At 35.6% G+C, this 57,671-nt stretch carries 52 protein-coding genes and 1 pseudogene (2 of these 53 running past the window's edge); 27 read left to right on the top strand and 26 right to left on the bottom strand.

Features of this window, described 5'->3' with window-relative positions:
* The 3 genes and pseudogenes from EL260_RS25040 to EL260_RS25030 form a co-directional block, all read left to right on the top strand.
* Positions 1–228: the end of a hypothetical protein gene (locus EL260_RS25040; RefSeq protein WP_123858228.1), read on the top strand. 438 nt of this gene lie to the left of the window's left edge; only the last 228 of its 666 coding nucleotides appear in the window; its start codon lies off the left edge, out of view; the stop codon is at positions 226–228.
* Between the two features lie 105 nt (positions 229–333).
* Positions 334–2,435, top strand: a pseudogene (locus EL260_RS25035) (prolyl oligopeptidase family serine peptidase).
* Between the two features lie 137 nt (positions 2,436–2,572).
* A complete protein-coding gene (locus EL260_RS25030; RefSeq protein WP_123858226.1) occupies positions 2,573–5,566 on the top strand; it encodes a reprolysin-like metallopeptidase in 2,994 nt (997 codons plus the stop codon).
* Positions 5,567–5,641: 75 nt separating this feature from the next.
* Here the strand turns inward: EL260_RS25030 and EL260_RS25025 are convergent, their stop codons facing one another.
* On the bottom strand, positions 5,642–6,418 hold the full coding sequence (locus EL260_RS25025) for a T9SS type A sorting domain-containing protein (RefSeq protein WP_123858225.1): 777 nt from the start codon (positions 6,416–6,418) through the stop codon (positions 5,642–5,644).
* A 209-nt stretch (positions 6,419–6,627) separates the two neighbouring features.
* Here EL260_RS25025 and scpA point away from each other — a divergent pair, with 209 nt between their 5' ends.
* Positions 6,628–8,757 (top strand): methylmalonyl-CoA mutase, encoded by a 2,130-nt coding sequence (scpA, locus tag EL260_RS25020; RefSeq protein ID WP_123858224.1) that lies wholly within the window; start codon positions 6,628–6,630, stop codon positions 8,755–8,757.
* Positions 8,758–8,812: 55 nt separating this feature from the next.
* On the opposite strand, the gene EL260_RS25015 is transcribed toward scpA, so the two are convergent.
* Positions 8,813–9,655, bottom strand: a complete 843-nt coding sequence (locus EL260_RS25015; protein WP_123858223.1) for a hypothetical protein — start codon at positions 9,653–9,655, stop codon at positions 8,813–8,815.
* 644 nt (positions 9,656–10,299) lie between these two features.
* Here EL260_RS25015 and EL260_RS25010 point away from each other — a divergent pair.
* From EL260_RS25010 to EL260_RS24980, 7 genes are all read left to right on the top strand, one after another.
* Positions 10,300–10,842 (top strand): hypothetical protein, encoded by a 543-nt coding sequence (locus EL260_RS25010; RefSeq protein ID WP_228445241.1) that lies wholly within the window; start codon positions 10,300–10,302, stop codon positions 10,840–10,842.
* Positions 10,843–10,852: 10 nt separating this feature from the next.
* Positions 10,853–12,244, top strand: coding sequence for an RtcB family protein (locus EL260_RS25005; protein ID WP_123858222.1), 1,392 nt, complete (start codon positions 10,853–10,855; stop codon positions 12,242–12,244).
* 99 nt (positions 12,245–12,343) lie between these two features.
* Positions 12,344–12,889 (top strand): nucleotidyltransferase domain-containing protein, encoded by a 546-nt coding sequence (locus EL260_RS25000; RefSeq protein WP_123858221.1) that lies wholly within the window; start codon positions 12,344–12,346, stop codon positions 12,887–12,889.
* 2 nt (positions 12,890–12,891) lie between these two features.
* On the top strand, positions 12,892–13,590 hold the full coding sequence (gene prfH / locus EL260_RS24995; protein WP_123858220.1) for a peptide chain release factor H: 699 nt from the start codon (positions 12,892–12,894) through the stop codon (positions 13,588–13,590).
* Positions 13,577–14,092, top strand: coding sequence for a tetratricopeptide repeat protein (locus EL260_RS24990; protein ID WP_123858219.1), 516 nt, complete (start codon positions 13,577–13,579; stop codon positions 14,090–14,092). Before prfH ends, EL260_RS24990 begins: the two co-directional genes overlap by 14 nt.
* An 82-nt stretch (positions 14,093–14,174) precedes the next feature.
* Positions 14,175–16,763, top strand: coding sequence for a T9SS-dependent M36 family metallopeptidase (locus EL260_RS24985; RefSeq protein WP_123858218.1), 2,589 nt, complete (start codon positions 14,175–14,177; stop codon positions 16,761–16,763).
* Between the two features lie 218 nt (positions 16,764–16,981).
* Complete coding sequence (locus tag EL260_RS24980) at positions 16,982–19,552, top strand: T9SS-dependent M36 family metallopeptidase (protein ID WP_123858217.1); 2,571 nt, start codon at positions 16,982–16,984, stop codon at positions 19,550–19,552.
* A 48-nt stretch (positions 19,553–19,600) separates the two neighbouring features.
* Here the strand turns inward: EL260_RS24980 and EL260_RS24975 are convergent, their stop codons facing one another.
* Both EL260_RS24975 and EL260_RS24970 read right to left on the bottom strand, forming a co-directional pair.
* A complete protein-coding gene (locus EL260_RS24975; RefSeq protein ID WP_123858216.1) occupies positions 19,601–19,888 on the bottom strand; it encodes a c-type cytochrome in 288 nt (95 codons plus the stop codon).
* Between the two features lie 24 nt (positions 19,889–19,912).
* Entirely contained in the window at positions 19,913–20,206 is a 294-nt protein-coding gene (locus EL260_RS24970) for a c-type cytochrome (RefSeq protein WP_115969761.1), read from the bottom strand.
* A 198-nt stretch (positions 20,207–20,404) separates the two neighbouring features.
* Here EL260_RS24970 and meaB point away from each other — a divergent pair, with 198 nt between their 5' ends.
* Complete coding sequence (meaB, locus tag EL260_RS24965; protein ID WP_123858215.1) at positions 20,405–21,397, top strand: methylmalonyl Co-A mutase-associated GTPase MeaB; 993 nt, start codon at positions 20,405–20,407, stop codon at positions 21,395–21,397.
* Here meaB and EL260_RS24960 read toward each other — a convergent pair.
* The gene (locus tag EL260_RS24960; RefSeq protein WP_123858214.1) at positions 21,394–21,945 is read right to left on the bottom strand and encodes a DUF4251 domain-containing protein; all 552 of its coding nucleotides are present in this window, start codon (positions 21,943–21,945) and stop codon (positions 21,394–21,396) included. The genes meaB and EL260_RS24960 overlap by 4 nt on opposite strands.
* Before the next feature lie 106 nt (positions 21,946–22,051).
* On the opposite strand from EL260_RS24960, the gene EL260_RS24955 reads away from it, so the two are divergent.
* Positions 22,052–22,858 (top strand): M48 family metallopeptidase, encoded by an 807-nt coding sequence (locus EL260_RS24955; protein WP_123858213.1) that lies wholly within the window; start codon positions 22,052–22,054, stop codon positions 22,856–22,858.
* A 208-nt stretch (positions 22,859–23,066) separates the two neighbouring features.
* A complete protein-coding gene (locus EL260_RS24950; RefSeq protein WP_123858212.1) occupies positions 23,067–23,378 on the top strand; it encodes a hypothetical protein in 312 nt (103 codons plus the stop codon).
* A gap of 37 nt (positions 23,379–23,415) precedes the next feature.
* Here the strand turns inward: EL260_RS24950 and EL260_RS24945 are convergent, their stop codons facing one another.
* The 11 genes from EL260_RS24945 to EL260_RS24895 all read right to left on the bottom strand — a co-directional run bounded on the left by EL260_RS24945 (position 23,416) and on the right by EL260_RS24895 (position 33,551).
* Positions 23,416–24,027, bottom strand: a complete 612-nt coding sequence (locus EL260_RS24945; RefSeq protein ID WP_123858211.1) for an outer membrane beta-barrel protein — start codon at positions 24,025–24,027, stop codon at positions 23,416–23,418.
* Entirely contained in the window at positions 24,011–24,820 is an 810-nt protein-coding gene (locus EL260_RS24940) for an ABC transporter ATP-binding protein (RefSeq protein WP_123858210.1), read from the bottom strand. The genes EL260_RS24945 and EL260_RS24940 overlap by 17 nt, the downstream gene beginning before the upstream one ends.
* Positions 24,820–25,572 carry an MlaE family ABC transporter permease gene (locus EL260_RS24935; RefSeq protein WP_123858209.1) on the bottom strand — a complete coding sequence of 251 codons (753 nt, stop codon included), beginning with the start codon at positions 25,570–25,572 and terminating at the stop codon, positions 24,820–24,822. Before EL260_RS24935 ends, EL260_RS24940 begins: the two co-directional genes overlap by 1 nt.
* 96 nt (positions 25,573–25,668) lie before the next feature.
* Positions 25,669–27,039, bottom strand: coding sequence for an exopolysaccharide biosynthesis polyprenyl glycosylphosphotransferase (locus tag EL260_RS24930; protein ID WP_123858208.1), 1,371 nt, complete (start codon positions 27,037–27,039; stop codon positions 25,669–25,671).
* A gap of 43 nt (positions 27,040–27,082) precedes the next feature.
* A complete protein-coding gene (locus EL260_RS24925; protein ID WP_123858207.1) occupies positions 27,083–27,712 on the bottom strand; it encodes a 7-carboxy-7-deazaguanine synthase QueE in 630 nt (209 codons plus the stop codon).
* Between the two features lie 7 nt (positions 27,713–27,719).
* Positions 27,720–28,604 carry a bifunctional 5,10-methylenetetrahydrofolate dehydrogenase/5,10-methenyltetrahydrofolate cyclohydrolase gene (locus EL260_RS24920; RefSeq protein WP_123858206.1) on the bottom strand — a complete coding sequence of 295 codons (885 nt, stop codon included), beginning with the start codon at positions 28,602–28,604 and terminating at the stop codon, positions 27,720–27,722.
* 31 nt (positions 28,605–28,635) lie between these two features.
* On the bottom strand, positions 28,636–30,276 hold the full coding sequence (pgi, locus tag EL260_RS24915) for a glucose-6-phosphate isomerase (protein WP_123858205.1): 1,641 nt from the start codon (positions 30,274–30,276) through the stop codon (positions 28,636–28,638).
* Positions 30,277–30,483: 207 nt separating this feature from the next.
* Complete coding sequence (locus EL260_RS24910; protein ID WP_123858204.1) at positions 30,484–31,089, bottom strand: hypothetical protein; 606 nt, start codon at positions 31,087–31,089, stop codon at positions 30,484–30,486.
* Entirely contained in the window at positions 31,079–31,513 is a 435-nt protein-coding gene (locus tag EL260_RS24905; protein ID WP_394343551.1) for an RNA polymerase sigma factor, read from the bottom strand. Before EL260_RS24905 ends, EL260_RS24910 begins: the two co-directional genes overlap by 11 nt.
* 99 nt (positions 31,514–31,612) lie before the next feature.
* On the bottom strand, positions 31,613–32,488 hold the full coding sequence (locus EL260_RS24900) for a TraB/GumN family protein (RefSeq protein ID WP_123858202.1): 876 nt from the start codon (positions 32,486–32,488) through the stop codon (positions 31,613–31,615).
* Between the two features lie 142 nt (positions 32,489–32,630).
* The gene (locus tag EL260_RS24895; protein WP_123858201.1) at positions 32,631–33,551 is read right to left on the bottom strand and encodes a DUF4349 domain-containing protein; all 921 of its coding nucleotides are present in this window, start codon (positions 33,549–33,551) and stop codon (positions 32,631–32,633) included.
* Positions 33,552–33,761: 210 nt separating this feature from the next.
* Between EL260_RS24895 and EL260_RS24890 the strand changes: the two genes are divergently transcribed.
* Positions 33,762–35,120: an acyl-CoA dehydrogenase family protein gene (locus tag EL260_RS24890; RefSeq protein ID WP_123858200.1), complete on the top strand. Its 1,359-nt coding sequence runs from the start codon at positions 33,762–33,764 to the stop codon at positions 35,118–35,120.
* A 55-nt stretch (positions 35,121–35,175) separates the two neighbouring features.
* On the opposite strand, the gene EL260_RS24885 is transcribed toward EL260_RS24890, so the two are convergent.
* Positions 35,176–35,553 (bottom strand): MauE/DoxX family redox-associated membrane protein, encoded by a 378-nt coding sequence (locus tag EL260_RS24885; protein WP_123858199.1) that lies wholly within the window; start codon positions 35,551–35,553, stop codon positions 35,176–35,178.
* 149 nt (positions 35,554–35,702) lie between these two features.
* Between EL260_RS24885 and EL260_RS24880 the strand changes: the two genes are divergently transcribed.
* On the top strand, positions 35,703–35,957 hold the full coding sequence (locus tag EL260_RS24880) for a bacteriocin-like protein (RefSeq protein ID WP_123858198.1): 255 nt from the start codon (positions 35,703–35,705) through the stop codon (positions 35,955–35,957).
* A 141-nt stretch (positions 35,958–36,098) separates the two neighbouring features.
* Here EL260_RS24880 and EL260_RS24875 read toward each other — a convergent pair whose 3' ends face one another.
* Both EL260_RS24875 and lon read right to left on the bottom strand, forming a co-directional pair.
* Complete coding sequence (locus EL260_RS24875) at positions 36,099–37,211, bottom strand: AI-2E family transporter (RefSeq protein WP_123858197.1); 1,113 nt, start codon at positions 37,209–37,211, stop codon at positions 36,099–36,101.
* A gap of 192 nt (positions 37,212–37,403) precedes the next feature.
* Positions 37,404–39,809, bottom strand: coding sequence for an endopeptidase La (gene lon, locus EL260_RS24870; protein WP_123858196.1), 2,406 nt, complete (start codon positions 39,807–39,809; stop codon positions 37,404–37,406).
* A gap of 261 nt (positions 39,810–40,070) precedes the next feature.
* Here lon and EL260_RS24865 point away from each other — a divergent pair, with 261 nt between their 5' ends.
* The 11 genes from EL260_RS24865 (at position 40,071) to serS (ending at position 52,469) form a co-directional block, all read left to right on the top strand.
* On the top strand, positions 40,071–42,224 hold the full coding sequence (locus EL260_RS24865; protein WP_123858195.1) for a peptidylprolyl isomerase: 2,154 nt from the start codon (positions 40,071–40,073) through the stop codon (positions 42,222–42,224).
* A 128-nt stretch (positions 42,225–42,352) separates the two neighbouring features.
* A complete protein-coding gene (locus EL260_RS24860) occupies positions 42,353–43,303 on the top strand; it encodes an MlaD family protein (RefSeq protein ID WP_123858194.1) in 951 nt (316 codons plus the stop codon).
* Between the two features lie 8 nt (positions 43,304–43,311).
* Positions 43,312–44,643, top strand: coding sequence for a (Fe-S)-binding protein (locus EL260_RS24855; protein ID WP_123858193.1), 1,332 nt, complete (start codon positions 43,312–43,314; stop codon positions 44,641–44,643).
* Positions 44,644–44,727: 84 nt separating this feature from the next.
* Positions 44,728–45,513, top strand: a complete 786-nt coding sequence (locus EL260_RS24850; protein ID WP_123858192.1) for a (Fe-S)-binding protein — start codon at positions 44,728–44,730, stop codon at positions 45,511–45,513.
* A gap of 20 nt (positions 45,514–45,533) precedes the next feature.
* Positions 45,534–46,658, top strand: a complete 1,125-nt coding sequence (locus tag EL260_RS24845; RefSeq protein WP_123858191.1) for a hypothetical protein — start codon at positions 45,534–45,536, stop codon at positions 46,656–46,658.
* A gap of 135 nt (positions 46,659–46,793) precedes the next feature.
* Positions 46,794–47,630 carry an FkbM family methyltransferase gene (locus EL260_RS24840; RefSeq protein WP_123858190.1) on the top strand — a complete coding sequence of 279 codons (837 nt, stop codon included), beginning with the start codon at positions 46,794–46,796 and terminating at the stop codon, positions 47,628–47,630.
* An 82-nt stretch (positions 47,631–47,712) separates the two neighbouring features.
* Positions 47,713–48,201 carry a hypothetical protein gene (locus EL260_RS24835; protein WP_123858189.1) on the top strand — a complete coding sequence of 163 codons (489 nt, stop codon included), beginning with the start codon at positions 47,713–47,715 and terminating at the stop codon, positions 48,199–48,201.
* 6 nt (positions 48,202–48,207) lie between these two features.
* On the top strand, positions 48,208–49,320 hold the full coding sequence (locus EL260_RS24830; RefSeq protein ID WP_123858188.1) for a glycosyltransferase: 1,113 nt from the start codon (positions 48,208–48,210) through the stop codon (positions 49,318–49,320).
* Positions 49,321–49,367: 47 nt separating this feature from the next.
* Complete coding sequence (locus EL260_RS24825; RefSeq protein WP_164466575.1) at positions 49,368–50,603, top strand: oligosaccharide flippase family protein; 1,236 nt, start codon at positions 49,368–49,370, stop codon at positions 50,601–50,603.
* Between the two features lie 27 nt (positions 50,604–50,630).
* The gene (locus EL260_RS24820) at positions 50,631–51,137 is read left to right on the top strand and encodes a hypothetical protein (protein ID WP_123858186.1); all 507 of its coding nucleotides are present in this window, start codon (positions 50,631–50,633) and stop codon (positions 51,135–51,137) included.
* Between the two features lie 63 nt (positions 51,138–51,200).
* Positions 51,201–52,469 (top strand): serine--tRNA ligase, encoded by a 1,269-nt coding sequence (gene serS, locus EL260_RS24815; protein WP_123858185.1) that lies wholly within the window; start codon positions 51,201–51,203, stop codon positions 52,467–52,469.
* Positions 52,470–52,521: 52 nt separating this feature from the next.
* On the opposite strand, the gene EL260_RS24810 is transcribed toward serS, so the two are convergent.
* The 7 genes from EL260_RS24810 to ccoN all read right to left on the bottom strand — a co-directional run.
* Positions 52,522–53,265 (bottom strand): hypothetical protein, encoded by a 744-nt coding sequence (locus EL260_RS24810; RefSeq protein WP_123858184.1) that lies wholly within the window; start codon positions 53,263–53,265, stop codon positions 52,522–52,524.
* Positions 53,266–53,284: 19 nt separating this feature from the next.
* Positions 53,285–54,010: a sulfite exporter TauE/SafE family protein gene (locus tag EL260_RS24805; RefSeq protein WP_123858183.1), complete on the bottom strand. Its 726-nt coding sequence runs from the start codon at positions 54,008–54,010 to the stop codon at positions 53,285–53,287.
* Positions 54,001–54,453 carry a FixH family protein gene (locus EL260_RS24800; RefSeq protein ID WP_123858182.1) on the bottom strand — a complete coding sequence of 151 codons (453 nt, stop codon included), beginning with the start codon at positions 54,451–54,453 and terminating at the stop codon, positions 54,001–54,003. Before EL260_RS24800 ends, EL260_RS24805 begins: the two co-directional genes overlap by 10 nt.
* Before the next feature lie 9 nt (positions 54,454–54,462).
* The gene (gene ccoG / locus EL260_RS24795; protein ID WP_123858181.1) at positions 54,463–55,917 is read right to left on the bottom strand and encodes a cytochrome c oxidase accessory protein CcoG; all 1,455 of its coding nucleotides are present in this window, start codon (positions 55,915–55,917) and stop codon (positions 54,463–54,465) included.
* Between the two features lie 96 nt (positions 55,918–56,013).
* Positions 56,014–56,895 (bottom strand): cbb3-type cytochrome c oxidase N-terminal domain-containing protein, encoded by an 882-nt coding sequence (locus tag EL260_RS24790; protein WP_123858180.1) that lies wholly within the window; start codon positions 56,893–56,895, stop codon positions 56,014–56,016.
* Positions 56,896–56,905: 10 nt separating this feature from the next.
* A complete protein-coding gene (locus EL260_RS24785) occupies positions 56,906–57,106 on the bottom strand; it encodes a cbb3-type cytochrome oxidase subunit 3 (RefSeq protein WP_045501410.1) in 201 nt (66 codons plus the stop codon).
* A gap of 17 nt (positions 57,107–57,123) precedes the next feature.
* Positions 57,124–57,671: the 3' end of a cytochrome-c oxidase, cbb3-type subunit I gene (gene ccoN, locus EL260_RS24780; protein WP_123858179.1), read on the bottom strand. It continues 1,714 nt past the right edge of the window; only the last 548 of its 2,262 coding nucleotides appear in the window; its start codon lies beyond the right edge, outside the window; the stop codon is at positions 57,124–57,126.

Genomic DNA, 57,671 nt, shown 5'->3' with positions numbered 1-57,671 from the left:
AACCCAACCCCTGAGCCTAAAGTAGAGCCTGCAAAAATTAAGGCTGATGACCTGAAAAAATATTTGCTTCAGATGACGCAGAATATAAGTAATGCTGATAAAACAATCACTACAGACCAGGAATTCAGTTTATATGAATTGAAGGAAGGTGATAAAATATACTACTGGAATGGAAGTCCGGATGAAATTGTAACCAATCTTACCGATTTCTATTTTGATAACTTATAATCAGTGAAGGATTGATTAATAGATTATTAAATAATTAAAAGTCCCCCAAAATGGGACTTTTTTTATTTCACATACTTTATGTATTTTTGATAAAAACCGTTCAGTATGAATTTTAAACCTATGTTATTAACTGCTGGAGTTCTGTTTTCAGCATCTTTTTATTCTCAAACAATGAATTATCCAAAAGCATTAAAGGGAAGTCAAACCGATACTTACTTTGGAACTGCAGTTTCTGATCCGTACAGAGATCTGGAAAATGATTCTGATGCTACCAAAAAATGGGTAGATGAAGAAGTTGCATATAGCCAGAATTACCTTTCAAAAATTCCGTTCAGGGATAAAATTAAAAACCAATTGAAAGATATCTGGAATTATGAGAAAATTTCGGCACCTTTTAAAGAAGGAGACTATACTTATTATTCTAAAAATGATGGTTTACAAGCACAATCAGTTTTATATAGAACCAATAATAAAACTAAAGCTACAGAGGTATTCTTAGATCCAAATAAATTCTCAGAAAAAGGAACCACTTCTTTATCTAATCTTTCGTTTAACAAAAAAGGAAATCTTGCTGCTTATTCTATTTCAGAAGGTGGAAGTGACTGGAATAAGATTATCATCATTGATGCTGTTACCAAAAAACAGATCGATGAAACTTTGGTGGATGTAAAATTCAGTGGAATTTCATGGCAGGGAGATGAAGGATTCTATTACTCCAGTTATGATAAACCGAAGGAAGGAACTGTACTTTCCGGAATGACTGATAAACATAAAGTGTATTTTCACAAGCTGGGAACAAAACAGTCTGAGGACAAATTGATTTTCGGTGGAGAAAAAACGCCAAGAAGATATCTGGGAGCGAGCGTTTCAGACGATCAGAGATATGTAATCATTTCAGCAGCTAATGCAACCAATGGAAATGAATTGTTTATCAAAGATTTGAAAAAAGGAGGCGATTTTGTACAGATTAATAAAGGATTTGATATCAATGCAAATATTGTAGACACTCAGGGAGATGACCTTTTCATTTCTACAGATAAAGATGCCCCGAATATGCGCCTTGTAAAGACAACAATCAGTAACCCAGCTCCTGAAACATGGAAAGATGTCATTCCACAAACAGAAAACGTATTGGGAATTTCTACGGGGGTGGATATTTCTTTGCAACATATATGATTGATGCCATAGATCAGGTAAAGCAATACGATAAAACAGGAAAACTGATCAGAGAAATTGAACTACCAGGCAAAGGAAATATTTCAGGTTTTGGAGGAAAGGAAAAAGAGAAAGAAATTTATTATTCTTTCAGTAATTATATTACCCCTGGAACTACGTATAAATTCAATGTAGACTCAGGGAAATCAGAAGTATATCAAAAACCAAAGGTGAAATTCAATCCGGATGATTACGTTTCTGAACAGGTATTTTACACTTCCAAAGATGGAACAAAGGTGCCTATGATGATTAATTATAAGAAAGGAACTAAACTTGATGGTAAAAACCCGACGATTCTATACTCTTACGGAGGTTTCAATATCAGTTTACAACCATCTTTCTCAGTAGTGAATGCCATTTGGATGGAAAATGGAGGTATCTATGCTGTTCCAAACATCCGTGGAGGTGGTGAATATGGTAAAAAATGGCATGATGCAGGAACAAAAATGCAGAAAAGAAACGTTTTTGAAGACTTTATTGCAGCAGGAGAATATCTACAAAGCAAAGGTTACACTTCAAAAGAATATATGGCACTTTCCGGAAGATCAAATGGAGGTTTATTAGTAGGAGCAACAATGACTTTACGTCCTGATTTGGCAAGAGTTGCATTTCCAGGAGTTGGAGTGCTAGATATGCTAAGATATAACAAATTTACAGCGGGAGCCGGTTGGTCTTATGATTACGGGACAGCAGAAGACAGCAAAGAAATGTTTGAATATCTGAAATCATATTCTCCGGTACATAATGTAAAAACGAAAACATGTTATCCATCCACAATGATCATTACCAGTGACCATGATGATAGAGTAGTTCCGGCTCACTCTTTCAAGTTTGGAGCAGAATTACAGGAAAAACAAGCTTGTAAGAATCCTATTTTATTGAGAATTGAGAAGAATGCAGGACATGGTGCCGGAAGATCAACAGATCAGGTAATCGGTGAAAATGCAGATTTGATATCATTTGCATTGTATGAAATGGGAATAAAGAAATAGTGATTAAAAAATAAAATATTTAACGTAACGACTAATTTTTAATAAATTAGTCGTTTTTTTATGCTTAGTTGTGTTTATAATTGTTATTTTTACGCCGGATATTTAAAGTTTATTAATCTTAGATTAATTAAGTAATTATGAAAAAAAGAATTTTACTAGTTTGTGCATTGGCAGCAGGACTGTCTAGCTTTAATGCACAGAGGTGGACGCCAGCCTCACAAAAAACGTCTGAAGTAAGAAAAGAAGTAGAAGTTCAATATTCTTACAGATTAGATTTACAGTCATTGAGAAATACTTTAAAAGATGCTGTAGAAAGAGGAAGAGGTGCCCAGGCAGTAGTTATATCTTTACCTACAGCAGAGGGAAAAATTGAGAAATTTGCTGTATATAGTGATCCTATTGTGGAGAAATCTATGGCAGATAGATATCAGCTAGGTTCTTACGTAGGGGTTGGAGTAGATGATCCCGGAAAATATGTAAGATTCAGTACTGCTCCAACTCAGATGCAGTCTATGATTATTAAAGATGGAAAATTCCAGTTTATAGAGCCTATTAGTACTGATAAGCAAGTTTATGGGGTTTTTTATAAGACAAAAAGAACCGAAGGAGAGCACGGCTTTGAATGTACTACAGAGGAGAAGAACTTTAAAGATATAAAGGCTTTAGAGCTTAATGGAAAAAATAGTCTTTCTAATGTAGGAATAACAAGCAGACCTTCTAGTACAACTTTCAGAACCTATAGATTAGCTCTTTCAACAACAGGTGAATATACTAAAAAGTTTGACCCAACTGGTGGAATTACAAATACTGTTATCCAGATGCATGCAACTATGGATCGTGTAAATGGTGTTTTCCAGAAAGATTTTGGCGTTAAGCTTATTATGAAAGACTTACCAGGTATTATTTTCACAGATCCTGCTTCAGATCCTTATACGGGGAATTTAAATTTACAACTTCAGCAGACGTTAACTTCCCAAGTTGGAAATGACAATTATGATATTGGGCATGTATTTAATGCAGCAGGGGGTAATGGTAATGCAGGAGGAATAGGGGTAATGTGTGTTAACCCGGCATCTTCTACTGCTTTAGCAAAAGGCTCTGCCTTTACTCAGAATACTAACCCTATGGGAGATTCTTTTGATATTGATTATGTGGCTCACGAAATGGGACACCAATTGGGAGGTAATCATACTTTCTCAAATAAATCAGAAGGATCCGGAGCTAACGTAGAGCCTGGAGGAGGAACTACTATTATGGGATATGCAGGAATTACTAGTGATAACGTTGCAATGGCTTCAGATGCTTATTTTCACTATAAATCAATAGATCAGATTTTGACAAGTTTGGAAGGAAAATCAGGTTGTGGAACTTCAGAAGCAATTACTAACAATACTCCACCTACAATAGGTGAGCTTACTGCTTATACAGTACCTAAAGGAACAGCTTACTATCTTGATGCATCAGCAACAGATGCTGAAGGAGATGCATTGACCTATACATGGGAACAGAATGACAGTGTAGATGATTTTGCTTCTATCTCTGGAGATAGTGGATGGGGATATAATCCACAGGGTGCATTGACAAGGTCTTATTTTGGTACTGCAAGTGGGAGAAGATATTTCCCTAGTTTACCAGTTGTAATGTCTGGTAATCTTACGAATAAAACAGTATGGGAAACAGTGTCTTATATTCCAAGAACATTAACATATGCTGTTACTGTAAGAGATCAAAATGCAATGAGACCAATGGTTTCTTCTAAGGAAATTAATACAGTAGTTGGAAATGATGGACCATTCAAATTTAATGGTATTACTACATCTTCAGTATTGTATAGAAATGCTAATAACGTTATTCAATGGGAAGTTGCCAATACCAACCAGGCTCCTTATAACTCATCGAATGTAAAAATTGAGTATACAACAGATCTTGTGAATGGAGCAACTTGGACGGAACTTGTTGCCTCTACTCCAAATAACGGAAGCTATACTGTGCAGATGCCAAGTACAATTACAACTCCGATTAAGTTAAGAGTATCAGCTATTGGAAATGTATTCTATGCAGTATCTCCTACTATTACTGTTGCCGATGCTCCTACTTCTACAACTTTAGCTCCAACAGGAGTTTCAACAATAAATACAGAGGTGTTTAAAACAACGGCGAGAGTATCTTGGAATAGTGTTCCTGGTGCTACTTACTCAATCAATTATAGAAAAGGTACTACTTCAAACTGGTCAAACGTGTTAAGTCAGACAAACAATGTTGTATTGGCAGGTTTAGAGGATGAAACAAATTACGAAGTACAGGTTGCTGCTGTTGTAAACACTGTTCCTGGCGCATTCTCTAATAATTATACATTTAAAACTAAAGGGCTTACAACAGGGGTTGATTATTGTATATTAAATTCAGGAATTCCTGATTTTGGAATGGTATATCAGGTATCTTTGAATAGCACAGCAATTCATACTGATGGTACATTCAGAGCCTATAAAGATGTGAGTGATAACCCTGCTAAGACAATAAACCTAGTGAAAGGAACTACTTATAGTTTAGATGCTAGAGCAGTAGTCTCAAGTGCTTATTCTCAAATGTCAGGAAGACAATTAAGAATTAATGCTTGGATAGATTATAACAGAAATGGAGTGTTTGAAGATACAGAAAGAATTTTTGGATTAGGATCAAATAATGCTCAAGTAAATGCAGCTATTGGAGGAGCTATAAATTTTACAGTACCAGCCACGGCTTATTCAGGTGATAAAACATTAAGAATGAGAGTTGTTGGAAAGTATGGTAATACAGACTTATCGAACCCATGTGTTGAAATCCCTTCAGGAGCAGGAGGTGTAATGGATCTTCCGGTTAAGATCACAGAAACATTAGGAACAGATGAAGTAAGAGGTACAAAAGCCTCATCAGAAGTTTCTCTTTATCCAAACCCTGCAGATACTTTCGTAGAAGTGAAAAACCTTAAAGGTAAAGCAGATTACAAAATCTACTCTGCTGACGGAAGATTAGTTCAGGAAGGTCAGATTGACGGACAGAGAATTAATGTTGCTTCATTAATCAAAGGAATGTATGTTGTTACGATCAAAGATGATAAAAACACGTACAATACTAAGCTTATTAAAAAATAATAGAATATAAATAGCTATAATTTAAAAACCCCGGATGAATTTCATCCGGGGTTTTATTTATTATTACTGAGTTGATTAATTCTTCGTAAACTTAGAACTCAAATTCCCAATCTTATATACATACATTCCCTTTGGAAGATTTTCTACATCAACCGAAATCTTACCTTCTGAAGCCAAAAAAGATTTGTTAGTAACTAATTTTCCGGTGACATCAAAAATCTCAATTTTATTTGCTCCGTTTCCGGGATTCATCACATTCAATATTTTATTCGTCGGAACGGGGAAAGCAGATAATTTACTTCCAGCCTGAATTTCTTTTGCGGCTAAAACAGAAGTGGGTAAGGCATAAACTTCCGTTAATGGAACGCTGCTATTATTAAAAGTTGTTCCACTATGAACCGTTAATTTATTGCTATTTGTTGTTGCATCATGAAAAACGTGAAATTCTCCTCCGTAGATTGTATCGGGATCTGTATGGAAATCTTTGAGCAATGTTCCATCTTCATTAATTAATAAGAGTTTATAGTAAGTTTGGTTGTCATTAAAAACACCTACCATAAATTCAAATTTACCATCAGTATTAAAGATATTCTTGGATATTGAAAATTCTTCGCCCAGAAAATCTAATCTATTAAAATTTGCAGGCATTGGAACATTTACTGTTTTATAAAGGACATAGTTCGAATTATAAATTTTCAGTTTATTATCAGTGGTTTTTGAGATATAAAATGTTTCTGTAGGAGTGGAATAAACAAAAGCGTTTTCATTGGTGAACGAATGTTCAAGTGTTAATTGGGCAAAAGCAAAATTGGCGGCCATTAAAGTTATGGCAGAAAATAATAATTTTTTCATGATATTAATTTAAAATTTGAACTGCCGAAGATACTGAAATTTATAGTGCAAATAGGATCTGGAGGCTCATTATTCATCTTTTAATAAAGTTTTTAAACAGAATTTAATATAGATAGATTGTAATTTAAAACTCTCGTAATCATAAGATTATCAATGCTTATTTGTTATTCTAAAAATGCTTAAATTTAGCATCTAATAAATCCGTAAATATGAGAAGAGAAGTTCAAAATAAAACTCCTCAATTTAATATAACTAAAAAAATAACTGAGATCTATCCTTTTGAAAAAGATGGATTACAGTTGAAATCTTCCTATACAAAAGAAGATATTAATAATGAATCTTTAACGGAAACCTCTCCTGGAATTGAACCTTATTTGAGAGGGCCATACTCTACCATGTATGTTCAGAAACCATGGACGATCCGCCAGTATGCCGGTTTCTCCACTGCTGAAGAATCCAATGCCTTTTATAGAAGAAACCTTGCTGCAGGACAGAAAGGACTTTCCGTAGCATTTGATTTGGCTACGCATAGAGGTTATGATTCTGATCATTCAAGAGTGGTTGGTGATGTTGGAAAAGCAGGAGTTGCGATCGATTCAGTAGAAGATATGAAAATCTTGTTTAATGAAATTCCGTTAGACGAAATCTCCGTTTCCATGACGATGAACGGGGCAGTACTTCCAATTCTCTCTTTTTATATTGTAGCAGCAGAAGAGCAGGGAGTAAAGCAGGAATTGCTTTCAGGAACCATTCAGAATGATATTCTGAAAGAGTTCATGGTAAGAAATACATACATTTATCCGCCTGCACCTTCTATGAAGATTATTGCAGATATTTTTGAATATACTTCTCAAAATATTCCGAAATTCAACTCAATTTCCATTTCTGGATACCATATGCAGGAAGCAGGAGCCACTCCGGTACTGGAAATGGCATACACTCTGGCAGACGGTCTAGAATATGTCAGAACAGGAATCAAAGCAGGAATGAAAGTAGATGATTTTGCACCTCGACTATCATTTTTCTGGGCAATCGGAATGAATCACTTCATGGAAATTGCTAAAATGCGTGCCGCAAGATATATCTGGGCTAATCTTTTAAAACAGTTTGATCCTCAGAATCCTAAATCTTTAGCTTTAAGAACCCATTCCCAGACTTCCGGATGGTCATTAACAGAGCAGGAACCTTTCAATAATATTACTAGAACCGCTATTGAAGCATTATCTTCTGCATTAGGAGGAACACAGTCGTTACATACCAATGCATTGGATGAAGCGATTGCCCTTCCTACGGATTATTCTGCAAAAATTGCAAGAAATACACAGATCATTCTTCAGCAGGAAAGCAGAATATGTGATGTAGTAGATCCGATGGGAGGGAGTAATCTTGTAGAAAGCCTTACTCAGCAGATGATTGAAGAAGCGATGAGGTTTATTGACGAGGTAGAACAGGAAGGAGGAATGACCAAAGCGATTGAAGCAGGTATTCCAAAAATGAGAATTGAAGAAGCTGCTGCTAAAAAGCAGGCCAAGATTGATAGTGGTGAAGAATTCATTATTGGAGTAAACTCATTCAAGTCCTCATTAAAACAAGAGGCTATTGAGATTCTTGATATTGATAACACTGAAGTTCGTAGAAAACAAATTGAACGATTAAATAGCATTAAAGCAGAAAGAAGTTCTGAAGCAGTAACGCAAATCCTGAATGAAATCCGTGAAAGTGCAAAAACAGGAAAAGGTAATCTACTGGCACTTTGTATTGAAGCCGCAAGAAGAAGAGTTACCCTGGGTGAAATGAGTGATGCGATGGAGGAAACCTTTGGAAGATATAAAGCAAACATTAAAACGATATCTGGAGTATACGCTATGAATGCCGGTAAAAACGAGTATTTTGAAAAAGCCCTTAATCTGACTCAGAAGTTTGAAGAAGAAGAAGGACGCCGTCCAAGAATTATGGTCGCTAAAATGGGTCAGGACGGTCATGACAGAGGAGCAAAAGTAGTAGCAACAGCATTTGCTGATATGGGATTTGACGTTGATGTAGCTCCATTATTCCAAACTCCGGAAGAAGTGGCAAAGCAAGCTGTAGAAAATGATATTCACATTCTGGGAGTATCTTCATTAGCTGCTGGGCACAAAACATTAGTTCCTCAGGTGGTAGGAGAATTGAAAAAGCTGGGTGCTGATGATGTGGCGATTGTAGTAGGAGGAGTGATTCCACAACAGGATTATGAATTTCTTTATGCTAATGGTGCTGACTTTATTTTTGGCCCCGGAACCAATCTTCCGAAATGTGCTGTAGAAATTTTAGAAAGGTTATTAGCTCAATCTGCTGAATAATACTTCTGTTCAATAATAAACAAGGCTGTTTCAACATGCGAAACAGCCTTTGCTTTTATTTTTTCTGAACAATTTTACCATCATCCATAATCTGATAGAGTACTTTAGTTATTTTTTGAGAATTCCCGTCAATCTTATGATCCGTTGTTACAGTAATTTCTCCTGTTTTATTGATTGTATAACTGCTAAATTCCTCCTTCTTATCATCTTTTCCGGGATCAAACCAAATACCTTCCACATAGGCTTCCCCAACAATACTGTTATTCAATACAGTAAGCAGATAGTAGCGGTAATCAAAATCTCCGCAATCCATAGGAACAAGAATCAATTCAATATTTTTATATTTCGTTAAAGGAAAATATCGGAATGTTGGCGCTCCACAGCTGTACTGCTGGGAACCTTCCAAAGCAAAATCAGTTTCTATAAACTTTACATCTACCTGAGGAAGACTTTCAATAGGTAAGCTGTAAATGCCCTGCTTTAAAAGAGATTCTATCTGAGCGGGCTCATTTTTGCTTTTTCTCCATTTTTCAAGAGAAATGTACTCCCCGGAGACTGGCTCTAAAATTTCCAAAACAGCACACTGACTACTTGAAGCATGGAAAATGTGATACGTTTCAAAACGGTCTGGCCCATTATAACCTACGGAAATTGAATAATCCCAGCCATTATTTACTTTTGTGCTGTCTACAAGAAAACCGATTTTACCCTTTCCCTGGGTTTGTGAATTCAGAAATTTTGCCTGATCTTTTATTTCCTCCAAATCAAGAATTTTTTCCATGAAATTCGTAGAAAAACAACCTTTTTCTGATATTTTTACTACCTCCTTTTTTACAGGTTCTTCTTTCTTACATCCTATAAAAAGCATTGGGAGTAAGGCCAATAAAACTTTATACATAAAACTCTTTTTTCACAAAAATAAGATTTAAATAATTGATGATTAAAAAAATAATTCTATATTTGCACCTGAAAATCAAGTTTAACCAATTAAAAACAACGAAGCAATGTTCAGAACAAATCAGAATTCTACAGTTGGATTACCTCTTATGGTGGTAAGGCTTCGCGGTTTGGTACATTCTTAGAATAATAGTACAATACAATATCAAAACCCGAGGTCGTAAAGATTTCGGGTTTTTTATTGCGCAATATTTCAAACTCACGTTTCCCCGAAATTTTTAAGTGTTTTTTTAAGAGCAAAATAGGCTGAGGTCTGTCCTCGAAACTATACTTGCCCATCATTATTAATTCAATCAACTAATATTTTAGTTGATAAAAAGGATAGAATAAGTACAAATCCGGAATCTCGGATTTTGTATCTGATGTCCTGTGTCTTACATGGAAAATGATAACCTTCTGTCTTACCGGCTGAGAAGCCTGCGAAGCAGAAAAAAAACAATAAAAAAAGATGTAGAAAAGCAGATAAGAAAAAAGTATTAACGTAGTAATAAGCTTTGTGATATCAAAAGAAATATTCCATGGATTCCCTTAAAAAAAACTTATCAGAGAGGGTTTGTAAGGTTCTTCGCCGTTAGAGAAGATGTAATGAGATCCAAAGATGGAGATTTCTTTGAAGGAATTTTGAAGAAAATCAATACCTACATGTATTCCGAAAGTCGTCAGTTTCTGAAAAAAAAGAAAAAATCTGGACGGAGGATATATGTAGAAAGAGTTCAAAAGCTCAAAAACATCTCTTCATATTCATGGAACGATCCAAAGCTTGGGTTTACTTCAGGAGAAAGAGAGTATTTCCTTAAACAGGAAGAATACTGTTCTTTCCGGAAGACTTATGTCCCTTATTACGAATTCAAGGAACCCTGGAGATTTACCTTGCGTACAAGACCTAATATGATTACCCATTATAAGCCTGTAGACTTTCAATTGGAAAAGGAAATTGCAGAGCTGAAATCTTATTTGGGAAAATATAAAGTTGCCGGAATTATCAACAAAACAATTCATGGCAGGTCATACTCATGGAACTCAAAAAAAGAAGATACTCATCTTATCAAAAGTAGAAAATACTTTCGCTACAAAATATCTGCAACAGAGGTTGCAGAAAGCTTTTTGGACGATACGTCCATAATTTAAAACAAAAAAAATGGGAAATTTAAAACTAAAAGGAAAAGATATATTAAAACTGGGCTATCCAAACAATCAGAGCGTAAATGTAGCCCTGGAAGTGATGAAGAGAAATTTTGCAACTAAAAATATCCATTATGTGAAATCTCTTCTGAAGGACATTTTGATTCATCCGGAAAATTTTGAAAAAGATTTAACCTTCGGACAGATTGCAGAAACCCTGCTTTCATCTAAAAAAACAGAAAAACGAATGTTGAATGCACAGCGTGCAGCATTTGAGATTTTCGGGAACAATATTTCAGAAGAAGCAAAAAATCAACTGTATACTGCATTGAAACTTCCGGTTTCTGTTCAGGGAGCACTGATGCCTGATGCTCACAGCGGTTATGGCCTTCCAATCGGCGGCGTTTTAGCGGTAGAAAATGCTGTTATTCCTTATGGAGTAGGAATGGATATTGGATGCCGAATGAGCCTTAGCATTTTAGATACACCAGTTTCATATCTGAACGGTGCAAGGGATAAATATGAAAAAGCCCTTGCTGAACATACAAAATTTGGAATGTATGAGATTCACAAATCTCATATAGATCACGAAATCTTCGATAGAGATACATTTGATCTGATTCCTATTTTAAGAAGATTAAAAGGAAAAGCCATCAAACAAATGGGATCTTCAGGAGGCGGAAATCACTTTGTAGAATTCGGGGAAGTAGAAATCACTGAAGAAGATGAACAAATCGGTTTACCCAAAGGAAAATATCTGGGAATCCTTTCACACAGCGGATCAAGAGGATTAGGAGCAGAAATCGCCCAATATTACTCAAGAGTAGCCGTAGAACAGTGCCCGTTGCCTAAAGAAGCGCAGCAATTTGCCTGGTTGGATCTAAGCACGCACCTTGGTTTGGAATACTGGACGGCAATGAACCTTGCAGGAGACTACGCTTCAGCCTGCCATGATGATATTCATAGAAGATTGGTGAAAGCGGTAGGCGGAAGAGTAAAAGCCCGAATCGAAAACCATCACAATTTTGCATGGAAAGAAATTCATAAAGGAAAAGAAGTGATTGTTCATAGAAAAGGAGCCACTCCAGCCAATGAAAATGAATTGGGAATGATTCCGGGATCTATGACTGCCAAAGGATTTATCGTTCGCGGAAAAGGAAATCCTGACTCTTTGAATTCAGCTTCACACGGAGCGGGTAGAGCTCATTCAAGAGGAGAATGTAGAAGTCTTTTCACCCAAAATGACATTAAAAAAGAGTTAAAACTTAAAGATGTTACCCTAATGGGAGGAAATACAGAAGAAGCACCAATGGCCTATAAAGATATTCATGAAGTAATGAATGCGCAAAGCGAATTGGTAGACATTCTTGGGACATTCCAACCAAGAATTGTGAGAATGGATAGATAATCTCAGTGAAAATCAAACCTTATAGGCTTCAAAAACCTATAAGGTTTAATACGATGACAGATCATATAGCTGTCAATTATAAACCTTTAACTTAAAAAAATGGGAGCACCTCATAATATAAAAAGATATGGAGAAGTCTGGCCGGAATTCAGAATCCTGCTGGGCCTCGAAATTTTAGAAAAACTAAAAAATAAAGTGATCATATCAGGTGGGTGGGCGTGGCACTTTATGTCTGTAACAGGACATACAGAATATAAACATGCTCATGACCACAAGGATATTGACATTTTTGTAACAAAGGAAAATGTTGCTGAAGTAGTGATGATTCTTCGGCAGGATGGATTTCAAAAAGTCTGGACACGGTATGACCACTTGCCTAGCCAGGAAAACTTCAAACGATATGAGAAAACTGTAGAATTAGAAAATGAAAAATTTCATAGAATCACGATCGATTTTTTTGAAAGAAATGATCTAAATACCATTGAAGCCAATGGATTTACTGTGGTGAAACCTGATCTTTTACTTTCATTCTACAGAAATATTCATTCCAGCGATAAATGCTGGGCAGTAATGGCTGCAAAAGAATTATTACAAAAAGGAATAGATCCTGTTGGACATCCCTTATTAAGCAAAATGCCAACATAACAATGGAAAAATTAATACAGATCACTTCCGGGAGAGGACCTTTAGAATGCCAGTGGGTTGTTTCTAAAGTATTAAAAAGCTTTTTGGAAGAAGCAAAAGAAAACAATATAGATTACGAAATCATTCATCGCGAAAACGGAGATGTAAATATGACCATAAAATCTGCAACCGTTCTCCTAAAAGGAAAGAACGTTAAAGAATTTTTAAAAACATGGCTTGGAAGCATCTGTTGGGAAGGCAAAAGTACATTCAGAAAGCTGCATAAAAGGAGTAAATGGTTCATCGGTATATTCGAATTGGAAAATTTGGAACCGGTTAATTTCAATGAAAAAGATATCAGATTTCAGACAGCCAGAAGCCAGGGAAGTGGTGGACAGAATGTTAATAAAGTAAATACAGCCGTTCGTGCTACTCACGTGCCCACCAATGAATCGGTGTTTGTACAGGATACACGATCACAGTTGAATAATAAAAAACTTTCTATTATCAGATTAAAAGAAAAGGTAATGGGAGTTTATATTCAACAACTGGAACATAGAATGAAAGAAACCTGGAATCTTCATCTTCAGGTAGAACGAGGCAATCCTGTCCGTACATTTTCAGGAACAGATTTTAAAAATACATATGAGGATAAGTCCTATAAAAAACAAAGGAATATTCTTAAACAGAAATTAAAAAACTACAGTAATGACGTTAACTAAAAATAAATACTATTTTGAAGCTCTGGACTATTTCCCTTACAATATGTCCGAATGTTTGGATGCTTTGAACTATGCTCTTTCCTATGAACCCGAAGATGCAGACAGCCTTTGTCTAATGGGAAGAGTATATTCAGAAGTCTTGAAAGATTATGAAACAGGAAAAAGATACTTTGAAGAAGCCATGCAGAATAATATCGGAAATGTAAACACCCCTAAATATTATATTGAATGCCTTTTGAGTAATGAAGATTATGAGGAAGCAGAAAAGCTCATTGAATATGCTCTAAAGATGAAGGGAATAGACAAAGCAGAAATTTTGAATGCTAAATCTCTTTTACTGGAAAAAAAAGGAGAATATAAACTAGCTATGGAAAAGCTTAAAGAAGCAAAGAAATTTAGTTTTTGCAGAAGTTCACTTGAAATTTTAGAGGATAGAGAGAAACTTCTTCAGAATAAAATGCCTAAAACGAGAATAAGGAAAACAAAGGAAAATGTTGTGTAAGTTTAATTTTTGTTTATGAGATATCTTTAAATATTTTGAATGTTTTAAATAATTGATAGATTTGTTGTAAATAAACAATTTTATGAATAGAAAATTATTTTTACTACCGATTTCGGTAGCGGTTTTTTTTGCCTTTGGTAAAATAAATGCACAAAACTCCACGAAACTTATTCAGGATTACTATCAAAAAAGTGGAAAATTACTTCAAAAGAATGGTACCAATGATAAAGTTGGGGTGATTATTCTAAACGAAGATAAGTCACAAAGCCTTGGAGCTCACATTGTGGATGTACAACAAACCTATGACGGACTTAGAGTGTATAATGCGTTAGGCAAAGTCATTGTTAAAGGAGATAAAATTATCTCTGAAAAAAATGACTTCAGCCGAAACGTTGTAGTGGCTCAACAAAATAAGGCCCAAGGAAGGCTCTCTGAAGATTTAATCAAACAAAAATTAGGACTTATTAAAATTTTAGAAATCGATTACTCATCTGATGTTTATTTCGAGAAAAATGGAGTATTTGTTCTTTCAAAGGAATTATTTGTATCAGACGCTCATTCTTCCGATGTATGGCATGTCATTGCAGATGCCAGCAGTGGAGAAATACTTAGTAAAGATAATATGACCCTGAGCTGTCAATTTGATCACAGTTCAGATTCCGGTGAAAAATCTGAAGAGATACAGGAATCTCAAAATATCGTAGATCAACCCGCCTTTTTTAAAGGGACTATTCAGAATACAGCAGGTAATCTGCTTGTACCTTCTAATGCTTCCTATAATATCTTCCCTCTTCCTCTAGAAGCTCCCACCTTTGGAAACCGTGTTGTTGTAAATAATCCATGGGATTTGACGGCTTCTCCGGAAGGGTGGCATTCCGACGGCAGCAATAGCTATACCAATACCCGAGGAAATAATGTCTATGCCTATTCTGATCAGGGTAATACCAATCTGCCAGGTTATTCACCTGACGGAGGCAGTGCCAGAAACTTCAATTTCCCATTTGCAGATGACAGATATGCTGATCCGTTTGCATACAGAGATGCAGCGGTTACCAATCTGTTTTATATGAATAATAAAATGCATGATGTGTTTTATAAGTTCGGATTTACAGAAAGTGCTCGAAATTTTCAAACCAATAACTTTAGTAATGGAGGAATAGGTGGTGATGCAGTACGGGCTGAAGCTTTTGACGGAAGCGGCCTCAATAATGCCAATTTCAGCTCAGGATATGAAAGAGTTGTTTCAGGGCAAAATCAGGTTTTAGCCCCAAGAATGCAAATGTATCTGTATGATAGAACTCAAACGGCAGATGATCCTATTGTAAGATATCAGTATAATTCTCCAGCCACCATTGTAAGCAGACCTAAAGTGTTAACCGGAGGGGCCTCATTCGGACCTATCTTTGGTCCTGCAGTTACAGGAGATCTTACCGTTTCCGTTCCTGCCGATGCATGTACAGCACCTGCTGCAGGAAGTCTTACCAATAAAATAGCCATTGTGACCAGTACAAGCTGCGAATATGGCCTGAAAGTTCTGAATGCACAAAATGCAGGTGCCATTGGAGTTATAGTATACAGACCTTCAAGTGATACTCCTGTAAGTATGGGAGCAGGAAATTCGGGTGCCCAAGTAACGATTCCATCTATCAATATTGGAAAAACGGAAGGGGAATTTATGATCGCTCAACTGAATGGTGGTACTACAGTCAATGCCACTTTAAACTTTGATTACAGCGGATTTAAACATTCAAGCTTTGATAACGGGATTATCGCGCATGAATACGGACACGGAATTTCAAACAGACTTACAGGACAAGGATATAGCTGTCTTTCTACGGCCAATACCACAGAGCAGATGGGAGAAGGATGGTCAGATTATTTTGCGCTCATGCTTACCACAAGACCAGGTGATACTTCTGCCCTTGCCAGAGGTGTAGGAACCTATCCAAAAGGGCAGCCTATTACAGGAGTAGGGATTAGACCTGCCCAATATTCTCCGGATTTCAATGTAAATAGTTATACCTATGTACAAACAAATACAGCAGTTATTCCACATGGAGTTGGATTTATATGGGCAACTATGCTTTGGGATCTTACCTGGAACTATATTGAAAAGTATGGATACAACAGTGATGTTTTGGCAAGTACAACATCAGGAAATGCAAAAGCGCTGCAAATTGTGGTAGACGGATTAAAACTTCAGCCTTGTAGCCCTACATTTATAGATGGAAGAGATGCTATTCTTAAGGCTGATCTTTTAGGAAATGGAGGGGGAGATAAATGCATGATTTGGAAAGCCTTTGCAAAAAGAGGATTAGGAGTTAACGCTTCGGCAGGAAGTAAAGTAGTGGCAAATGATCAGGTGGAAGATTTTAACGTACCTGCAGAATGTAACGTTTCATTGGCTACTGATGAAGTGAAAGCTTTAAACAATAAATTTATAGTATTTCCTAATCCTACCTATGATGAATTCTTTGTAGGAAATATTGATAAATCTTCCAAGGAAGTTAAGATTAAAGTATTTGATATGTCCGGAAAATTAGTGTTTTCAGACGCCAGAGAGTCCGGATCAAAGAAAGCCATTTCTACAAAGGAATTGCAGAAAGGAGTTTATATGGTTCATATTCAGCAGGGAGATAAAACCCAGACAGAAAAGCTTATTGTGAGATAATTATTGAAAATATATTAAGATAACATAGATAATCCGGAGAGAATAAATATTCCTTCGGATTTTTTTATTGGCTGAAAAATAAAATCTTTAGTAGAGTATCTGTAAAATAGAAAAAGATTGAATAAAAAAATATAATTCAACAATGATGGAATAAAATTTGTGATTTACTATGGTTTTCTAATGATAATCTTTATTTTAGAGATACCAAAAAACAAACCATGAATAAAAACTTTTTTTTATTGCCCATTTCTGTGGCTTTATTTTTAACCAGCAACTACACAAGTGCCCAAAACTCTAAAAAACTGATTGAAGATTATTATGAGAAAACTGGAGATTTAATTCAAAAAAGTAATAGGAATGATAATGTTGGAATTGTCATCCTGAACGAAGACGTCTCCAAAAGCTTAAAAGCCAATATTGTTAATGTACAGCAAACTTATAATGGACTTCGTGTTTTTAAAGCACTAGGGAAAGTAGTGATTAAAGAAGATAAGATTATCTCAGAAAGAAATGATTTTAGCAAAAATCTGGTAGTGGCTAATCAGAAAAAGATTCAGGAAAGATTTTCAGAAGAATCATTGAAAGAGAAACTAGGATTAGATGAAATTTCCAGAGTAAGATATTTGCCAGACATTTATTTTGAAAAAAATAAAGTATATGTACATTCAAAAGAATTATTTGTCTCAGATAAAAATTCTTCAGATATATGGCACGTGATTGCCGATGCCAGTACTGGTGAAATATTAAACAAAAATAATAGTACAATTTATTGCCGTTCAGGAGCTGATTCACAGGAATATGTCGAACCTGAAATAAAATCAGGACCTCATTTTCCAGTAAATAAAAATTCAGAAGTGATTGATCCAGTTCATTTGCTGACCCCTACTAATGCATCATATAATGTCTTTCCTCTGCCTGTTGAGGCTCCTACATTCGGCTCCAGAACAATTGTAAGTAACCCTTGGGATTTAGCCGCTTCTCCGGAAGGATGGCACTCTGATGGAATAAATAATTATAGCACTACACGAGGGAATAATGTGTATGCCTATTCAGACATAGATGATATGGATGTTCCTGGATATTCTCCTGACGGAGGAAGTGCTCTCAATTTTAATTTCACCTTTGATGAAGGAAGATATATAAATCCACTTACCTATCAGGATGCTGCTATCACCAATCTATTTTATATGAATAATAAAATGCATGATATATTCTATAAATTTGGATTTACAGAGCCGGCCAGAAATTTTCAAATAAATAATTTTGGAAAAGGAGGGATAGAAGGTGATGCAGTAAAAGCAGAAGCTTTTGATGGAAGTGCCTTTAATAATGCTGCTTTTTATTCGGGGTACGAATTGGAAACGAATGGTGTAATAGAATTTGACTCGCCTATCATGCAAATGTATCTCTGGACTAGAGAACAGTCTGCCGCTGATCCTATTGTAAGATATAAGTACAATTCTCCAGCAACAATGGTAAACAGGCCTATAGTGTTGTCGTCAGGAGCTTCTTTTGGTAATAAATTAGCAACTGGTCAAGAGGTTACAGGTGACTTAGCTCTTTCAATACCTCTTGATGCTTGTGTAAATGTTGCAGCAGGTAGCTTAACAGGAAAAATAGCGGTAGTAGAAGCTAGTACATCGTGCCCGAATTTAATTAAGTTGAAAAACTTACAAAACGCCGGAGCTATCGGAGCCATTTATTATCATCTCACTTCTGATACTCCTCCTACAATGGGAGGTGGAAATAGCCAGGAATTAACGATTCCGGCGATCATAGTTGGTAAAACAGAGGGAGACTTCCTTGTTAACCAAATTACAGGAGGTGCAATAATTAATACAACGCTGAAATATGATTTCAATGGTTTCAAACATTCAGGTTGGGATAATGGAATTGTTGCTCATGAATATGGACATGGGATTTCTAATAGACTAACAGGAGATGGTTATGACTGTCTTTATTATCCTGAGCAAATGGGTGAGGGATGGTCTGATTTTTTTGCTTTGATGCTTACAACCAGACCAGGGGATACTTCTTCTTTAGCAAGAAGTCTTGGAACATATACAATGAATCAGTCAACAACAGATGTAGGGATTAGACCATCTAAATACTCTCCTGATTTTGCAATCAACAATTACACATATGGAAAGACTAACTCAGCGATAGGAGCCCATGCTGTAGGATTTATTTGGGCAACTATGCTTTGGGATCTTGCCTGGAAATATATTGAAAAATATGGATATAACAACGATGTGCTGGCCAGTACAACATCAGGAAACGCAAAAGTAATACAAATTGTAATGGATGGTTTGAAGCTACAAACTTGTAACCCTACATTTATAGATGGAAGAAATGCGATTCTTCAGGCTGATGCGATTGGAAATTCAAGTGCTGATAAATGTTTGATATGGAAAGCATTCGCTAAAAGAGGATTGGGTGTAAATGCAAGTTTTGGAAACATATTTAGCATGAAGGATCAGGTAGAAGACTTTACAATTCCTGCTGAATGTAATGTCTCATTGGCAATTGATGAGGCTAAAGTAATAAACAATAAATTTATAGTATTTCCTAATCCTACCTATGATGAATTCTTTGTAGGAAATATTGACAAATCTTCCAAGGAGGTGAAGATTAAAGTATTTGATATGTCCGGAAAATTAGTGTTTTCAGACGCCAGAGAGTCCGGATCGAAGAAAGCCATTTCTACAAAGGAATTGCAGAAAGGAGTTTATATGGTTCATATTCAGCAGGGAGATAAAACCCAGACAGAAAAGCTTATTGTGAGATAAGAGTTTTCTTTTAATGATAATTAAAAAAATAAGCTTTCATTTGAAAGCTTATTTTTTATTTACAGAGATAAGATAGTCATAGACCATTTGATGTTGGTCATCATTAAGCTTAGCTTTAGGAGCCATTCTGCTTAAAGTGTTGATCCAGCCCTGATTGTCATGCTTGGTAGGCTCTGGCAGTTTATGGCATTTTGCACAGGAATTTTCAAAAATAGTCTTCCCTTGAGCCAATTGCTCAGATGAGGTATACTTAGGGCCTGTTACAGCCGTACTTTTAGGTCCGCAGGATACCAGAAATGCTGATGCTGCAATACCGCTTAAGATTAACTTTCTCATACCTTTATTATTTTGTTTGTTGAATTATTTTTTCACTGAAACAATGTAATCATAAACCCATTTGTGCTGGTCATCCGTAAGCTTTGCCTTGGGTGCCATTGCATTCATAATACCTACCCACTGTACAGAATTATGTGACGTAGGATCAGGTAGCTTATGACACTTTCCACAAGAGTTTTCAAAAATAGTTTTTCCTTGGGCGATCTCTTCCGCAGTAGACGTTGAAGTACCTGCTGTAGCAGCAGATGTTGATGCTTTAGGAGTACAGGAAACCAATAGAATAGCAGTGAATGATGCCGCAGCAATGAGTTTTTTCATGTTTCTTATTTTGATAGATAACAAATGTAATAAATTCCGAAACCCGTTGATACAGTGTGTTGTAGTTTTAATTTAGAAGAAATAAAATTTGAATTATTGCGAATAATACAATGCGAAATATACTATTGAGCTTCTTTTATTTTTGCCATTAATAATGAACTATTGACCATTCGCTTTTTAATTATTAATTTTGAATCAATGAAATTTTCTACAGAAGAACTTATTGAGGGAATACAGTCAGGTAACAAACGTCTGATTGCAAAGGCTATTACTTTAGTTGAAAGTAAAAAAGCTGAGCATAGGATACAGGCGGAAGACCTTCTGAAAAGAATTATGCCTTTAACAGGAAACTCTGTAAGAGTTGGAGTAACTGGAGTACCTGGTGCTGGAAAATCTACTTTTATTGAAAGTTTCGGAAGATTGGCTATTGCTCAAGGGAAAAAGGTGGCTGTTCTTGCCATTGATCCCAGTTCTTCAATCAATAAAGGAAGTATTCTGGGAGATAAAACCCGTATGGAAGAACTGGCAAAAGAAGAAAATGCATTTATAAGGCCTTCTCCAAGTTCAGGATTCTTAGGCGGAGTTGCCAATACAACCTTTGAAACCATGATGATCTGTGAAGCAGCCGGCTATGATTATATTTTAATTGAAACCGTTGGGGTAGGGCAATCTGAGGTTTTGGTGGCCGATATTACTGATGTCTTTTTATTTCTTAAGATCATCGGTGGTGGAGATGAACTACAGGGAATCAAGCGAGGGATTATGGAAATGGTAGATGTTGTCTTCATCAATAAAGTAGATCAGGATAATCTTCAGAAAGCAAAAAATACCAGGCTTGAATTAAAACGAGCCCTGGACTTTATCCCACCAAAAGAAAAAGGATGGAAAATCCCGGTATTATTAGGTTCTGCTTTACACAATGAAGGACTACAGGAAATATATGATAAGATCTCTGAGTTTATTGATTTGAAAAAGAAAGCAGGACGTTTTGAAGAAATCCGTACTCAGCAGGCAGAAAAGCGCTTCGAGTACTGGGTTCAGGAATATATCCTATCCCTGATGAAAAAGAGTAATCATGTAGAGGAAGCCTATCAAATGCATAAAAAAAATGCTTCAGAGATGGTTTCCAATCCAAGCACTGAAGCAAAATTATTTGTTGAAAAATTTTTATCGGGTGAAAACAGAACTTAAAGTTTTTCTTTTTCCTGTTTAACTTCGCTTTTAGAAACATAGCCGTCATAACTAATAGGCTGTCTGTCATTACTTTTTATGGAAACGAATGCCTTTCCGTTTTTAAAGATCTCAATATTAATTTCTTCAGCAGTATTTACATCTTTAGGTTTGATCTGAAAAGTCCAGGTTCCTTTTTTATTCTGAGATTTATTAATGACAAAATCCTTTGAAGTAAATCTATATCCGTTTTTATCACTATTACCGAAAGAAGGATTGAATAATCTTCCAAAATAGGGAAGAACTACGTCCACTTTGTCCTTACTTACTTCAATAGTATAATTTCCGCCATTCAGGTCCAACATTCTGGTTGAAGTAGAATTAGGCATAGAGTTCATAACGTTGATGACATCATAATTTGTAGGATTAGCTCTCTGTGCATAGAAAGTAAATTCCTGAGAATTCACTAATGCATTTACTATTGTCGGATCTGATGAACCCTGTGATGCACAGCTTTGAAAACTGAATAGAAATCCAAAGATCATCAGAATAGAAATATACTTTTTCATAATGGATATAATTATTAAATTTAAACAGCAAAATGTATGCAAATATATTCCTTCTATAATATTTTGGAATAAAAATTGTTAAGGTTGAATTATTAACACTCAAACTATGAAAGTTACACATCTATTAGGAATGGGAGCATTCGCTCTGTTGGTCGCTGCCTGTACTACAAATCCAATTACAGGAAGATCATCTTTACAGCTGGCCAATAATTCAGAAATTTTAACAATGTCTGCACAGGAATACAAAACGACATTGTCTAAGGGTAAACTTATTACCGGAACAGCAGATGCAAAGAGAGTGGTAAATGTAGGAAATAGAATTAAAAATGCAGCAGAGAGATATTATCAAAATATTGGAAGATCTGCAGATCTTGCCAATTATAGTTGGGAATTTGCTCTTCTGCAAAGCAATGAATTAAATGCATGGTGTATGCCAGGAGGTAAAGTAGCTGTTTATACAGGAATTTTACCAGTTACAAAGGATGATAATGGCCTTGCGGTTGTAATGGGACATGAAGTTTCTCACGCATTGGCAGGTCATGGAAATGAAAGAATTTCTCAGGCTATGATGGCTCAATATGGAGGAGCTATTCTTGGCGGGGCGATTTCAAATGCACAATGGGCAAGTGTTTTCCAGAAAGTGTATCCTATTGGTTCACAGGTTGCATTATTAAAGTATGGGAGAGGTCAGGAATCAGAAGCTGATGAAATGGGGCTTTACCTGATGTCTATGGCAGGTTATGATCCAAGAGCAGCCATCCCTTTCTGGAACAGAATGGAAGCCGCTTCTTCAGGCGCAAGACAGCCGGAATTCTTATCTACTCACCCGAGTCCCGATACAAGAATTTCAGATATTAATAAAGACTTACCGAAAGCTTTAGAGTATTACAAAGCTGCAGGAGGAAAATTATAATGTATTAGCTTATTATAAAATAGCGGACTGATTTTTTTAATGAGTTCGCTTTTTTATTAATAATATTTTTTCTTTTCACATGATTTGGAATAATTATGGTTGTATTATGATTGAAAACACCATTTAAATACTATTCCTTATAAAGACTTATTAAATTTTTAGTAAATTTGGTAGAGCTTTTATCACATAATTACTTAAACACAATATTATGAAGAGTTTATCAATTACCGGACTTATCCTCTTAGCAGTTTCTGCTTTACTATTTTATCTTACTACCGATTTTGCTGTAGAACAGATCAGGATTTCTCACATTATGGGAATAATGGCTGGGATAGGAATTGGGCTTATCATTGGGGGAATGGTAGGTTATTTGAGCAAAGGAAGTGCTATAAAGGCTGAACAGAAGAAAAAAGAATTCAAGCAGCTTCAGAAAGAAAAAGAAGAATTGGAAAAGCAGGCAGCAGAAATTGCACAACGCCAGGCTGAACTTGAAAATCAAAATAAAAATCCTCAAATCTAAAATTTGAGGATTTAATGTTGTTGTTTTCGATTGTTGATTAAAATTTATATCCTAAACCAACCATAAATAGATTAGGTCTGTTATCATATCTGATCTCCGAACCGGAAACTTTATTAATGAAGTTTCTTTCGTCTTTACTGAAAGCTCCTTCGTATTTTGCATTTACAATAAGCTTTTTAATTTCAAGCTGCGCTCCGAACTGGTAGCCTACTGTAAAGTTATTTTTTGCATTTTCTTTAAAATCGTTGTAAGTATTGTCTTTGCTTAAGTTAAAGCTTCCTACCGGACCTACAAAAACACCTAACATATTACCTAACACGTTATATCCTAACAGGACCGGAACATCAATACGGTTGCTCTTCACATCAAAAGTAGTGTTCTCTGTAGTGAACTCATTTTTAAAATGAGTGTAATACACTTCAGGCATTAGGAATAATGAAGTAGGTAATCCTACTTTTAATGAAAGTCCTACGTTGAACCCTACATTGTTTTTTCCTGTTCCTTCAATGGCATCATTCACAGTTCCTTTAATATTGGACCATGAGGGTGAACTTGTAGGAAATATTAAATTGGCTTTTCCTGCCAGTGAGATCTGTGCAGAAGCCCACATTGAAAACCCTATTAACGCTATACTAAGTACCTTTTTCATTATCGTCTAATTTTGTATTCTCAATTGTTTTGTTATTCTCAAGTAAATATTCTCTCAGCTCTTTAAATAGTTCTGAAGAATAAACGAAGTCAATCAGATTTTTATTGCCTGCTGTAATCAGGATATCTTTATTCCCTTCCCATTCCTTGATACCAAGTCTTAGGTATACAATTTTCTCGCCAATCGTCATTACAGAATTCATATCGTGAGTGTTGATGATTGTTGTAGTATTGTATTCCTTGGTGATTTCATAAAGAAGATCATCAATAACCTTAGAGGTATATGGATCCAGCCCTGAGTTAGGTTCATCGCAGAATAAATACTTTGGGTTGTTTACAATTGCTCTTGCAATGGCAACCCTTTTTTGCATTCCACCAGAAATTTCAGAAGGAAATTTCCTTCCTGCTTTATCAAGATGTACTCTTCCTATTACTTCGAAAACTCTTTTCTTTTTTTCTCTAAAAGTAAGGTTGGTAAACATATCCAATGGAAACATAATATTCTCCTCTACTGTTAAAGAGTCAAATAAGGCACTTCCCTGAAATACAGTTCCAATTTCTGAACGAAGGTGTTGCTTTTCTTCTCTTGTCATGGTATTGACATCCCGGCCGTCAAACAAAATTTCTCCGGATGATGGCATATAGACATTCAATAAACTTTTAAGAAAAACGGTTTTTCCAGAGCCACTCTGTCCGATGATAAGGTTTACTTTTCCTTTATCAAATGAAGTCGAAATTCCCTTAAGTACTTCAACATCTCCAAAACTTTTCTTAAGATCTTTTACCTCAATCATCAGCTTAATATTAATTGGGTTAAAATTAATTCGGAAATGATAATGAATACCATTGTCCATACCACTGCCTGGGTACTTGCTCTCCCTACTTCCAAAGACCCTCCTTTCACAAAATATCCAAAATAAGAAGGAACCGTTGCAATAATGAATGCAAAAACTATGGTTTTGGTAAATGCATAATAGATAAATAGATTAGGCATATACATTTGGATCCCTACAATATAGTCGTTTTCGGTCCAGTTTCCTGTTAAAATTCCTGCAATATACCCTCCGCCAATACCAAATACGATACTGATAGCGATAAGAAGAGGATTAAAAATCATACAGGAAATGATCTTTGGAAAGATCAAAAAATTGGGTGAATTTACTCCCATGATATCTAGGGCATCAATCTGTTCAGAAACTCGCATTGTCCCAATACTGGAAGCAATGTATGATCCTACTTTACCTGCTAAAATCAAACTGATAATGGTAGGGGCAAATTCCAAAACAAGTACTGCTTTTGTTGCATATCCTACAAATGAAGGAGGGATAGGAAATGATGAAGCATCAAAGTTATTAAACATTTGAATCGCTACTACTGCCCCCACGAAGATCGAAGTGAAGACTACAAGACCGAAAGAATTAACTCCCAAATCATTAATTTCCCTCATGAGCAGCTTCCAAAAAACCCTCATTTTCTGGGGCTTTTGCAGGGATTTTCCTAAAAGGATCATATATTCCCCTACTGCTGTGAAAAACTTTTTTAACATACTGCTAAATTAGACTTTTTTATTGAATTAGGCTAAGGTTGAAGAGAAGACAGAAGCCCGGAAAATGTTAAAATTATCCTAACCTTAGCGATTGCTTTATTTTGCATTTTTGTCTCCGCCGATAACCAGTAAAACAGTTTTTAATATAATAACCAGGTCTAGCACAAAACTCCAGTTCCTTACATAGAATGCGTCTGCGAGAACTCTTTTTTTCATTTCTACCTCTACATCTCCAAAGTCGCCTCGCAATCCGTTTACCTGTGCAAGCCCAGTAATTCCAGGATTTACCATGCTTCTTAGGCTATATCTTCCGATTTTGGGTTTGTAATAATTATCAACGGCCAACATATGAGGTCGTGGGCCTACTACAGACATTTCGCCTTTCAATACATTGATAAACTGCGGAAGTTCATCAAGGCTGGTTTTTCTTAAAAATTTACCCACCTTAGTAATTCTGGTGTCGTTTTCTTTGGTTGTACTGGTTGTAGATTCATCATTGACTACCATAGTCCTGAATTTTATGCAGCTGAATACCTCTTCGTGGAAACCATATCTTTTCTGAAAGAAGAAAACGGGCCCTTTGGAGCTTATTCTGATTAAAATAGCAATAATTGGAAACAACCATATACAAACAAAAGCCAGAACAAATAGGGAAAAGAAGATATCAAATGTTCTTTTCATCAGGAAGTTGGAATAATAATCTAATGGATATCTTGCCTGATTAAGAACGGGTTGAGTTTGTATGTAAGCCAGATCGTACAGAAAAAAATCACTTTGGGTAATACTTGGTATTAATGAAATATGAACCTTATTTTCCTCTGCAAGTTTGAATATTTCAGACTCAACACTTTCGCCATAAGAGTTTTCTGTAGATAAAAATAATGTATGGATACCGTTTTTCTTCCAGAAACTAACCAATTCGGCAGTGCTGGTATCTGCGTTTTCATTTTCAAATATTCTGTACCCGTAATCTGTACGCTCCTTAAAAATGTTTTTTAAGATCTCAGTAGAATCCCCCTCTCCTAAAAACATGATATTTCGGTAGTTAACTCCTAAAGATCGTAGGTATTTAATAGAGAAATAGATAAGTGATTTTGCTAAAAAGATAAATATAAACAGATAGAATGATAACCAGTAAATATCAGAGTTGAAGAATACATTATTACTGACCTTCCCAATAAGCAGAACTCCAAGTATAAAGGATATGAAATGAATCAGAAGCCTTTCCAGAAAGAGGGTATACGTAAGGTTCCTCGGAATATTGTATATTTTTGTCCTACCGCTGAGAAGCACCCAGAACAAAAACAGCAAAACCAGAGAAAAAGCGTTCTGGTACCAGGTTTCCTTATGATACTTCAGGTTTTCATTTCTGCTTATAAAAAAGAATATGAAAATAGATGCAATAACCATGAGGTCAAGCAAAATAATGATCGATTTCAGGTATCTAGAGTATCGAATTCTCTGCATCTATCGGTATTATAACAGGAAGGGCCAGCTAATGTACGTATTTTTACGGTATATTCAGATATTTGTGGGTCTGAACAGAAGCCTGCCATTCCGGGTGTTCCAGAATAAAATCTGTAATCTTAGGATACATATCATCTCTTTTACTCCATTCACTTTGGAGGTAAAGCTTACAGCTTTCAGAAACTTTGGCAGCCTGTTCTTGTGCAAATGCAAAATCATGATTGTTGAAAACAATAACTTTAAGCTCATGAGCCTTTTGATAGATCTCATCTTTAGGCAATCCTGTTTTCTTTGGAGAAAGAGTTATCCAGTCCAGATGCCCGCTCATAGGGTATGCTCCTGAAGTTTCAATGTGAATAGTACATCCAAGTTCTTTTAATTTGGAGGTAAGAACTTCCAAATTCCAAGTAAGAGGTTCTCCTCCCGTAAGAACGACGGTTTTACAATGTTTAGCCGCTGTTTCTGCAATTTCCTCAGCATTCATCAAAGGATGAAGCTCCGGGTCCCAGCTTTCTTTCACATCACACCAGTGGCAGCCTACATCGCAGCCTGCCAGCCTGATAAAATAAGCCGCTTTTCCAGTATGTGCTCCTTCTCCTTGTAAAGTGTAAAAATGCTCCATTACAGGGAGCATTTTACCTTCTTTTAATAAAATATCTTGTTCTTTATTCATTTTAAAATTAGTCGTTATAGACCGAAGTTTTATAAGCAATAATGGTGTTTTTCATCAACATTGCTCTTGTCATTGGGCCTACTCCTCCAGGAACCGGAGTAATCCAGCTTGCTTTTGCTGCACAGCTATCGAAATCTACATCGCCAGCAAGATAATATCCTTTTGGAGAATCATCGTCTACTCTGGTAATACCTACGTCAACGATTACAGCACCTTCCTTAATCATTTCTCCTTTTAAGAAATGTGGATCTCCCAAAGCTGTAATAACGATGTCTGCCTTTTTAGTATATTCTTCAATGTCTTTCGTGTAGGAGTGGGTAAGGGTAACCGTTGAGTTTCCAGGGAAATCTTTTCTTCCCATTAAGATACTCATTGGTCTTCCTACAATTTTACTTCTACCAATGATTACACAGTCTTTTCCTTTAGTTTCAATATTATATCTTTCCAATAATGTTAAGATTCCGAAAGGAGTAGCCGGTAAGAAAGTATCCATTTCAAGAGCCATTTTTCCAAAGTTTTCAGGGTGGAATCCGTCCACGTCTTTTCTTGGATCAATAGCGTTGATAATTTTCTCCTGGTCAACCTGATCCGGTAAAGGGAGCTGAACGATAAAACCATCCACTGCTTTAGATTTATTCAGCTCGTCAATGGTCTCCAATAGTTCAGATTCTGAAACTGTGCTTGGGAATTTGATTAAGCTGGATTGAAATCCTACCTCTTCACAATCTTTTACCTTAGCGTTTACATAAGCCTTGCTTGCTCCGTTGTTTCCTACAAGAATAGCAACCAAATGAGGTGCTCTTCTTTTATTTGCCAGGATTTTTTCAACTTCAACTTTGATCTCAGCTTTGATTTCTTTGGAAACCTTAAGTCCGTCAAGAATTTCTGCCATTTTTACTTTTTACTTTTATTTAGATTTATTTTTACTTAAATTCTTTATAATAGTTGATCAACCCGTTGGTAGAACTATCATGTGAAACTATCGTCTCGCTGTTTTCAAGCTCCGGTAAGATCTTGTTAGCGAGTATTTTACCTAATTCAACCCCGAACTGATCGAAGCTGAAAATATTCCAGATAACCCCTTGAACGAAGATTTTGTGTTCATACATAGCAATTAACTGTCCTAATGTGAAAGGTGTTAATTCTTTGAATAATATAGAGTTAGTAGGTGTATTTCCGTGGAAAACCTTATAGTTTAATAATCGGTCAATCTCTTCGTCGGATTTTCCTGCACTTCTAAGTTCTTCTTCCACTTCTTCTTCTGTTTTCCCAAAAGCAAGTGCTTCAGTCTGGGCAAAGAAGTTCGCTAATAATTTATCCTGATGGTCAGAAACTTTATTAGCGCTTTTAGTATAAGCAATAAAGTCTGCAGGAATCAATTCTGTACCTTGGTGAATCAATTGGTAAAAAGCATGTTGTCCATTGGTTCCAGGCTCTCCCCAAATGATTGGTCCTGTTTCATATTCTACGAATTCACCGTTTCTGTCTACACATTTTCCGTTACTTTCCATATCTCCCTGTTGAAGATAAGCAGCAAATCTGTCAAGGTATTGTGAATAGGGAAGGATTGCATAGGTGGTTGCTGCATAGAAATTACGATACCAGATTCCTAAAAGCCCCATGAGTACAGGAACGTTTTCAGAGAAATCTTCAGTCTGGAAGTGTTGGTCTGTATCGAAAGCTCCTTTTAAAAGCTGTTCAAAGTTTTCATAGCCTACAGCCAGTACAATGCTTAATCCGATAGCACTCCAAAGCGAGTATCTTCCGCCTACCCAATCCCAGAATTCGAAAATATTCTCTTCTGCAATTCCGAACTGCTTAACTGCTTCAATATTAGTAGATAAAGCTACAAAATGCTTTGCTACATCTTCCTGGTTGCCTGCTTTAAGGAACCAGTCTTTTGCTGAATTGGCATTTGTCATTGTTTCCTGAGTGGTAAACGTTTTAGAAGCAATGATGAATAGAGTCGTTTCCGGATTTAGGTTTTTAACAACCTCTGCAATATGATTTCCGTCCACATTGGAAACAAAGTGAACGTCTAGTCTTGTTTTAAAATGCTTTAAAGCTGAACAAACCATCACAGGTCCCAAATCTGAACCTCCGATTCCGATGTTGACTACATCCGTAATTTCTTTTCCGCTGAAGCCTTTGTGTTCTCCTGAAATGATTTTTTCAGAAAAAGCTTTCATGTGGTTCAATACTCTTTTGATTCCTGGCTTAATGTTTTCGCCGTCTACAAGAATTTCACGGTCAGAGAAATCCCTCAAAGCGGTATGGAGAACTGCTCTTCCCTCTGTTTCATTGATTTTATCACCAGAGAACATTTTAGAAATAGCATCTTTTAACTGACATTCTTCTGCCAATTGTAATAAAAGTTCTTTTGTTCTTGAATCAATTAAGTTTTTAGAATAATCAAAAAGATAATTATCTTTTTGCAGAGAGAATTCTTCGAAACGATTCGGGTTGTACTGGAAGAGACTTCTTAGCTCAAGATCGTTAGATGCAAAATGTTCATCAAGGGCTTTCCAGCTGTTGGTTTGTATAGGGTTTATTTTTGATAGCATGTTGTTGGGAATTTATAGTTCAGAAAAATAATATCGCGGATCAAAATCTTTAGAAATCCATAACGATTTATTTCTGATGTGCAAATTTAAGGAAAAATAAAACCTCAAATAAATTTGAGGATGATAAATAACGATTTTTTAAAAAACAAAACCCCAGAAATGATCTGAGGTTTACTTTTTAGGGGTATAAAAATGTTTGTTTGGATGTTATTCGTCTATTTCATTCAAAATGTTTTCCAATTGCTTAGCGTGGGCGCCATAGAAATATTTTGTCCATAAAACAATGCTTACCAGTAAAGAAAGTGTTCCAATTAAAACGGCAATGATTAAATAAATCTGAGTATTGGTGGCAAGTTCAGCCAGGTCTTTCCCTTTTTTTTCCAAAATGTTATAGATAAATAATCCAATAGTAATAAGGAAATGAGGTAATAATAAAAAGCCGAATGACTGATATCTTTCCATGTTTAATCGAAGTTCATGATAAATTTTCCAAAGGCTGTTCTTAGTATTTCCGGTATAAAGCTCCGTTTGTTTGTAGAATTTATAAAATCCAAACAGGTAATAAGATGATATTACAACCATCATTGTGTAAGATATATAATAAATAATGTATTGAGAAGATGGAAATTTAAACTGAAGAGGAAAGAATCCGATAAGAATGATGGCTAAAATCTGTGCCGGAAATTCTTTTTTCATACTTTTTTGGATTTTTTCTATAGGATGTTTACTCTCCTTTAATTGTTCTATAGCATCTGGAATATGAACATTGCTGTCTTCATTATTCCACTGTTCTTTTAATTGATCAAAATTCATAACCTGATTTTTTTATGATTTGTTGTATTTTTTCTTTGGTTCTGTTGAGTTTTACACGGGCATTACCTTCACTGAGCCCGAGGTTACTTCCAATTTCTTTATGTGACATTCCCTCCATGAAATAAAAGATAACTGCTTTCTCTAGGGCATTCAGTTCCTGAACAGCACGATAAAAAACTTCCAGCTGTTTGTCCTTTGTAGGGTTGTAATCCTCCTGTTGTACTTCAAAATGATGAGACGGGTCCGTATGGTTTTTTGTCCTCTGCTTTTCTTTTTTTAAATAGGTAATGGCAGTATTGATAGCAACACGATACATCCAGGTGGAAAACTCACTTTTTCCTTTGAAGTTTTGATAAGATTTCCACAGCTGGATAAGGATTTCCTGCTGAAGGTCTTCCCGGTCTTCTATAGAATCTGCATAGATCCGGGAAGCTTTGTATAATATGCCTTTGTGCTGATTGACGAGTTTTAAAAAGGCTGTTTCAGTTGGGATACTCACAATAGTTTCATGGTTGGGTTATTATTATAGGCTTGATACTGGATTTATGGTGTATCCTTTTGCTTTTAATAGAGGGATAATTCCGTTTTCTCCCATCAAATGAGATCCTCCTACTGCAAAAAATGAACTTCCGGCTTTCATCATTTCCGGCATGGTGTGTACCCAGTTTTTATTTCGGTCGGTAAGCATGGCTTTTTCCTGCTGAGCATTCATAAATCTTTCATCTTTAAAAAGTGTATATAAAGATTGGGCATCTTCATTTTTAAAAGCTTTTATCATTTTTCCAAACAAGATTTCATATTCTTTACCTAATTTCAATTGAGCAATAGTTGCTTTCAAATCATAAGCATCATTAATAGATTTCATTTGATCATTTACTTTCTCTAACCCTTTAATATTCTTCTTCCCTTTAAGAGCATTTTGAAGAAGCACCAACTCATAGGATTTTATTTCAGTCTGAGGACATGGGATCGCTTTCATACTGAGAAGTGCATACAATGCCTGTGGGCTTGAATTGTTTATTTTCTCCAGGTTTGTACCATAGTCTATAAGAATTTTATCCAACTCTTTGGCTTCATTGGGAGAAAGCAGGTCGGATAATTTCTTATCGTTCTGATACATTTTTTGTAAGGCTGTCATTTCACTGGGATCAGTATAATTGATTTCCATTATAAAATTATCAGACTTTTCCAATGCTTTCAGTACTTTAGGTTTTAAATCAAAATCTTTACTGCATAATATATGAAAAGTTCCGGCAATATAAGAGGGTTTAGAAAGTCCATTCCCCGATATCTCCCATAACAGGCTGTTTTCATTTTCTGTATTGTTATTCTGTGCCGTTGCCGTCATGAAATTCATTGATAATAATGCTGCGAATCCAAGTTTTATTAAATTTTTCATAGTATTTGTTTTTTTGATTTTCTGTTCTTTTAAACAGTAGGTAAGAGGTATATTATAATCGTTACAGTTTTTTTTCAAAAAAATAAAAACCTCCTGTTTTCAGGAGGTTGTAAAATCTAAAATTATGATGATAACCTATAGGTTAGGAGTTCTGTTCTGGGGATTTAGGCAGCTCAGATTTTTTTGCTTTTCTTTTTCTGAAGAAATAAACCATTCCACCTGCGATGATAGCGAGCGGCCAGATGTTGATGAGTCCTACGATAATTCTCTGGATCAGATAGAATCCATAGATGAAGCCGTCTTTTGCATCATGAATAAAGTTGTATTTGTATTTGTTGTCAATGCTGTCCGTATTGGTAACGGCAATTTCTGCGATGCGTAATTTCGGTTCTTTGATGTAAATGTCAACCGTGCTGTATTTCAGGTGGTCCGCCATACTCATGGTATTTAGTTTTTGAAGATTTCCTTCAGACATATTATTGTCATTCACGATTACTTTGTCCTTATTGTTTTTTATTTTATCAATATTTTCAGAAGTCTTCTGGTTTCTTTTCGCTTCCAGTTCAGAATATTTAATATGGGCAGTAACATCTTCCGCATTGATTGATCTTGAGTTCAGAAATAGCTTGTTGGTGTTGATAAAGGTCAGCAGATCGCCCAGCTTTTCAGTAGGCACTCTTACCTGCATTGAATTTTCGGTTTTGTATTTTTTTATCAGCATCGCTTCTGTATCAGAAGTGTTATAAGTGTCTTCATAAACAACATTACTCTGTAGATTGCTTTTTGTGACAAATCCTCCAAGGTCCTGTACCGATTTCTCAATGGCAATGGTTGCATTATATACATCTTTCACTTCCATGTTGACATCTGCTGTCTTGATGAACTTTTTATCCTTCACTTCCATGCTGGCAACAGATGAAACACTGTCTGTTGTAACAGCGGCAGAATCTGTTGCAGCTTCATAGCTTTTAAGTTCGCTGCTAGTAGCTTCTCCTTTTTTACAGGAATAAATTCCTAATAAAAGAACTGCGGATAATGATAATTTGATGTAAGTCGTTTTCATAGCGTAAGATTTTTGAGGTTTTGCTTTAGTCAAAGTTCAGCAAGGATCCTTTGTAATGCTTGAAAATTGAAAGTAAAAAACTTGTAAAGAGAATTTTCTATTTTAATTAATTATATATCAGTGATTTGTAAAATAGGGTATAGGTTGATGGTTTGCTTTCGGAGTAATTTTTGCTTATCTTTTTACAAACCAAAATCACAATATATCATTATGTCAAATACCTTTTCTAAAATCAGAAATGCAATAGGATTATTCACGTCCATAGATTTTGAACAGCTAAGTGCTATTTCACAAAAAGTAGATTTGCCGAAACTAATGCATAATTTTTCAAAGCTGGATGATAAACAACTTGCCGGGCTTATGAAAATGCTTGATCCCGATAAGAAAAAGAAAGAACTTCCTCCCATTGATGGCGATTTTTATGATATCTACCATACTTTAACTCCTGAACAGCGGGAAATTCAACTGAAAGTAAGAGCTTTTATGGAAAAAGAGGTTAAACCTTTGGTTAATCATTATTGGCTTAGGGATGAATTTCCTTTTGAGTTAATTCCGAAATTTCAAAAACTGGATATCTGTGGAGTAACTTATGAAGGATATGGATGTCCTGGAATGCCTTTTCTGATGGAAGGTGTTATTGCGATGGAAATGGCAAGAATTGATGCCTCTATTGCTACATTTTTTGGAGTACAGTCCGGGTTAGCAATGGGGTCTATTTATATATGTGGTTCAGAAGAGCAAAAACAGAAATGGCTTCCGCAGATGCAGAAGTTTGAAAAAATAGGAGCCTTTGGGCTAACTGAACCTGAAGTGGGATCAGGAGCTGCGGGTGGACTTACAGTCACTTGTAAAAAAACAGACGAAGGATGGGTTTTAAATGGTCAGAAAAAATGGATCGGAAATGCAACCTTTGCAGATCTTATCATTATTTGGGCGAGAGATCTGGATAGTGGAGAAGTAAAAGGATTTATTGTTGAAAAAGATAATCCAGGATATTCTGTAGAAAAGATTAAAGGGAAAATGGCTTTGAGGATTGTCCAAAACGGATTAATTACTCTTAAAGATTGCGTAGTTACAGAAGAAAATCGTTTGCAGAATGCCAATTCTTTTAAAGATACCGGAAAAGTTCTCAGGATGACAAGAGCAGGTGTGGCGTGGATGGCAACGGGATGTGCAAGAGGAGCGTATGAAAGTGCTTTAGCATACACCAGAACAAGAGAACAGTTTGGGAAGCCTATTGCTTCGTTTCAGATGATTCAGGGACATTTGGTAGAAATGTTATCTAATCTTACCGCTATGCAGACTATGGTTTTCAGATTGTCTGAAATGCAGGATGAAGGAATTCTAAAAGATGAACATGCTTCATTAGCTAAAGTCTTTTGTACATTAAGAACACGGGATATTGTTTCCAGAGCGAGAGAAGTGATGGGCGGAAATGGTATTCTCCTTGAATATGACGTAGCGCGTTTTGTAGCTGATGCTGAAGCTATTTACTCTTACGAAGGGACAAAAGAAATTAACTCGCTTATTGTAGGGCGGTCAATTACGGGATTCAGTGCTTTTATATAATATAAATAAAGCAGATGAAGGTTGATATCATCTGCTAAATATAGGGTTCTCATTGCTATCCAACCAGATTTTTATATTTCTCTCTATTGTCAATTAATATCCAGATATTAATCATAAATAGTATACCGGAAATGCAAATTCCTGTAGCTGAAGGATCTCTGTAAACGTTATGAATTAAAATACCTGTCAAAATTGGCAGGATAATAATAGCACCTAGCGCTCTTGTTTTGGGAAAAATAAATAATAGACCGCCTATTATTTCTACAGTTCCTACCAATGGTAATAACCAACCGATTTCCCCAAATGCAGCATAGAGTTTCATTTGTGCTTCAGTAAGTGGAGGGGCTGGGTTATAATGAAAGAATTTGTCTAGGCCTGCATTAATAAACATAACGCCAAATAAAATACAGATGATAAGTTTAATGATTTTCATAATAAATATTTTATATCAAATGTAGAATAAAAATATAATTTTATTGTGATTTTGTAATTTAAAAATAATATTGCTTGTGTTAACGGTAGGTTAATGTAATATTCTGTATCATTTTATTATTTATATTTGATAAACTAAACTCAGAAATTATGTTGAAAAACCTAAAAAAATTAAACCGTACAGATTTAAGAGAAATTCAGGGTGGAGCTGGCATTGGAAAATGTGACATAGGCCCTATTGGTTGTCCATGTAAAATACCTCCGGGAGATCCGTGTTTAGGAGGTGGTCCTGGTGGAGGCGGTCCTACAATTCCTAATTTAGGATATTGCCCGGATAATCAATCCTATATTCCTTGCGAAGAATCCTGTCCAAATGGAATGAGACCACTTTGTGCTCTTCCATAATACAATAAATAAAGACTGCTGTGAAAGGCAGTCTTTATTGTTTAAAGTTTAATATTTTCGTTTATACTGTAAATATCAATTTAGCGGTCATTGTTAATGAATATTTTATTGCTCATTATTAATTGATTTTTGGCAATGGTGTTAGTCCATTTCCTTCAAAGTAATATTCTTTGAAATCTTATAACTTTTCTTCTTTTTGTTCGGTTTTTCTTCTTCTCCTAGTAGTTTTCCCCAAGGTTTTAAATCTTCAACTTTTTCGCAGATGATCTTGATGATAGCAATCGCAGGAATACAAAGAAACATTCCGGCAATTCCCCAAAGGTGCTCACCCAGAAGAATTCCTATGAACGAAAATAAAGCATTGATCTTCACTCGGGAACCCACAACAAATGGAAGTACAATATTGCCATCTACAGCATGAATACCAATATATCCGATAGCAACATAAATACATGTTGAGGGACTGGCTGTAGCAAAGGCAATAAAGCAGGATATAATGAGTGAAATAAAAATACCTAAATAAGGAATTACGTTTAATAGACCTGTTAAAACTGCTAAAAGGATAGCGTATTTTACCCCTAAAATAGTGAGTACTATAGAGGTGAGGATGGATACAATAATCACCTGAAGGCACAATCCGAAGATGTATTTCTTGGTCATGACACGAATTTCATTCACCGCTGCCTGAACACTTGATTTATGTCTTTCATTAAAAACCGTTACAATAAAGTTGTTCAACAGTCTTCTGTAATTTAAAATAAAGATAAAAAACAGGGTGAAAAATATGATAAACCCAAATCCTGTTGAGAAAATACCAAAAGTAAATCCTAAAATGGCACCGGAAGAAGATAAAAGCTTATTCAATCCCTGATTGATGTAATCTACCTGCTCGTCTACTTTTACATTAAATGTTTTGGAAACCCAATGTTGGGCATTATTAAAAACAGTAGTCAGCTGCTCCCTTAAATGAGGTAAATCTTTGCTAAAATCTGATAATTGATTGGTGAAAAAATAAATGAGCCCCGCTAAAATAATCAACATAATGAATACGGAAGTCATTGTTGACATAGATCTTGGAAATCTTAGTTTTTTTTCCATGAAAGTGGCTGCCGGTAAAAATAGCATAGCCATCAGGAATGCAAAAAAGAAAGGAGCTAAAATCGTTTGCCCCAATGCTAAAAGATAGCCTATCCCAATGATCGAAATAACGACAAGGGTGAGCTTAACAAGGAAAGGAAGTCTAAGAAAGTTCATAATTTAAAATCTGCAGTGTGGAATAAAAATAAGAAAAACCCGTCGATCTGAAGAACTTTTTATTCAAACAGTGTGGATTTTTCTTTTTGCAGATCAAATTTCATTCCTAAAACACCTCTATTAACGCAAAAACACGTCCTGAAATTCAGAACGTGTTTCTTATTGAGAAGTTAATATGTAAATAAATTGTTTTTATTTTTCAATAGCAATGTCAATGACTTCTTCCATTCTATTGACATAGTGTACTTTCAGATTTTTTAAATAATCTTTTTTGATTTCCTCCACATCTTTTCTGTTTGCCTCACAAAGAATAACATCTTTTACTCCTGCTCTGGTTGCGGCAAGAAGCTTTTCTTTGATTCCGCCTACAGGAAGTACTTTTCCTCTTAAAGTAATTTCTCCTGTCATGGCAAGGTGAGGTTTGATCTTTTTGTTTTTAAAAGAAGAAACCATTGAAGTCAGCATGGCAATACCAGCCGAAGGACCATCTTTAGGAGTAGCCCCTTCAGGAACGTGAACGTGAATGTTTTTCTTATCCAAATCTTCCTGAGCAATTCCTAATTCATCATGTTTAGCTTTAATATATTCTAATGCAATAGTAGCGGATTCTTTCATTACAGTTCCCAGGTTTCCAGTCATCGTTAAAGCTCCTTTTCCGTTGCTAAGAATACTTTCAATATATAGAATGTCTCCACCCACACTTGTCCAGGCAAGCCCTGTCACTACACCGGGAACTCCTGTAATTTCAGATAAGCTTTTCGGTCTTGGAACTCCAAGAATTTCATCTACTTTTTCCAGTGAAATCTTTGGATCATACTCTTTTACCAAAGCAGTCTGTAGTGCTACCCATCTTGCAACAGAAGCAATTCTTTTCTCTAAGGTTCTTACTCCACTTTCAGAGGTATGAGCCTCAATAATATGTTTAAGTTCAGCATTTCCAAGTTTGAAAGATTTGGTATCCAGACCATTCTCTTCCTGCTGTTTCTTAATTAAATGTCTTTTTGCAATCTCAATTTTTTCCTCTAAGGTATATCCGGCAATCTGAATGATTTCCGTTCTATCCAAAAGTGGAGTTTGGATTGTTGAAAGGGAATTTGCTGTTGCGATAAACATTACTTTCGATAGATCATATCCCATTTCAAGGAAGTTGTCATAGAAAGATTTATTTTGTTCAGGATCAAGAACTTCTAGTAATGCAGAGCTAGGGTCCCCGTGAAGTCCCTGAGCAATTTTATCAATCTCATCCAGAACAATTACTGGATTAGAGGTTCCGGACTTTTTGATAGACTGAAGAATTCTTCCGGCCATCGCACCAATATAGGTCTTTCTATGTCCACGAATTTCACTTTCATCATGAAGTCCGCCTAAAGATAATCTTACGTATTTTCTGCCTAAAGAATCTGCAATAGACTTACCCAACGAGGTCTTACCCACTCCCGGAGGCCCCACTAGTAATAAGATAGGAGACTTCATGTTGTTTTTTAATTTTAAAACAGCCATGTGCTCCAAAATTCTTTTCTTAATATCTTCAAGTCCAAAATGTGCTTTATCTAACACTTTTTCAGCCTTCGCAATATCAAAAATATCTTTAGTATAGGTTTCCCAAGGAAGATCCGTAAAGAAATCAAGGTAATTTCTCTGGACATTATAATCTGGAGAATTAGGATTTTGTCTTTGCAATCTGCCAATCTCCTTTTGGAAATGATCTTCAACTTCCTGGCTCCACTTCTTTGTTCTTGCTTTAGCGATAAGATCTGCTATATCACTTTCGGGGCCGCCACCTAGTTCTTCCTGGATTGTTCTGATCTGTTGGTTCAGAAAATACTCTCTTTGCTGTTTATCAAGATCTTTTGAGGTTTTTTGGTGGATCTGATTTCTCAATTCCAGCTTTCTGAAATCCTCATGCATCATTTCATAACATTTATTGGCTCTCTCCATCATACTTTTTTCTTCCAGCAGCCTTTGCTTTTCCAGAGATGGGAAGTTGGCGTTGGTACAGATGAAGTTCAGCAGATCATCATTGTTGTTGATGTTTTTGATGGCGAAATTGGCCGCATTAGGAATATTAGGATCCAGCTCAATAATTTTTAAAGCAAGATCTTTGATATTTTCCAGTAATGCTTCATATTCCTCCTGATTTTTAGGGGTATTGTCCTTTAATTTTGTTATTTCAGCTTTGAAATAAGGCTGGTTGTCAACAATTTTCTTGATTTTAAATCTATGGAAACCTTTGGTGATCGCTGTGATGTTACCTTCAGGTAGTTTTATAATCTTAATGATCTTTGCTAATGTACCGGTTGTGTAAATATCCTTTTCAGTAGGTTGTTCAAGATCAGAATTCTTTTGGCTAACAATTCCAATAAAATCTCCGTTTTTCTGTGCTTCCTCAAGGAGTTGTATAGATGTTTTCCTTCCTGCAGTAATGGGAATTACCACATTCGGGAACATTACCATATTTCTTACGGGAAGTATTGGGAATATTTTCTGTTCGGAATTCTTTTCAGTCTCTCCAAAATCGGAAAGATTGATTTCTTCAGTAACAATATCAAAACCGTCGCTGATCATTTCTTCTAAACTTATATCTTCAAATTCTGTCATAATAGATCGAATGACAAATTGTCATTTTCGTTTTTAATCGTTAGATGGATTTTTTTATAATATGCCCTGAAAACGTGTGGTATATTATAATGTATTAGATTGCACAATACTTATGCCATTTGTTTTTTGCTAAAAAATATGGTCAAAATTTCCTTTTTTACATAATCTTTAGGATTTAAAATTAAAATAAAGAACTTCTGCTTCTCTAATTTCTTAAAAATGTGTATTTTCGCAAACTGATAAAAAACTATAATTTATAAAATGGCAATTTTAGGACAGATTAGGAGTAAGCCTTGGCTTTTAATGGGAGTAATAGCCCTAGCGCTTTTGGCGTTCTTGGTGAACCCAGACAGTATCGACAAGGTTTTTGGTAAGAATCCTGACGTTTTAGGAAAAGTAAATGGTGAGAAAATCACCCGCGAAGAGTTCAATGATCAGCTTTTCGTGCTGCAGCAACAGGCTGAACAACAGGGGCGCCCAAAGAACGGTCTTGAAGAACAGGCTTGGCAGTTACTTGTTCAATCTAAACTTATCAAACAACAGTTTGAGAAATTGGGCTTTGAAATGAATGATGACTATTTCTGGAATCAAATCCAGTATGATCAGATGTTCGCTCAAAATCAGCAGTTTTTTGATGAGAAGGGGAACTTTAAAACTCAAGACCTTAAAAAAGAAATTGAAACATTACAAAACACGAACCCTCAGGGATATGCTCAATGGTTGAAAACTAGAAAATCAATTGAGTACAGACTGATGGCAAGACAGGTGTTTACCAATGTTTCAGCGGGTATTACTACCGGTAAGAAAGAAGCTGAAGAATTGATGAAAGAAAGAGATCAGCTTGCTGACATCGACTTTGTAAAGGTAGACTATGCAGCTTATCTTCAAAAAACAAAGATCAATGTTACTACAGAAGATCTTGCCAACTACATCAAGCAGCACCCGGTAATGTTCAAAGCTGAGCCTAGCAGAAACTTAGGTATTGTATTTTTCCCTTCTAAGCCAAGTGCAGCAGATGATGCAGCCGCTTTAAAGGAAATTACAAAATTATACTCAGGAGGTACAGATGCGAGTGGAGGTGCTGAAAACTTCCAGAATACGAAGAATGACTCTATGTTTGTAATGGCAAATTCAGATTCGCCTTTCAATCCTCAGTATGTAAAGCCTACACAATTGCCTGCTACAATACAAGGTCAGATCGCAACAGCTGCGGTAGGACAAACTTTTGGTCCATATAAAGAACAAAATTTCTACGTAGTTTCTAAGCTTGTAGGTAAGAAGACTTCAGATTCTACATTGTCAAGACATATTCTGATTGCTTTCAAAGGAAGCCCTGCAGGAGATGGGGTATCAAGATCTAAAGAGCAGGCTAAGAAATTAGCAGACTCTATCGGAGCTATCGTAAAAGCAACACCTGCTAAATTTACAGAGTTCCTTAAACTTTCAAGTGATCCAAACTCTGCTGCACAAGGAGGTAGCCTTGGCTGGACAACTCCGGAAACACCTTTCGTTCCAGAGTTTCTTACTTATTTGGCAAATAATCCTAAAGGAGCAACAGGCGTTGTGGAAACTCAGTTTGGTTACCACATTATCAATATCGAAGATAAAAAATCTGGATCAATGGGGTATAAGGTGGCAAATCTTGTAAAAGAGATTAAGCCTTCAGATGCTACAGAAGCTGAAACAGATAAAAACGCTAGAAAATTCATTCAGCAGGTTCAAGGGAAATCTTTCAACGATTTTGTGAACATTGCTAAGAAAGGAAACTTCCAATTCACTAATCCTAAAGCGGCGAAGAGATTCGAAGGCCAACTTCAAGGATTAGGTACTGAGAAAGATGGTGAGATCCTTACTTGGGCTTTTGATAAGAAAAGATCTAAAGGAGATACTGAATTATTTAACGTAGATGGAACAGGAGATAAAATTGTTGTATTCCTAAACGGAAAACAGGAAGCAGGTCTTGCTGATCCAGAATCTGTAAGAGATCAGATTGAAGTAATTGTTAAAAATAAATTGGCTGCAAAACAAATTTCTGATAAAATTGCAGGAGCGAAAGCTTCAGGTTTAGATCAGATTGCTGCATTATTTGCTACAACAAAACAAACTGCTCAGGTAAATCTATTAAATCCTTCAGTAGCTGGAGCTATGGAGCCTAAAGTGGCTGGAGCAGCATTTGGTGTTGCAAAAGGCAAGCTTTCTAACCCGATTGAAGGTGGAACAGGTGTTTATGTATTGATTAAAAAATCAGAAACGGTAAACAAACAACCTGGTGATCTTAAGCAATTCACAGAGTCTATTTCTCAGAGAAATGCCGGAATGTTCGGACAGGCTTGGTTAAAGAGTCTTCAGGATAACGCAGATATCCAGGACTACAGAATCGAGATCTGGAACAAGCTGGGAAATCAGCAACAATAAGAGATTCATATCTATCAATATAAAAGCGACAATTTTTTTGTCGCTTTTTTTTGTATTTAACGCAGAACAATAAAGGAAAAGATTTATTTAAAATGTACTATATTTGCTTATTAGAAAAAAATTAGCAAGTGAAGTTCAGTAAAGAATTAAAAGCTGGTGTGATTGCACTTCTAGCTGTTGTAGGCTTTGTGGTGTTGTTTCAATTTATGAAAGGGAAAAGCCTTTTTACTACCGACAATATATTTTACGCAAAATATGACAATGTAGAAGGCCTTGCGCAATCTTCAGCAGTGTCTATTAATGGTCTTAAAGTAGGCCAGGTTGATAAGATCTTACCCCAAACAGCAAAGGATGGTAAAATCAGTTTTGTCGTAAAAATTACGGTTGATAACAAATTTGAATTTTCAAAAAACTCAACACTGGAAATCTTTGAACCGGGATTAATGTCCGGTAAAGAAATGAGAGTAAACCTGATGTATGGCGGTGCTACAGCAAAAGATGGAGATACTCTGAAAGGAGCTTTCAAGCTGGGAACGCTGGGAAGCCTTTCTTCACAGGTGGGTCCGGTGAAAGATCAATTGCAGGTGGTTCTCCACAGAGTAGACTCTTTAATGGCAAATGCCAATCTGCTCGTAGATGCACAAAACAGAGCTGAAGTAAAAGCTCTATTATCCAACCTTAACAAAACAGTAGGAGCACTTCAGACCACTGCAGGAAATGTAAACAGTCTTGTAGGTCATAACGATCCAAAACTTCAAAAAGTATTGGATGATGCAAGTCTAACAATGCAAAGTGGAAAAGTGACCCTGGATAAATATGGAAATCTGGCCCAGAGTATTGATACGAAACAGTTGAACGCAACTATTGCTAATTTGGATGCTACTGTAGGCAAATTGAATCAGGTGATTGGCGGAATAGATAAAGGAGAAGGAAGTTTAGGTAAACTAATGAAAGATGATCAGTTATACAATAATCTGAATTCAGCCTCTTCCAACCTGAATACATTAATCGAGGATATGAAAGCGAATCCTAAGAGATATATCAATTTCTCGGTTTTCGGTAAAAATAACAAAGACTAATACGCCTTATGCAGTACATCGATAACATTATTTTCCTGATTTTATTAGTAGCGGGATTTGGACTGTTTGCCAAAAGTCTGCTGAAGATCTATAGAAATATTAGACTTGGTCACGAGATCAATAGAACCGACAGAAAATCTGAACGCTGGAGTACCATGGCAAGAGTAGCTATGGGGCAAAGCAAGATGGTGAAACGTCCTATTGCTGGTGTTTTACACCTTTTCGTGTACGTAGGTTTTGTGATTATCAATATAGAACTTATTGAAATTATTGTTGATGGACTTTTTGGAACTCATCGTTTCCTGGTTTCAGTTTTCGGAAACGGATTCTATAGTTTCTTTACTGCAACGTTAGAAATTCTGGCACTTCTTGTTGTTATCGGAGTCGTGGTTTTCTTCATCAGAAGAAACTTTTATGGAGTAAAGAGATTAACCATGAAAGAACTTTTTGGATGGCCAAAACAAGATGCCAACTGGATTCTTATCATTGAATTTGCTTTAATGATGGCGTTCTTTAAAATGAATGCTGCTGATTGGGTGCTACAGCAAAGGGGTGTATTACCGGCGCTTGGAAGCTTCCCGATTAGTTCTTCTATTTTAGGTCCTGTTTTTAGTAATTTCGGTGATGGATTTTTACACTTTACAGAAAAAGGCGCTTGGTGGTTCCATTTTGTAGGAATCCTTTTCTTCATGAACTACCTTTACTATTCAAAGCATTTACACATTATTTTAGCATTCCCAAGTACTTGGTATGCGAATCTTGATAAAAAAGGAAAATTCAACAACCTTGATTCTGTAACAAAAGAAATCAAATTGATGATGGATCCTAATGCAGATCCTTATGCTGCACCAGCAGAGGGAGCTGAAGCAGATGTTCCTTCTAAGTTTGGGGCGGAAGATATTTTTGATCTTAATCAGGTACAATTGCTAAATGCGTATTCTTGTACGGAATGCGGACGTTGTACTTCTGTTTGTCCTGCTAATATTACAGGTAAAAAACTGTCTCCGAGATTGATTTTAATGAAGACCAGAGACAGATTGGAAGAGGTAGGAAAGAATATTGATAAAAACGGTGAATTTGTAGATGACGGCAAAAAGCTCTTGAATGACTATATCACTAAAGAAGAACTTTGGGCTTGTACTACATGTAATGCATGTACAGAAGCTTGCCCTGTATTATTAGACCCACTTTCCATTATCTTTGAAATGAGAAGATTCCTGGTCATGGAACAGTCTGCTGCTCCACAGGAATTGAATCTGATGATGACGAATGTGGAGAATAATGCAGCTCCTTGGCAGTATAACCAGGCTGACCGTCTGAACTGGGCTTCAGAAAATTAAAAACTAATTGATTTGAAAATTTGAAAACTGATTATAGCTATTTTCAAATTTCCAAATTCTCACATTTTCAAATTGGAAAAAGAAATGGATTTCAATATAAAAACAATGGCAGAATATGCTGCCGAAGGAAAATCCCCGGAAGTTTTATTTTGGGTTGGATGTGCGGGAAGTTTTGATGACCGTGCTAAAAAAATTACAAAAGCATTTTGTAAGATATTGAATAAAATAGGTGTTGAATTTGCTGTTTTAGGACAGGAAGAAAGCTGTACCGGAGATCCTGCAAAAAGAGCTGGTAATGAGTTTGTTTTTCAAATGATGGCTCTTACCAATATTGAAGTTCTGAATGCTTACGAAGTAAAAAAAATTGTAACAGCATGCCCACACTGTTTCAATACTCTTAAAAATGAGTATCCAAGCCTTGGAGGTCACTTTGATGTGGTTCACCATACCCAATTCCTTAAAACCTTAATGGAAGAAGGAAGATTAAAAATTGAAGGAGGAGCGTTCAAAGGGAAAAAAATTACTTTCCATGATCCATGCTACCTGGGACGTGCCAATGATGAATATGAAGCTCCAAGAATGCTTCTTGAGAAATTGGATGCAGAGCTTGTAGAAATGAAGCGTTGCAAAACAAATGGACTTTGCTGTGGAGCAGGGGGTGCACAGATGTTTAAAGAGCCTGAAAAAGGAAATAAAGACATTAATATTGAAAGAACAGAAGAAGCTCTATCTTTTGAACCAAAGGTGATTGCGACAGGATGCCCATTCTGTAATACAATGATGACAGACGGAGTAAAGCACTTCAACAAAAATACGGAAGTTGCCGTAAAAGATATTGTGGAACTTCTTGCAGAAGCAGACGATTTATAATTGTAATCTTATACAGGTTTATGAAGGTAGAATTGAAACTCTCCTTTTTATTTATTATTTCGATACTTGCTGCTCTTACATTCTGGAATTACCAAAACAGAGTATATAACTGGGATATGCCGGGATATTTAGGAAGTATGTATACTTCTGAGTTCCCGAATTCACAAGATAAAGTTCGAATTATAACTTACGATGAAATAAAAAAAGAAGCACCTGCAGACCAGTATACAGATATCATCGGCATAAAGCAGTGGAACATTCCAAGGCAGTATTTCGTAAAAAACACACAATCTTTTACAGAACAATTACCCTATTTTCAAATCAAAGTAGGATATATTCTTGTAATAACTCTCTTTTATAAGTTGGGACTTTCCTCTCCAATGGCAGTATTGTTTACCAGTCTTATTTCTTATTTTTTTTCAGGGTTACTATTATTTTATATTCTCAAACTCCTATTTCCGAAGAAATATTGGTTTGCAATAGGACTAACGGTTGCAGCCATGCTTTTGCCGCCCATGACGGATATGGCGAGAATTTCGACACCGGATATGTTTATTTTTCAGTTTATCCTGATTTTTATCATCGGTTTGATCAAAAAATGGAACAAATGGGGGATGTTTGTACTTCTGTTTGCCATCACCTTTATACGTCCGGACTATATTACATTTACCCTGACTTATATTATTGCCGTTTTCTTCTTTTACTATTTTAAAGAAAAGAAGATTGATTTTTCCCTTATTGCACAGGGTGCAGTACTTCTGCTGATATATCTGGCAATTATTAAATTTTACCATTATCCCGGTTGGAAAGACGTTTTTTACGATACTTTTATCGACAGAAGACCTTTTATTTCCACCCATCCTATTGAAGTAAGCGTAAGAGACTATCTGAGTGTTATTTATATCAGGATGATCTACTTTAAAAAAGTGACTCTGTCTGTAATCATCATGATTACAATAGTATTTTGGTGTTCCAAAGATGCATGGGTAAGAATGATTTCAGTACTTTTCCTGGTGAATGTGTATATCAAATTCTTTTTCTTTCCGCACACGGCAGCATTGAGACTATTCTTTCCGTTTATTTTTCCGCTTTTCATTATGATGCTCCATGCATTGAGTCAAAAATATTATACTATTAAAAATTAAATGATTGTATGGCTTAAGAAATGAATATGATATAATATCTAGACATTTCAAGAATGTAAACGAAGATGTATAACATCAAATCATACAGTTCAGGAAGAATCCCTGGTTTTGTTTTTTTATTCAAAATGCTGTAAATTGCAGTCAGATAAAACGAGTATGGGAAGTCTTTTAGCTTCATTTTTTAAATTCATCATAGGTTTCCCTTTTTTCAGACAAAAGTTTTTTGCCTTTCATAAATATATCTTTAACCCTTATCATCTTTTTAATGGAGTAAAGAAAAGCATTGTTTACCGAGGTAATATTATCCTTAATTTAGATCTTGATGACTGGATTCAGCAACAACTTTATTTTGTTGGAGACTATGAAAAGAACGAAATAGATTATCTATACTCTGTTTTACAGGATGGAGATACTTTCATAGACGTAGGCGGGAATATTGGTTTATTTTCATTAAATGCATCCAGAATTATTGGAAATAATGGTCATGTGTACGCTTTTGAAGCCTTTAATCCTAATTATAAAAAATTTTCCCAGCATCTTTCTATTAATAATTTTAAAAATGTAACTCTTGAGCACCTGGCTGTTGCGGATAAAAATGATTACATTGAAATTTTATACAACGAAAGTTATGGAAATGTAGGCATGGCTTCATTGTATCTTGAAGATTTCACGGCAAAAGAGAAGGTAAAAAGTATCATTCTGGATGATTATGTTAGAAATCAAAAGATTACAAAGATTGATCTTATTAAAATAGATATTGAAGGCGGTGAATTTTCAGCACTACAGGGTATGCACGAGATACTTAACCATTACCAACCTAAAATTATCATAGAAATAAACAATATAGCACTGAAAAATTCAAATCATAGCGAAGAAGAACTCATCCATTTACTTGTTGAAAAAGGCTATTCTCAGACCAAAGTATTAAGTAGAAATGAGAATTCTTATAATGCTGTTTTTGAATGTCTTTAATTGGGAAGAATATCTTTACAGGATATAAGTCACATTCTGTCTGAAGAAAAAAGCGTAATTTTATCCTCTAAATTGATTAGATATGAAAATTGAAGAATCAAACGTTGTAGAAACAAACGATTACAGAGTTATTATATATCCGGCATCCAGGCCATTTGAAACTAAAGAAGCAAAAGCTATTACGGAAAAACTATTTGATTTTCTTGCAACTTGGGCTGCGCATGGAAAGCCACTTTCATCATCCTTCAAAATTGAAAAAAATCAATTCATTATTGTATGTGTTGATGAAGAGAAGGAGATGGCTTCAGGATGCAGTATTGATGCTTTAGGGAAGGTAATGAGAGAGATTGATGAAGAGTATCAGTTGGGATTATTTGACAGAATGAAAGCCAGTTTCGTAGAAAACGGAGAGGTAAAAACATTAAAGCTTCTTGATTTCAAGAACAAATTAAGAAACGGCGAATTGTCAAAAGATATTGAGGTTTTTGATTTTTCTAAAAATACTTATTTGGATTTTTTAAGCCATTTCCTTCTTCCATTGGAGAAAAGCTGGGCTTCTTCCATAAAATAATCTCTATTGAAAATCCTGTATATTTCCTCATGGTTTCCCAACAAGTTGGAGCCTACGAATGGCAACTTTGTACAACGTCATGCAGAAGCCGTTGCGTCCTTGCATGAGGTAGAAATACTACATGCTATTGGGGATTTCTCCCAAGATCAGGAATTTATTTTTGATGATCAGAAGATCAACGGAATAAGAACTCTTATTGTATATTATAAAAGCTCAAAAAATCCGTTACTGAATTTTAGAAATAGGATGCAGGCTTACCAAAAGGGTTTCCTTGAGTTACAAAAGCCTGATTTGGTACATGCAAACATATTGCATAATTCCATGCTTTTTGCGGTTTATCTAAAGGAAAAATATAAGATTCCCTTTGTGGTTTCAGAACACTGGTCAGGTTTTCTTCAGATCAATAGATCCAAAATTTCATTTACAAGTATTCTTACGGCACGATATATTGCCCGGAAAGCCTCTTTCTTATTTCCTGTAAGTAAAACTCTGATGGATAATTTAAAAGATCTTAAAATCGGTAAAAACTTTAAGGTCATCGGAAATGTGGTTAACACAGATCTTTTTTTTCCGGAAAATAAACAAAGCAATACATTTACATTTCTTCATATATCGAATCTTATTTCCCTTAAGAACCCAGATGCTATCATAGAAGCTGCAATTAGGCTAAGAAAGGATTTTAAGAACTTTGAACTCCAAATTGGAGGCGACGGGGATGTAGAGCAATTAAATAGACTTATCGAAAAGTATGATGGAAAGAGTTACATCAAAACATTTGGAGAAATTTCATATACAGAGGTTGCTGAAAAAATGAAAAAAAGCAATTGCTTTGTCCTTTTCAGTGATTATGAAAGTTTTTCGTGTGTTTTGTTAGAATCTCTTTCTTCTGGGGTTCCGGTGATTGCAACGCGTGTAGGAGCAATTCCTGAAATTATTGGAGAAAATCAGGGAATTATCATTGAAAAATCTAAAGACGAACTCTATAGAGCAATGAAGAATATGCTGAATGGAAATTATAAAGCAGATTCTCCGGAAAAACTTCATCAATATGTTGTCGAAAAGTTTTCAGTATCGGCAATAGCAGATAAATTTAATCAGGCATTTAAAAATATAATATAAGACTGTTAAGTTCTAAATGCTCCGTTGATAAGGTTGAAATGAAAAGCATGAAAGATTTTTTTAGAAATTTTTTTAACAATAGTGGACATCATGTTTTCTTTTCATTCCTTATTGCTAAAATCTGCAGTTTTTTAGGATCTTTGCTGATTATCAGATTATTGCCTGAAAATGAATTTGGAGTCTTAAGCATTGTCCTTTCTGTCTTAACTATTTTTGCTCCATTTACAGGATTTGGAAGCAGCCAGAGTTTAATCCGTTTCGGATCTATCTCATCTGATAAAGAGGAAAAATTAAAAATTTCATCTTATTTTTTTTTCAAAGGAATTTTTTTTGAAGTCATTCTGATTCTCCTGTTTCTAAGTGCTTCTGTTTTCTATTTTCATAAGTATGAAGATATCTTCATTATTTTTATGGCCTGTGCGGTAAGGCTTGGAGGGTTTTATTTTCTCAATCATATTCAGGTATTTTACCGAATTACCGGCAGCAATCAGATATTTGCCAGAATCAATAATGTTGTGAATATCGGAGGACTGTTGTTGGTTTTAATTCTTACCTATTTTTTTAAGTTTTACGGATATCTTATTGCCATCAGTATTGCACCGTATTTATCTTTAGTATGGTTAAAGAAGGATATCTATTCGCATCGGGCATTCAAACTTGAAAATTATAAAGAGATGTGGAGATACGGTATCTTTACTGGTCTTACATCCCTTACTTCAGATGCTTTGTTTTCATTGGATATTCTGTTACTTGGATTGATGATGAATGAGAATGCCGTTGCCAATTACAGAACTGCTATTCTGATTCCTTCTAATATCATTTTTTTGGCGACCAGTTTTCTGCAGAGTGACTTTCCGGTTCTCTCAAAGAATTTTAAGAATAAAAAGTTTCTGCAGTCCTATGTTGTGAACTTTAATAAATTTTTCATTCCCATTTGCCTGGGAATTCTGCTTTTCTTTTATCTATTTAAAAAGTACATTATCATTTTCTTTTTTGGAGAATCTTATGCGGAGAATACAACATTATTCATGATTTTATCGGTGGGTTTTACACTAGGAATGCTGACCAGAAATCTTTACGGGAATCTTTTGCCGGCTGTAGGTAAAGTAGAAATCAATACTTGGCTCAGTGCGGGATCGCTCTTATTTCTGGCTGTATTAGCATATATATTGGTTCCTGTTTACGGTACCATTGGGATGGGAATTGCCATGACGGCAACATTGCTTATTTCAGGTTTGGGTTTTCTGTTTTTTTTCTTTTCCTACTTAAGGAAACTGCCTTAATGATAAAATCTTTTTATCTTTGTTGGAATGAAAAATATTTTTCTTTATATCTTATTATTTAGTTGTGTGGTTATCAGCTGTGGTCAGGATGAAGAATCTCTGCAAAGAATTGACCAGATAATGAATATCTATATGAAATCGGATACTAATCCGGATTTGTTGAATGCTAAAAAAAGTGGTTCTTTTACCAGCTATTCAGTGAATGATCTATTGGGGGATAAAGATAACTCTCCTGTTACAACGATTCCTCTAAGAATGAGACAAGATTCTGTTTTTTATATAGAATATATTGCAGGAGCAAAAAGGAAGAAATTTGATTCTGCGGGTACAACCTATTATTCGAAGATGGCAGTTACCTTAAATAGAACTGTTAATAATACGCCTCAGGCTGTTACTACAGATATTTTAGAAATTCATTACCGAAATTCGCCGGAACTTTTTCAGGTTTCTGAAGTTTTATACAATACAAAATCTGTATTTTCAAAAGAATTTGGTACTCCCAATTCTATAAATAACGTAACTATCACAAAATAGTTTTAAATTTGTAAGATTGTTAGCCTATATTAGGCTAAATTTAATATTTAACAGCTCAATAAAATGTTACAAGTCAATTTTTTACGCGACAATAAAGAACGCGTTTTAGAAGGTCTTCAAAAAAGACAATTCAAGAATCTTGAGTTGGTAGACGAAGCTATTGCTACTGACGAAGAAAGAAAAAGAATCCAATTTGAATTAGATTCCCAACTTTCCGAGATCAATAAGATTTCCAAGGAAATTGGACTTTTGATGAAGGAAGGAAAGAAAGAAGAAGCGGAATCTGCAAAATCTAAAACAGCACAGTACAAAGAGTCGAGTTCAGAATTGAAAATTCAACTAGAAGTAAAAGAAACTGAATTATTGAATATTCTGTACCAGCTTCCTAACATTCCAAATGAACTGGTAAAAAATGGTGCTTCTGCTGATGATAACGAGAACATTTTCCAGTCTCATACCGTTGAAGGTCTTGGTGAAGGAGCTATTCCTCACTGGGAACTGGCTAAAAAATATAACCTTATCGATTTTGAATTAGGAGTAAAAATAGCTGGAGCAGGATTTCCTGTTTATCTAGGAAAAGGAGCAAGATTACAACGAGCCTTGGTTCAGTATTTCCTTGATAAAAATGTTGAGAAAGGGTATACAGAAGTAAACCCGCCTCACGTAGTGAATGAAGCTTCAGGTTTTGGAACAGGACAGTTACCTGATAAAGAGGGACAGATGTATTATATCAATGAAGATAAATTATATCTGATTCCGACTGCAGAAGTTCCTGTAACGAACCTTTACCGTGATGTATTATTGGATGAGAAAGATCTTCCGATTAAACATACGGCTTTCTCTCAGTGCTATAGAAGAGAAGCAGGAAGCTATGGTGCGCATGTAAGAGGTTTAAACCGTCTTCACCAATTCGAAAAAGTAGAGATCGTAAGAATTGAAAAACCTGAAAACTCTTATGCTGTACTGGAAGAAATGGTAGAACACATCAAGGAAATTCTTACAGATCTTGAACTTCCATTCAGAGTATTAAGACTTTGTGGTGGGGATACGGGGTTTGCATCTGCTATGACCTATGATTTCGAAGTGTGGAGTGCAGCACAGGAAATGTGGCTTGAAGTAAGTTCTGTTTCCAACTTTGAGACATTCCAGGCAAACAGATTGAAGTGCCGTTACAAAGCAGACGGTAAGTCTCAGTTGGTTCATACACTGAATGGTTCTGCTATGGCATTGCCAAGAATTATGGCAGCATTGCTAGAAAACAATCAGACTGCGGAAGGAATTAAGCTTCCTAAGAAGATTGCTGAATATGCAAGATTTGATATGATCAACTAATTTGATTTAGTTCCAAATAAAAACCCACCGAATTTCGGTGGGTTTTGCTTTTTTATTCAGTTACAATGATGATCTTTTTATCAGCATTTTTCAACTTTGCTTCCTTATCATTCATTGTTTTCAAATCGTATTCTATCCTTACTGAATAGTCATCTACCTGTTTCAGCCAGTCATGTTTGCCTGTGATAGATTTTATTTTGTTTTCAAACTTTAAAGTAGTTCCTATATTTTTCAAAAACATCATCATCATTCCCTCCATATGATCTGTCTCTTCTTTCGAACCTTGAGATCGAAGGATTTCTTCAATATTTTTAACATTGAAAAAATCAGTATTAATGGTTAGTATTTTTCCATCCCAGTTATTGAATAAATTTTGATCAAATGGTAATTTTTCGGCTTTATTGAAATTTTTAAAGTTCTCAAAATCATTTGACGTAAAATGATCTATTTTAAAAGAAAATCCTATAGGGAGAGGTTTATGGTCTTCTTTTGTTGACTTAACAAAAACCTTCTTTATAAGTCTGATCGTATCCTGATTTTCAGTCTTTAGTTTTCCTTCTTTCTTTAGAAGATCATACATGCTTGTCCAGACTGTTGGAAATCGATCGATGTCTTTAAATTTTTCTTGCTTCGATGAATCAGGAGTCATAGCTTGCATTTCTGCTATAAATTCTCTGGTATCAATATCCGTAATCATAGATGTAGCTGCATCTTTATGATAAAGTACCTCAGTATTGATGTTGCAAGATTGCAGGGTAAACAGACTTATTAATAATAAGACGATTGCTTTCTTCATGGTATATTATAAATTCTAGTTAATGGCAGTTAACGGCTCCATTTGGATCTTTTGAAATAGTCATGGATTCGGCTTTTGGCGAAACATAAGGAATGCCCAGTTCTAGACCTCTGAGAATGAAAAGTCCACCCAAAATAATCATAATGACAGGCACCGCCTTTAAAACTTTTGTTCTGAAGGCCTGATTCATGAGGTTTCCGGCCAGAACGATGGCAAACATGAATGGAAGGGTTCCTAACCCAAATAAAGCCATATATAAAGCTCCCTGCCATATCCCTCCGCCTGCAAGGCTTGCAGTGAGAGCCATATAAACCATTCCGCAGGGTAAAAAACCATTAAGAATTCCAGTTGTAAATCTCGAACGGTAATCAGCTTTTTGCAGGAGACGTCCTAAATTTGACTTTACTGAATATAAAAATTTGGACAAAAAAGGAATCTTTGAGGCAAAATCTTTTCCGCCAAATGAAAATACAGCCATAATAATAAGCAGGGCGCCGGCAGTGATGGTCAGGTATTTTTGAAAACCAGCCATCTCAAATCCCTGTCCTATAATTCCAAGAAGCGCACCTAATAATGAATAGGTGAAAATCCTTCCAAACTGATAAGTAAGATTCTGAAGATAAAAATTAGCAGCCTGTTTCTTGGTTAATCCCATCGATAAAGCAATAGGCCCACACATTCCGATACAGTGAAAACCGGAAGCAAAGCCTAAGGCAATAGCCGATACAATAAGTCCTATTTCCATATCACATCATAATCCATTCTATAGTCTGTTTTGTCTTTTGTCCAGCTCAGTCTTAAGGTATAGTTACCCATTTTCAATACCTGTGCAGGTATAATGAATGATTGACTGCCATCAAGCTCTACAGATTTTTTGATGTCTAAATTCTGGTCGTCGGTTCTGTTTAAAACAAATTTTACCGTAGTGTTTGAATTATTATAATCTTTTGGAAAGTGAATTTTAATTCCATGAGTGTCCTGGCTGTATACAGGTTTTTCCTGTAGTTCATCTGCCCTTTTCTTGGAATCAATTACATCCTGATATTGTAATTCCTCCTCATAATAATTATCGGTTACCATTTCAGAATTCTTTTGCCCGTTTGGGAAAAGAAACATCATGGATAATATAAAAATAATAAATGCTAATAATGCAATTACAACACCGTGTCCCCAACTAAAGTTCTTCATTTTGTCTAATTAAAATTGTAATTTAAATGGTCCCTCAAAATAAGTTTGATAAGAATCTACCAGTTTACCTTTCATATCGTAAACTCCGATCGTAATGTTCTGTTTAGAAAGCTTCATTTCATCTTCCGGAAAGCTGATATTGATCGTTCCTTTGGTAATTTTATCTCTATCTACCTGAATTTTACTAGATGCACTGTAAGTGATTTCTCCATGTGCAGGGTCTATTACCTTGATGGTAACAATTTTCTTTTCATTGGTCTTATTCAGGAAAGTATAATTATAAGTATTAATAATTTTTCCTTCTTTCACAAAGAATGTGCTTCCAGCGGGTTTAATGAATTTAGCTTCCATTTCCCCACGGCTATATAATAGATATCCTAAGAATCCTACCAGAAGAAATAAGAATATACTGAATCCTTTCATTCTTCCTGTAAATTTAAACTGAGTTTGTTTTTCAATTTCATTTTCAGAAGCATATCTTACCAAACCTTTTGGAAGTCCTACTTTTTCCATGACTTCGTCACAGGCATCAATACATGCGGTACAGTTGATACATTCCAGCTGTTGCCCGTCTCTGATATCAATTCCGGTAGGACATACTACTACACACTGATGGCAATCGATACAGTCTCCTTTACCAGCTGCTTTTCTGTCTTCACCTTTTCTCCATTTTGATCTGTTTTCTCCTCTTTTGAAATCATAGAAAACATTGATTGTATCTTTATCAATCAATACTCCCTGAAGTCTTCCGTAAGGGCAAACCAAAGTACATACCTGTTCTCTGAACCATGCAAATACAAAGTAAAATGCAGCGGTAAGAAGAATCATTACAATGAAATTGGTAGGATGCGTAAATGGTCCTTCAGAAACAATTCTGAATACTTGTTCATAACCCACAATATACATAAACATAAAGTGAGTGATGATGAGTGAAATAATGATATAAACAGACCATTTTAAAGTTCTTTTCCAGATCTTCTCGCTGTCCCATTCCTGTCTGTCCAGCTTCATCTGCTTGTTTCGGTCACCTTCAATCAGATATTCGATTTTACGGAAAATGGATTCCATAAAAATTGTCTGAGGGCAAATCCACCCGCAGAAAATTCTTCCGAATGCAATCGTAAAAACGATAATAAAGATTAAAGATGCGATGGCACCTAAAGTCAGGATAAAAAAGTCTTGTGGATAGAAAGGTTGTCCAAAGATGAAAAACTCTCTGTCTATGACATTAAACATCAACAATGGGTTACCATTGATTTTGATGAACGGTAATGAAAAATAAATAATTAATAGGAGATAACTTACAATGTTTCTATAGTTGGTGTATTTCCCTTTTGGTTTTCTCGGAAATACCCATCTTCTTTTACCGGATTGCTCCATTGTCCCGATAGAATCTCTGTAAGTCTCAGGGTCCAGAACCTGTCCCTGTCCGCCTCGTACTTCTATTTCTTCTATGTCTGACATATTGTAATGTGTTTAAAAAAGAAAAAACATAATTCGTTACTATTTTTAAGGTAATAACAAATTATGTTTTTTTCATATGTTTCTAATTTTTCTAAATTATTCTTTTTCCCAATGTGCTTCAGTTCCTTGAGGAGCTGCTCCTCCTTGAGCCTGAGTCACTGGTGGTAATTCCTGGTTGATGTGATATACATACGCTGCAATCTTTTCAATTTCAGCTCCAGAAACTTCTCCGTTTTTACCAAATGCTCTCATCGCAGGGTTAGTAGGAGAACCATTCCAGTCCATGTGGAATACGTTTTTGAATAACGTCTTCTCAGGTTGGTTGATCCAGAAGTTATCAGTAAGGTTTGGACCAATACCTCCACTACCGTCTTCTTTGTGACAAGATGCACAGTTTGTCTTGAATAATTCTTTACCTTCTGCAATATTATCAGCTGAATATTTAGCTGTTTCAATGGTTACAGGAGGCTGGCTTGCTTCATAAATTGCAATACTTGCCAATTGTTCTTTGTATTCCTTTTCATATTCGCTTAATGGGTGAGCGAAATCTGTAAACGCATACGCTGCAATATATACAATACAAAAAGCAGTCCCAAAGTAGAATAAACCTACCCACCATTTTGGTAATTGGTTATCCAGCTCCATAATTCCATCAAAACCATGGTCAATAAGGATATCTTTTTCTTCTGTATCAGATTGCTTTTTGAAGGCTGCTGCATACATTCTTTTGAAGAAAGGAATTTTCTTTTCAGCTAAATAAGCCGCTTTCTCTTCCGGAGATAATTTTTTGAATTTGTTGTTTTCAATCAAATCTCCAATAGCACTGTGGATAAAGGCAAGGATACCAGCTATCACAACAGTTCCCCAGAAGTAAGGCGAAGCTAGGAACGCGTAGCTCTGCACAAACAAATAATAAAAAACTATTAAAAGTCCAATTATTATCAAGATGTTTACAACAACAGGTGTTCTTTGTTTCATAAAAAATAGTTTAATTTTTTAAATTAAAATCATCGTCTTCATCCTCTCCAAGGGGAGCTTCTTCTTCCTCTTTGTAATATTTCTTAGGCTTGCTAAAAACATAAATTACCAGAGCAACGAAAAACAGCATAAAGAAAATCAGAGCCAGCGTCTGGTAGAAACCAGCGTTTTCTGTATTGGATAATATATCTTTAAAGTTCTGAGGAATCATACTAAGTTTTAATGTTTTTAGTTATTACTTGCTGTTTTAATTTCAGTTGTTTTAATATCAGTTCCTAGTCTTTGAAGATAAGAAATAAGAGCAATGATTTCTTTTTTCTCTAATTCTCCCTGAGGTCTCTTAGCATAAGCCTCTTTCAAGTCATTTGCTTCAGAGAAGATATCTTTTACAATTTTTGCCGATTGGTTGTCTGCCCATTTATCTGCAGAATCGATTTGAGCTTTTGTATAAGGTACATCAAATGTATTCTTCATAAGCTTCAATTTATCTACCATTTTAGACCTGTCTAAATTCGTAGCAATTAACCAAGGGTAACGAGGCATGATAGAACCTGCAGAGGTTGATCTTGGGTTATACATGTGCTTGTAGTGCCAAGAACTTGGGTTTTTACCTCCTTCTCTATGTAAATCCGGTCCAGTTCTCTTAGATCCCCAAAGGAATGGTCTGTCATATACAAATTCCCCAGCTTTAGAGTACTGTCCGTTTTTACCGTTAAATCTTGTAATCTCATCTCTGAACGGTCTGATCATCTGAGAGTGACAAGCATTACATCCTT

It is taken from the genome of Chryseobacterium nakagawai, from assembly GCF_900637665.1.
In the GTDB taxonomy this organism is placed as follows: Bacteria; Bacteroidota; Bacteroidia; order Flavobacteriales; family Weeksellaceae; genus Chryseobacterium; species Chryseobacterium nakagawai.
The sequence above is the reverse complement of the archived record's forward strand: the minus strand, read 5'-3'. Positions and strand labels throughout refer to the sequence as shown.

Bases quoted from the DNA above. Each gene is read 5' to 3' on its own strand.
- ccoG (WP_123858181.1), bottom strand. From the start codon at position 55,917: ATGTCAGACATAGAAGAAATAGAAGTACGAGGCGGACAGGGACAGGTT.
- EL260_RS24890 (WP_123858200.1), top strand. From the start codon at position 33,762: ATGTCAAATACCTTTTCTAAAATCAGAAATGCAATAGGATTATTCACG.
- EL260_RS24910 (WP_123858204.1), bottom strand. From the start codon at position 31,089: ATGAATTTTGATCAATTAAAAGAACAGTGGAATAATGAAGACAGCAAT.
- EL260_RS24835 (WP_123858189.1), top strand. From the start codon at position 47,713: ATGAAAATTGAAGAATCAAACGTTGTAGAAACAAACGATTACAGAGTT.
- EL260_RS25005 (WP_123858222.1), top strand. From the start codon at position 10,853: ATGGGAAATTTAAAACTAAAAGGAAAAGATATATTAAAACTGGGCTAT.
- EL260_RS24960 (WP_123858214.1), bottom strand. From the start codon at position 21,945: ATGAAAAAGTATATTTCTATTCTGATGATCTTTGGATTTCTATTCAGT.
- EL260_RS25000 (WP_123858221.1), top strand. From the start codon at position 12,344: ATGGGAGCACCTCATAATATAAAAAGATATGGAGAAGTCTGGCCGGAA.
- scpA (WP_123858224.1), top strand. From the start codon at position 6,628: ATGAGAAGAGAAGTTCAAAATAAAACTCCTCAATTTAATATAACTAAA.
- EL260_RS24950 (WP_123858212.1), top strand. From the start codon at position 23,067: ATGAAGAGTTTATCAATTACCGGACTTATCCTCTTAGCAGTTTCTGCT.
- EL260_RS24855 (WP_123858193.1), top strand. From the start codon at position 43,312: ATGCAGTACATCGATAACATTATTTTCCTGATTTTATTAGTAGCGGGA.
- EL260_RS24900 (WP_123858202.1), bottom strand. From the start codon at position 32,488: ATGAAAAATTTAATAAAACTTGGATTCGCAGCATTATTATCAATGAAT.
- EL260_RS24930 (WP_123858208.1), bottom strand. From the start codon at position 27,039: ATGCAGAGAATTCGATACTCTAGATACCTGAAATCGATCATTATTTTG.
- EL260_RS24790 (WP_123858180.1), bottom strand. From the start codon at position 56,895: ATGAAACAAAGAACACCTGTTGTTGTAAACATCTTGATAATAATTGGA.
- EL260_RS24875 (WP_123858197.1), bottom strand. From the start codon at position 37,211: ATGAACTTTCTTAGACTTCCTTTCCTTGTTAAGCTCACCCTTGTCGTT.
- serS (WP_123858185.1), top strand. From the start codon at position 51,201: ATGTTACAAGTCAATTTTTTACGCGACAATAAAGAACGCGTTTTAGAA.
- EL260_RS24865 (WP_123858195.1), top strand. From the start codon at position 40,071: ATGGCAATTTTAGGACAGATTAGGAGTAAGCCTTGGCTTTTAATGGGA.
- EL260_RS24825 (WP_164466575.1), top strand. From the start codon at position 49,368: ATGAAAGATTTTTTTAGAAATTTTTTTAACAATAGTGGACATCATGTT.
- EL260_RS25010 (WP_228445241.1), top strand. From the start codon at position 10,300: ATGAGATCCAAAGATGGAGATTTCTTTGAAGGAATTTTGAAGAAAATC.
- meaB (WP_123858215.1), top strand. From the start codon at position 20,405: ATGAAATTTTCTACAGAAGAACTTATTGAGGGAATACAGTCAGGTAAC.
- EL260_RS24975 (WP_123858216.1), bottom strand. From the start codon at position 19,888: ATGAGAAAGTTAATCTTAAGCGGTATTGCAGCATCAGCATTTCTGGTA.
- EL260_RS24800 (WP_123858182.1), bottom strand. From the start codon at position 54,453: ATGAAGAACTTTAGTTGGGGACACGGTGTTGTAATTGCATTATTAGCA.
- EL260_RS25025 (WP_123858225.1), bottom strand. From the start codon at position 6,418: ATGAAAAAATTATTATTTTCTGCCATAACTTTAATGGCCGCCAATTTT.
- lon (WP_123858196.1), bottom strand. From the start codon at position 39,809: ATGACAGAATTTGAAGATATAAGTTTAGAAGAAATGATCAGCGACGGT.
- EL260_RS24945 (WP_123858211.1), bottom strand. From the start codon at position 24,027: ATGAAAAAGGTACTTAGTATAGCGTTAATAGGGTTTTCAATGTGGGCT.
- EL260_RS24985 (WP_123858218.1), top strand. From the start codon at position 14,175: ATGAATAGAAAATTATTTTTACTACCGATTTCGGTAGCGGTTTTTTTT.
- EL260_RS24925 (WP_123858207.1), bottom strand. From the start codon at position 27,712: ATGAATAAAGAACAAGATATTTTATTAAAAGAAGGTAAAATGCTCCCT.
- EL260_RS24785 (WP_045501410.1), bottom strand. From the start codon at position 57,106: ATGATTCCTCAGAACTTTAAAGATATATTATCCAATACAGAAAACGCT.
- EL260_RS24940 (WP_123858210.1), bottom strand. From the start codon at position 24,820: ATGATTGAGGTAAAAGATCTTAAGAAAAGTTTTGGAGATGTTGAAGTA.
- EL260_RS24970 (WP_115969761.1), bottom strand. From the start codon at position 20,206: ATGAAAAAACTCATTGCTGCGGCATCATTCACTGCTATTCTATTGGTT.
- EL260_RS24805 (WP_123858183.1), bottom strand. From the start codon at position 54,010: ATGGAAATAGGACTTATTGTATCGGCTATTGCCTTAGGCTTTGCTTCC.
- EL260_RS25015 (WP_123858223.1), bottom strand. From the start codon at position 9,655: ATGTATAAAGTTTTATTGGCCTTACTCCCAATGCTTTTTATAGGATGT.
- pgi (WP_123858205.1), bottom strand. From the start codon at position 30,276: ATGCTATCAAAAATAAACCCTATACAAACCAACAGCTGGAAAGCCCTT.
- EL260_RS24955 (WP_123858213.1), top strand. From the start codon at position 22,052: ATGAAAGTTACACATCTATTAGGAATGGGAGCATTCGCTCTGTTGGTC.
- EL260_RS24980 (WP_123858217.1), top strand. From the start codon at position 16,982: ATGAATAAAAACTTTTTTTTATTGCCCATTTCTGTGGCTTTATTTTTA.
- EL260_RS24990 (WP_123858219.1), top strand. From the start codon at position 13,577: ATGACGTTAACTAAAAATAAATACTATTTTGAAGCTCTGGACTATTTC.
- EL260_RS25030 (WP_123858226.1), top strand. From the start codon at position 2,573: ATGAAAAAAAGAATTTTACTAGTTTGTGCATTGGCAGCAGGACTGTCT.
- EL260_RS24845 (WP_123858191.1), top strand. From the start codon at position 45,534: ATGAAGGTAGAATTGAAACTCTCCTTTTTATTTATTATTTCGATACTT.
- prfH (WP_123858220.1), top strand. From the start codon at position 12,892: ATGGAAAAATTAATACAGATCACTTCCGGGAGAGGACCTTTAGAATGC.
- EL260_RS24810 (WP_123858184.1), bottom strand. From the start codon at position 53,265: ATGAAGAAAGCAATCGTCTTATTATTAATAAGTCTGTTTACCCTGCAA.
- EL260_RS24885 (WP_123858199.1), bottom strand. From the start codon at position 35,553: ATGAAAATCATTAAACTTATCATCTGTATTTTATTTGGCGTTATGTTT.
- EL260_RS24935 (WP_123858209.1), bottom strand. From the start codon at position 25,572: ATGTTAAAAAAGTTTTTCACAGCAGTAGGGGAATATATGATCCTTTTA.
- EL260_RS24895 (WP_123858201.1), bottom strand. From the start codon at position 33,551: ATGAAAACGACTTACATCAAATTATCATTATCCGCAGTTCTTTTATTA.
- EL260_RS24920 (WP_123858206.1), bottom strand. From the start codon at position 28,604: ATGGCAGAAATTCTTGACGGACTTAAGGTTTCCAAAGAAATCAAAGCT.
- EL260_RS24850 (WP_123858192.1), top strand. From the start codon at position 44,728: ATGGATTTCAATATAAAAACAATGGCAGAATATGCTGCCGAAGGAAAA.
- EL260_RS24880 (WP_123858198.1), top strand. From the start codon at position 35,703: ATGTTGAAAAACCTAAAAAAATTAAACCGTACAGATTTAAGAGAAATT.
- EL260_RS24820 (WP_123858186.1), top strand. From the start codon at position 50,631: ATGAAAAATATTTTTCTTTATATCTTATTATTTAGTTGTGTGGTTATC.